The following is a 57,671-nucleotide window of genomic DNA, read 5'->3' as shown; positions in this document are numbered from 1 at the left end:
AAGCAGGACAGCAATTGATTGATGCTGCTGCTCCGAAAGGTGCTATTGCTAAATTAGCCGCTGATAAAGCTGCAGCCAAATTGAATTCGGAGGCGAAGAAAAATGCCCAAAAATTATTGGATGAATCAGAAGAGAAAGTGAAATTACTTGAAAATTGAAATTTCGGAACTCTAAAAAAAAAGAACAGACGTTTAATGTCTGTTCTTTTTTTTATGCTAAGCCTTTTGCCAGTTGTAACATTTCGGTTACAGAGGCATTTGGTCTTACTCCGTTTATAATAAATTGGACGTAGAATCCTCTTAATGCACCTTTTGGTAGTTCGGTATATCCTGATGGTGCGGTGTCTTTTAATCCTGCTTTCTGAATATCGGTCTGTGTCTGATTTATGTAGAGTTTATAACCCAACTCCTCGTCAGTTAATTGTCTGCACCATCGGACAGTCATTAAATGCCAGCTTTTATTATTATCGAATTTGATGTAATCGTCTATCGTAACACGCCCGTTCCATGTTACTATTATTGCGGCTTCGACAAACCCATAGAAATCTCCCGGTGCTACATCAAAAACATCTATGTCATTATCGTTATGGTCATGCTTTAAAGTCCATTTATCGTTGGCATGAAATCTGGCTCCTCCCGGCATCAAGTTAAATCTATATTTATTGGTGTTTTTGTTACTAAACCAATAAGTGTAATCGGCAACTGCTGCCGAATTACTGCCAGATTTACAAGTGAGCATTGTTCTTACATCACTTTCTGTACCGTTGCCGCACATTGCAAATAATTGAGCCACATCAGCATTTGAGGGGGCTCCCCATGCTCCTGTCGGAGCATCTTTGCCGTTTTCCTTTATCTGATATTTATATCGGTTCAATTCAAGATATTCAAAGTCGGCCCGGTTGTAGTATAAACCATAATATTTATTGATATCACTCAATGAGGTTTTGTATTTTTTCGGATCTAGGCGGTATCTCGAAAGAACAAGGTCAACTTGACTTCTTGTGGTTTCTACACTGGCCGGATAGTGGTTTATATTACTATTAAACCATAAATATTCTCCGATTTTTACAGCCTCATATTTTGCCAAAGTATTACGATTTGGGTCATAGAAACTAATAGCTATTGTACCCGGATTACTTGGATTTGGATTAGGGTTAGGCTGCGGTGCTTCATAATCTTCCGAACCTCCACATGCCAAGAAGACAGATGCCGAAAAAAGCATCGTTAAAAATAATTTGATTTTCACGAGTGTTGTTTTTTGTTGTTATTGTTCCGGTAAAGGTACAGTAAAATGTTTGACTTTGGTGATTCATGTTAAAAATTTTAAGTGTAAAGTTTGATTGAAAATTAATAAATGTTAAATATGTGCGTTTTTTATGTGAATAAAAAAATATACAGCCCTTTTTATTTTATTTGGAATTTTATAAAAAAAAAGACTTCCGAAGAATTATCTACGGACAGTCTTTTTAGTATTTTATTCTGTGATGATACTCAAAAGTATCTCTTTAGTTTTTTATTTTTCTCTGATAATTATATTTATTTGTGTTCCAGAAAGATTCCAATGGTCACGTATGCGGTTTTCGAGGAATCTCTTATACGGATCCTTTATCCATTGAGGAAGATTACAGAAAAATACAAAAGTCGGAACTTGTGTATTAGGTAGCTGAGTGATATATTTAATCTTAATATACTTTCCTTTATTAGATGGAGGAGGAGTACGCTCTATAATAGGAAGCAGAACTTCATTTAATTTATGAGTTGGAATTCTTACTTTTTTGTGGTTATAAACCTCTTTTGCTGTCTCCAATACTTTTAGTATACGCTGTTTAGTTAGAGCCGATGCAAAAATAATAGGAAAGTCTGTAAAGGGAGCCAATCGGTTACGGATAGCTTCTTCAAAAGTCTTGATAACTACCTGTTCTTTATTTTCAACTAAGTCCCATTTATTTACACATACAACTAATCCTTTTCGGTTTTTTTGTATGATCGAAAATATATTTAAATCCTGACTTTCTATACCTTGTGTTGCATCCAGCATTAGAATACAAACATCAGAATTTTCGATTGCTTTGATAGATCGTATTACTGAATAGTATTCTAAGTCTTCGCTCACTTTCCCTTTTTTCCGTATTCCGGCCGTATCTACTAAATAAAAGTCCATATTGAACTTATCGAATTTAGTATAAATGGAATCACGGGTAGTACCTGCAATATTAGTAACTATATTGCGATCTTCTCCGATAAGAGCATTCACAAATGATGATTTACCTGCATTAGGACGACCCACTATGGCAATACGGGGAATATTCTCTTCGTAATCCTCAAAATCGATCTCCTCATTAGTTGGCAGTTTTGTAATAACTTCATCCAGTAAATCTCCGGTTCCTGCTCCATTAATTGCCGAAATATTTATTGGATCACCCAAACCGAATGTGTAAAATTCGGCAGAAAGGGCATGTACATTAAAGTTATCAGCTTTGTTTGAGACTAATATAATTGGCTTTTTTGCCCGTCGTAAGATACCGGCTACACTTTGATCGAGATCAGTCACTCCGTTCATCACATCTACAACAAACAAAATAATGTCTGCTTCTTGAATAGCTATGGCCACTTGTTTATTGATTTCTTCTTCGAATATATCTTCCGAATTTACAACCCAGCCACCAGTATCCACAAGCGAAAACTCTTTTCCGCCCCATTCAACTTTTCCGTATTGTCTATCGCGAGTTGTTCCTGAAGTTTCATCAACAATAGCCTGACGCGATTGTGTCAAGCGGTTGAATAATGTTGATTTTCCTACATTCGGGCGTCCAACTATCGCTACTAAATTTCCCATAAATTCTTAAACTCTAATAAATAAGTAAGTATATACTGTTGATACCTTCTCTTGAAAAAACAAGAAGTTCTGCTTCTCTGTATTTTTTTTGCAAAGGTACACATTTTTATTGGTTTATGGTTGCAGGCCTATTTATTAATTAGCTGTGCAATGCAAAAACAGATTGATAAAGCAATAAAGACCAGTCCGTTTGCCGGACTGGTCTTTATTCTGTCTTATATAGCTTCCGTTTATGCGGAAATGTTTACTTTTTCTACAATTTCCATACCTTGCAGAATGGCTTTTTCATTCATAGGTAAAAGACCGTGATGTCTTGCCGGTAAAGTCTTTTTCAATCCCATCATTACATGTTCGAGATCTACTACGGGATTTATTTTGAGCAAGCCGCCCAATACAATCATATTGAACGCTTTTTGGTTTTGCATTTCTGATGCTTTTCCCATAGCGTCAACTTTATATACGGATATATCAGTTCTTGTAGGTGGACGATGAATTCCGTCCGGATCATATAAGATAATTCCTCCCGGTTTTACCTGCGATTCGAACTTTTCGAGTGAGGGTTGATTCAGAATAATTGCAATGTCATATTCGCTGACAATGGGCGAACTGATAACGTCATCACTGAGTATTACTGTTACGTTAGATGTACCACCCCGTTGCTCAGGACCGTATGAAGGAAACCAAGAGACCTCTTTTCCTTCCATCAATCCTGAATATGCCAGAATTTTACCCATCGATAAAACTCCTTGTCCACCGAATCCGGCTATAATAATTTCGTTAACCATAATTTTTCTTTAAAATAAGACCTTAGATATCTTTTAAATCTCCGATTGGATATACCGGAAACATATTATCTACCATCCAGTTATTTGCTCCTGCCGGAGTCATTTTCCATCCAGCATTGCAGGTAGAGACTATTTCAACAATAGATGTTCCTTTTCCGTCCAAAGAATTCTGAAAAGCTTTAGCAATCATTCGCTTCGCTTTTTTTACAGCAGGTGCTGTATGTACACTTTGACGGGTTGCAAAACAAACACCTTCGAGTTGGGCAAGCAGGTCTGTTATTTTCAGAGGATAACCATTCTCATAAGTATCACGTCCGTTTGGAGTGGTTGATGTTTTCATATTTTGCAGAGTGGTTGGAGCCATCTGTCCTCCGGTCATACCATATATACCATTATTAATAAAGATGATGGCAATATTCTCTCCTCTATTGGCGGCATGTATTGTTTCGGCTGTCCCGATAGCGGCTAAGTCCCCATCTCCCTGATAAGTAAATACAAGCTTATCGGGACAAAGTCGTTTTATAGCTGTAGCCAGTGCCGGAGCACGTCCATGTGCAGCTTCCTGCCAATCAATATCAACATAATCGTATGCGAATACAGCACAACCTACGGGTGCTATAGCTATAGTTTTATCACGTAAACCCATTTCGTCGATAATCTCGGCGATGAGTTTATGTACGACACCATGCGAACAACCCGGGCAATAGTGCATCTGATTGTCATTCATCAGTTCGGGTTTGGCATATACCAAATTTTGAGGATCTACTATACTGGTGTTCATAAATTGTAATTCTTAATTGTTATAACTTTCTATGTCTTGCACCGGAAAAAGATGTTGTGAACAGCTATTAACCTTGTAGCAAGTCGAAAAAAGGTCTGAAAGCCTTATTTAATAAGTTTATTTTTCAAGGCAGCAACAACTTCCGCCGGGGTGGGGATGATACCTCCCAGACGTCCAAAATGTTCTACCGGAACTTTTCCGTTAACAGCAAGACGAACATCTTCAACCATTTGTCCTGCATTAAATTCTACAGTCAGTATACCTTTTACCTTTGAAGCATACTCATTGATGATCTGAGAAGGATATGGCCATAAGGTTATTGGTCGGATTATGCCGACTTTTAAGCCTTCTTCACGTGCCAGTTCTGCGGCTTTTTGGCTGATACGAGCTGCTGAGCCAAAAGCTACTATTAAATAATCCATGTCATCGCAATTGATTTCTTGATAACGGATTTCTGTTTCTTCTATCTTCTTATATTTTTCCTGAAGATTAAGGTTGATACGTTCCATCGCATGGGCGTCAAGCTCAAGGGTGGTTATAATATTAGGCTTACGGTCTGGTGTTTTGCCTAAAGTAGCCCATGGGCACTGTTTACGTATTTCGTCTTCGGTACGTCTTCTTCGGTACTCGGGTAGTTTTACCTTTTCCATCATTTGCCCGATAACACCGTCCGTAAGGATCATGACGGGGGTCAGGTGTTTAAATGCCAGTTGGAATCCCAGATCTACAAAGTCTGCCATTTCCTGAACTGATGCAGGAGCTAGCGTTACCATTTTGTAGTCGCCGTGTCCTCCTCCTTTCACTGTTTGGAAATAATCTGATTGCGAGGGTTGGATTGTTCCAAGTCCGGGACCGCCACGCATAACGTTTACAACGAGACAAGGAAGGCTACCGGCTGCAATGTATGATAGTCCTTCTTGCATAAGGCTCAATCCTGGGCTTGATGATGATGTCATCACTGCTTTTCCACAACCTGCACCTCCATATACCATATTGATGGAAGCTGTTTCGCTTTCGGCCTGTAACACTACCATTCCGGTGGTTTTCCAAGGGGCTTCGGCCATTAAAGTTTCCAATATTTCCGATTGGGGAGTAATAGGATATCCAAAATATCCGTCGACGCCAAGCCGGATGGCTGCATGTGAAATGGCTTCGTTGCCCTTCATTAAATATATTTCTTCTGACATAATGTTATGTTGAAAGTTCTTAAATATGTACAGACTATAGATTGGCTGAGAAAACCAAAATCTGAGAAAATTGTTGATCAAGCAACTATAATCCGTTTGAAAATAAAAAGATACAGCAAATATATCTGCTGTATCTTTTTTATATCTTCTTTTTATATATGGTTAAGCATGCATCCGGACAAACATATCCGCAGTTGGCACAGCCAATACATGCATCTTCATTTTTCATATATACGTAATGGTATCCTTTCTGATTTACTTCTCGCGGTTGCAATTCCAGTACATCACACGGGCAGGATACTACACAGAGGTCACAGCCTTTACAACGTTCGACATTGACCACTACTGTTCCTTTAACTTTAGCCATTCCTTTTAAATGATAGTTGTCTATATATTTTAAGGTCGTAGACCTGTTTACTAACTTACCAAGTATGATAACGGCTGAAGATTTCTCTTCGAAATGTGCCGTTAAAGACTTGCTATATTTAATAGCTTTTAGATTTTCCTGTATCTACGGACGCAAAGTTATATTATAATATTGCATTTTGGCTTTCTTCAATCATAAAGTTGTCAACAGAATGTTAATGAATCTTTCATGATGATACCTAAAATCCAATCAAATAAGCATTTTCGAGATAAGGATGCTCTGGAAATTATAGAACTTTTTTTCTTAAAATAGTGGCGGGTTAAAGGATTTTATAGGATAGGTGAGTATATTAAATGGCAGTTTAGTCATAAAATAGAGATGATTATATTCAAAATATAAATTAACTTTGTAAACCTAAGGTTTGATCCTTTTGTATTACACGTTATATATAACATTGTTTGGATTTTATAGTTCAATTGTATAATGTTAAAGGTTGTATGTTGTTGATATTAGCGGATATAATAAATGATAATAGATAAAAGACTTTACTCGTTATTTTTTTTCTTCATAGTAACTTTCTCTCTGGCAGCTCAGCAGGCGAAAATCAGCGGAACAGTCACAAACTTTGATAATCAACCGGTCGATTTTGTTCGTGTATCTGTGAGAGGATCTGTATCCGGCGGTTTTACGAATGGTCAGGGTAAATATCAAGTGTCTGTACCTGTGGGTGATTCGGTGACGATTGAGTTTTCGGTATTGGGATATCAGAAAACAGAACGGAAGATAGCGAAAGTTGTAGGCAATATGACTTTAAATGTTATGCTTAGAGAAAAAACGTTGGAAGAAGTAACCGTTACCGGATCAAAAGCTCAGACTAATACTATCCAGAATATCGAATTAGGAAACTCTAATTTATTGACCGATCCTTCTATCGAAACCCGTATCTCTATGGAGAGTGGAGTCAGTAAAACCAATGAACTGAGTAATCAATATTCGGTGAGAGGTGGTAATTATGACGAGAATCTTGTTTATGTCAACGGTATAGAGATATATCGCCCGTTACTAATAAGATCTGCACAACAAGAAGGGCTCAGCTTTCTTAATCCGAATATGACTAAAGATGTAAAATTCTCAACAGGAGGTTTTGATGCTTCTTACGGGGATAAAATGTCTTCGGTACTCGATATTACTTATAAAAAACCGACCGGATTCGAAGGGGTGGTTTCTGGTAGTCTCTTAGGTGCAAATGCTTATATAGGGAGTTCTTCGGGTCGTTTTTCTCAAATTACCGGATTCAGATATAAAACAACGAAAAGCCTGCTTGGTACAACTGATACCGAAGCAGAATATGATCCGGAATTTGTAGATGCTCAGACTTACATGACTTTGCAGCTTACATCGAAATGGGAAGTTAGCTTCCTTGGAAATTTGTCTAGTAATGTTTTTAAATTCGCACCTCAGAGCAGAGAAACTAAATTCGGAACGATAGATAATGCCAAAAACTTTAAAGTGTATTTTGATGGCTGGGAGCATGATAAATTCCTTACTTACTTTGGAGCTCTCAGTGTAAATGGTAAATTATCGGAGAATCTTGAAATTGGATTTTCCGGTTCAGCCTTTTCATCTCGAGAATATGAACGTTATGATATTTCAGGAGAGTACATGCTGACTGACTCCGGCTTGGATACAGGAGGAGCCGAGGGGAGTAACGGTAGTTTGCTGGCGATAGGCTCGTATCTTGAACATGCACGGAATAAATTGAATGCAGATGTGTCGACTCTATCTCATCAGGGTGCTTTCAGATTTAATAATCACTATATAAAATGGGGGATTACACTTCAAAAAGAAAAGATTGAAGATAAGATAAAAGAGTGGAATATGAGAGATTCGGCGGGTTATTCCAAACCTAATATCCCCGATATTGTGAGTGTTTATTCCAATTTGAAAGGAGATAACTCAACAAATACAACCCGTTATTCTGCCTATTTACAGGATACATATCAATTTACATCTGGTGACAATGTATTCTATCTGAATGCCGGTGTGAGGTTTAGTCATTGGTCATTTAATGATGAATCGTTGGTTAGCCCCCGGGCATCCCTGGCCTATGTTCCGAATAATAAATTTACCTTACGCCTTGCTGCTGGATTGTATTATCAGACTCCATTTTATAAGGAGTACCAGCGTATCGAAACAGTCGGTCATAATTCTGTTATAGTGTTGAATGAGGATATAAAATCACAAAAATCGTTACAGTTTGTTCTGGGTGGTGATTATAAGTTCATGGCTGATGACCGTCCTTTCAAATTCACAAGTGAGGTCTATTATAAACATCTGACCGATTTGGTTCCCTATACTGTTGATAATGTAAAGATTCGCTATTCCGGAGAAAATCAGGGTAAGGGATATGCCATGGGATTAGATATGAAATTGTTCGGTGAGTTTATCAAAGGTACAGATAGTTGGGTGAGTCTTTCTTTTATGAAAACCCAGCAGGATGTAAATGGTATAAAAGCACCGTTGCCTACTGATCAGGGATACAACCTTTCTTTTTTCTTCAGAGACTATTTTCCGGGAATAGAGCGTTTGACGATGAGTTTGAGTGCCAGTTTATCTCAAGGATTGCCCCAATCGGCACCTAATAGCGGATTTATAAGTTCTAAAACTTTCAGGACACCTGCTTATAAACGGGTTGATTTGGGCTTTGCATGGCAGGTTTTAGGAGAAAACTTTTCGATAAGAAATAGAAGCTCGTTTTGCAGTTCATTTAAAAATATCTGGTTGGGAGCGGATGTTTTTAATTTATTCGATATAAATAACACAAATTCGTTTTACTGGATCAATGATGTTTTTGATCAGCAGTATGCTGTGCCCAATTATCTGACAGGGCGTCAACTAAATTTAAAAATCGTAGCCGAATTTTAATTCTATATTAATAGGTCTACTAGTTTAAATGTGATATTTTTTAGTATTTTTTGCTTAATAAAAACAACGGCTACTTATCTGTTGTTATATATAATGTAGTATCTTTACGTATTATACTCTTGGAAAGTTTCGTTAATCATAAAGGATTAAAGGCTTTGAATAAAGAGTTTAGAGGCTGATAGAAGCTTCTCCCCCGTGCAGAAAAGAAAAAACAAATATATAATGATTTACAAATGGAATTACGAACCACTTACACCAAAAGATACAGAAAAAAAAGATGAACTAGCTAAACAGATGAATTTACACCCGGCTCTGTGCCAGCTGTTGATACAGCGTGGTATAACCACTGTAGATGAGGCTGATAAATTCTTTCATCCAAGCTTTGATAATTTACATGATCCGTTTTTACTTCCCGATATGGATAAAGCGGTTGACAGAATAGAAAAAGCTTTAGGACAGAAAGAACGTATCTTGGTATATGGTGACTATGATGTAGACGGGACAACAGCAGTTGCCTTAGTCTATAAGTTTTTAAGAAAGTTTACAACAAATCTCGATTATTATATTCCCGATAGGTATGACGAAGGGTATGGTATATCGGAACAGGGAATTGATTATGCTTCGGAAACCGGAGTGACTTTGATTGTAGCTCTTGATTGTGGAATTAAAGCTATAGAGAAAGTTAACTACGCAAATAGTAAAGGGATTGATTTCATAATTTGTGATCATCACATGCCCGATGAAACATTACCCAATGCTGTTGCTGTTGTAGATGCCAAGCGTTTGGATTCGATATACCCTTATGAACATCTTTCGGGGTGTGGTGTCGGTTTTAAACTGGCTCAGGCATTAGCGCAAAACAACAAGATTGATTTTAGCGAACTGCTTGATCTCCTCGATCTGGTGGCTTTGAGTATTGCGTCTGATATTGTTCCTTTAACAGGTGAGAATAGGGTATTGACCCATTATGGGTTGAAACAGCTCAATAATAGTCCCAGTATGGGATTGAAAGGTATTATTGATATCTGCGGATTGAGTCATAAACCCATCACGGTAAGTGATATTGTTTTTAAAATAGGTCCTCGTATCAATGCCTCGGGGCGTATGATGAACGGAAAAGAGGCTGTGGATCTCTTGCTTGCAAACTCTACACAGGATGCCCGTGCTAAAAGTGAAAATATAGACCATTACAATGATAACCGACGGGAGCTTGATAAGCGTATAACCGATGAAGCGACCAATTATATAGAATCGACTCTGGAGATAGGTAAAGTCAATAGTATAGTCATTTATAACGACAGTTGGCATAAGGGTGTGATTGGTATTGTCGCATCCCGTCTTACCGAAAAGTATTATCGTCCGGCAGTTGTTCTTACTAAGTCGAACGATCTTATAACAGGATCGGCTCGTTCGGTTATGGGATTTGATGTATACAAAGCAATTGAGGCTTGTAAAGATATTCTGGAGAATTTTGGAGGGCATACTTATGCAGCCGGACTTTCTCTGAAAGAGGAAAATCTACCGGAGTTTAAACGCAGGTTCGAAGAAATGTCTGTCGAATTAATTGCTCCGGAAATGATGTGTCCTCAGATTGATATTGATTCAGAACTTACATTTAAAGATATAGATGCTAAATTTATATCCGATTTGGGGAGGTTCGCTCCTTTTGGACCCGAGAATCTGAATCCTGTTTTTGTGACGCGTAATGTAAGTGATTACGGGACAAGCAAGCTTGTGGGGAAAGATCATCTACATATCAAACTTGATATGTTTGATGCAACAAGCAGTGCTTTGATACATGGTATTGCATTCAGGCAAAGTAACAACTATCAATTGGTGAAAACCGATTTGTTTGATATTTGTTATACCCTGGAACAAAATGTCCATAACGGGAAGACGAATACGCAACTCTATGTGAAAGATATAGATAAAGGTCAATTTACCTAATATTTAACTCAACATTGAATGAGAAGAACGACGACAACAACAACTATTATCTCAGCATTATTATTGATGTTTACAGCATTAGCCGCATGCTCCAGTGATAATAAAAAGGCAAATGAATCATCTTATCTGCAAAGTATGGAAAAAGAAGAACCTCATGGTATAAGCCAGGATGCCTATATTACAAATAACGGCGAATTGGGAGTGTCTCTGTTGGGACATGCTTCGATTGTATTTAAATATAAAGGTAAGGTTATTCATGTTGATCCTTATTCCAAAGTGGCAGATTATTCAACACAACCTAAGGCGGATTTGATTCTTTTGACTCACGAACATAGTGATCATTTGGATACAACTGCTATTAATCAGATAAAAAAGTCCGATACTCACTTTATAACCTCTAAGGTTGTGAATGGACTACTTGGAGTAGGAGAGGTTCTGAATAATGGAGACATAACTTCTTTCGATAGTATTTCGATAGAAGCTGTACCTGCTTATAATATTGAACATAAGACTCCCGAAGGTGTATTTTATCATCCCAAAGGTCGTGGAAATGGATATGTACTGACTTTTGGCGATAAAAAAGTTTATGTGGCAGGAGATACTGAAAATATTCCGGAGATGACTAAATTATCTGACATTTACATTGCATTCTTACCTAAGAATCTGCCTTATACAATGACTGATGATATGTTTGTGGATGCTGCAAAGAAAGTGAAGCCAGTTTATTTATATCCATATCATTTTGCTGATTTTAATGATAATGATATGGAAAAGGCACTGGAAGGAACTAATATAAAAATTTTAGTTCGTCCGATGTCCAGTAAATAAGAAATCCTTCGATCTAAGAAGTGGATATTTTTCATAAAATACTACAGCAGTATTGGGGATACAATAGTTTTCGCCCATTACAGGAAAATATTATAAAATCGGTTTATGCCGGTAAAGATACATTAGGGCTAATGCCTACCGGAGGGGGGAAATCCATCACCTTTCAGGTTCCGGCATTAGCTCTTGATGGTTTATGTCTTGTGGTCACTCCCTTGATTGCGTTGATGAAAGATCAGGTTGACAATTTGAGGGCTAAAGGGATAAAAGCATTGGCTATTTATTCGGGAATGAGCCATTCTGAGATTGTTACAACACTCGAGAATGCAATACTGGGAGATTATAAATTTTTGTATATTTCTCCCGAACGTCTTTCTACCCGTTTGTTTCAGCTAAAGCTCAGAGATATGAATCTCTGTATGCTGGCTGTTGACGAGTCTCATTGTATTTCGCAATGGGGGTACGACTTCCGTCCTTCTTATATGAATATTGCCTCTATCAGAGAGCAGTTTCCGGATGTTCCTGTTTTAGCATTGACAGCAACAGCTACACCGGAGGTAACTGACGATATTCAGGAGATTCTGAATTTTAAGGTGAAAAATGTTTTTCGGAAAAGCTTTTCGAGAGAAAATCTGTCTTATATAGTACGATATACGGATGATAAACTTTCGTCACTTATTCAGATATTGACAAAGACACAGGGTACAGCTATTGTTTATGTTCGGAGCAGGATTAAAACTAAAGAAATAGCTGAGAGCCTAATGAAAAATGGAATTCAGGCAGATTATTATCATGCGGGATTGCCTTCTTATGAAAAATCACGAAAACAAAATGCGTGGAAAGACAATGAATGCCGTGTTATTGTTTCTACAAATGCTTTCGGGATGGGAATCGATAAGCCCGATGTTAGGGTTGTTGTTCATATGGACTTGCCCAATTCAATAGAGGAGTATTATCAGGAGGCAGGCAGGGCAGGCAGGGACGAGAAAAAAGCTTATGCGACAATCTTATATAATAAAACGGATAGTACAAAATTAAAGAAACGCATATCGGACGAATATCCTGAGAGGGATTTTATACTTCTTATATATGAATCGTTAGCATATTTTTTTCAGGTAGCGGAGGGATTCGGTACTGAAATGGCTTATGATTTTAATCTTCATCAGTTTTGTTCGGCTTATAAATTTCCTGTTTTACCGACACATAATGCTTTGAAGATTTTGAGTCTGGCCGGTTATATAGAGTATACGGATGAGGCGGACAATCAATCACGTCTTATTTTCAAGATATACAGGGATGAGTTGTATAAGTATGAGTTTGATCCAGAATACGAACGTCTTATCAATGTTATTCTGAGATTGTATACCGGATTGTTTGCTGATTATATAAATATAAACGAAGGTGAAATTGGTGTCCATATCCAGAAAACACGAAAGGAAGTATACGAGATGCTCAAGCTGTTGTCGAAAAGGCATATTATTGATTACATTCCGTATAAAAAAACACCATTTGTGGTGTACACACAACCTCGTTTAGCTAAAAAATATGTAGTGATCTCCAAAAGTGTTTATGAGATTCGAAAAGAAAGATTTACAAAACGTATTGAAGGTATAACCGAATATGTTGAGAGAAATGACGTATGCCGAAGCCGCATGCTACTCGCTTATTTTGGCGAAAAAAATGCAAAAGACTGTGGATGCTGTGATGTCTGTTTAACGAAAAATGATTCGGGGATAACAGCTTTTAAATTTCGCTCAATAAGTAATCTGATCAGTCGAATGCTTGATGATGCCGATCAGGGTATTGCTCTTGAGGATATTTTAGACTCTCTGACTGAATATAGTAAAGAGAACATACTGGCTGTTATACGATATCAAGTCGATGAAGGTATTTTTCTCTTAGAAGAGGGTTGTCTGATGAGAACAAAATAAGGTTTCAGACCTATTGTGTATGACAGCAAGAGCTGGTTATTGCTTAAAAATACATCAATCAATGTTTTACTACTTAATACAGACAAAAACGAGGATACTTCACAGCATCCCCGTTTTTATATTTATATAATTAAGTGAAATTAAGTAGTATATTACTTTGTTAATAAGTTGCTTTCGTTTTGATCGTAAGATACATGTTGAGCTTTGCCCCAATCTTTAGATTTTTCATTCCATGAATAACGGCTTACTTTAGTAACGGTTGCTCCGTCATAGGTATAGTCCATTTTGTCGAGAGGTAACCAATTTTTATTGGTTGCGTTCCATATATATGTAACTTTCGATACACATATACCTTGTTCGTTCATCGTATTTACTTTCTTTTTGAAAGGAATGAGGTTTTCGCTTTTTCCGTCACCTTTAAAGTAAGTAGTTGAAACGACATTGTCTTGTTTTTCTACGTTATGATAGAGTAAAGCGTCAGAATCTGCTTTCACTACCAATGAATTGGTTACAAAAATAAATAATGCAACAATGGCTGAAGTAAAAACATTTGCTTTCATAATGTCAAGTATTTAAATTGTTGAACTTTTGTTTTATTAATTTTATGATGTAAAAGTAGGTGTTATTTTGTTGTCCTCCTAGCAAAATGATATTAAAATAATCAAAAGTGTTATTAAACATATTTCTATTGGATTGGATATGTTCTATGATGTTGGGTTTATCGATTTGTTATCTGATGTTTTAGTGTTATGTGTCTTATTTATAGTATTTTATATGTGTGTTGTTTTTCTATGTATGGATGTGTTGTGTTTTGTCTTTTTGTTTTAATATGGAGGATTTTTATCTGATTAAATAAGATGTGGTGTTAAAATGATATTTATGAAGAAGCTTTGTTATTTGTTGATATCTGTTAATATGATATTGGTTAAAATTGTATGATTATATGATATTGTATAAGTGCTGATTTTGTTTCTAAGGTCTCAGACCTATTTATGCTATTTCATAAGGCATTTCTCGCGATTTGGCATAATCAAAATAAATTTTGTATTTGCTCTCACTGCTTGAATTGTTGACTTTGAAGGCATAACAGCAAAAGTTTGTTGTAACTAAAAAAACACGTTATTAAATACTTTCTGTTACCTAAAAGCAAAAACAAATCTATTTATTGTCTTGTTATATAAGGTGACTTAAGCATCTTATGATATACTTAAACTCACAGGAAACAATTAAAAGTCTTCAGGACTATATTTACAAAACAAAAAAACATATGGCAAAAAGTTTTAAAGAGGTGATGAAGCATCGCCGTACCTATTATTCATTGACCAACACTGCTTTGGTTTCTGATACAGAGATTCAGGATATTATTGAATTCGTTGTAACTAATGCACCGTCTTCATTCAATTCTCAATCGACAAGAGTTGTGCTCTTATTGGGTGAAAATCATAAAAAATTATGGGATATTGTAAAAAGTATATTAAAGGCTAAAATACCGGCAGATGCTTTTGAGAAAACCGAAATCAAAATAGATACTTCTTTTGCCTCAGGATATGGAACAGTATTGTTTTTTGAAGATCAGGCTGTGGTCGAAGGATTGCAAAAAGCATTTCCGTCATACAGTGAAAATTTCCCAGGCTGGTCTTTGCAGACATCAGCAATTCATCAGTTTGCTATCTGGTCTCTGTTGGAAGAAGTTGGATTCGGTGCCTCATTGCAACATTACAATCCCATTATAGATGAAGAAGTAACTAAGACGTGGAATATTGATAAAAAATGGAAACTAATTGCTCAAATGCCATTTGGTGTTCCTGCTCAGGAACCTGGAGAAAAAGATGTGTCTCCGTTATCGGAACGAATTTTAGTATTTAAATAAGGAAATAGAAACCCATATAAAAAGGAGAACAGATTTAAGTAATATAAAGGATTTAATGATGTGTTTTAATTTGTAACATGTTTTGAATGTTTTACTTACCAAAGTAATAAAAAGGTCTCAGACCTTAAGTTCTCCTTTTTTTGTTTGAATATTTCTTTTTGCGATACATTGAAAATGCACCACAGACTAACAGTATAAAGAATATCGGACACGAAATATTTATAAATACATATAAATTACGATTTTCGGATATTTTCTGTTTATCGAGCAGATTCGTTTGCCTTGATTTTGTTCGGAGATGCATCCAGTTGCTGTCATCTGAGAGCCAATTGACAGAATTTACAATAAAATCTTTATTGCCGAATGTTTTTCCCGATGATCTGTCATAACCCATTGGTAATATTTGTGGAGAGCCGTTTTGTGTTTCTATATCATTTCGTATAATATCGGACGATGAAACAACAATCATTTTTGTAGGCTTGCTTTTTGTGAGAATTTGATCTTTTTGTATGGAAATACTATCAGGCATCATTCTATTTTCGAATGCTGATGTAAAAATGCCTTCTAATGATATCGCTACCGGAATAAATGAAGTATCGAAATAATCTTTGTTGTCTTGGATTTTTTCAATATCGAGGCTTATCATTTCAGGAATGCGTACTATGTGGCTTTTGTCAGAAGTAGTAAGCAGTACTTTAGGTGTCACGGTTAATTTTTTGTTAACCGGATTCAGGCTGCTGGCAAATGATGCTTTAACCCCGGCAATATCTTTGGTAACGGCATTGTCTGCCGAGGGTAATAATATAGGTGAATAGTACCATGGTAGATTAATATACGATGAACCGTCTGTTGAATTTACCGGTATAGTTGTACACGTAGCGTCTTGTATGAAGTCGGAATTTATACGAACACCGTAATTGAATAGCATATCATCCAGATTTACCTCATTTTTTATACTCGGCGACTCTCCTTTTTCAGTCAGTTCTTTATAAGATACGTATGCTCCATCAATAATCCAAAGTATGCGTCCTCCTCTCATTAAATACTGATCGAGTATGAATTTCTCTTTTTCGGTGTATTTTTCTGTAGGCCCTGCTATAATCACAACCTTAAAGTTGTCAAGAACTGATACATCATTCGTGATTTGTCCTCTGTTGATGTTGTAATATTTAGCAAGTGATTCTTCCGCATCGTATATATATGTGCGGGGAAGCTCTCCATGCCCTTCGATAAACGCAATGTTTTGATTCTCTTTGTTTGTCAATAGTCTGATGGCATCTGAAAATTGGAATTCGAGGTCTTCTATCGAAGCATTCAGATTTTCTTCAGCTGTATTGCCTCGTATACTTTTTAATAATGGTATGGATAAGGTATCTCCATTACTTGTTACCTGCGCATAAGGATAAATTAATTGACGGCTGATCTTTCCGTTTCGGTCTATTTCATTTAGCTGGATAGCAGGCATTGATTTTTCCGCCATATATTGTGGCAGAGTTTCTCTGTCCATTCCCAGAGAATAGGGATTTATTATTGAAATGGATAGACGATTTCCTGCTTTTTCATTTAATTCATTCAGTAAGTCTAGTGCAGAAGTTTGCAGGCGTTTTAGTCCATAGTTTAAGTCTCCTGTGAAATAAATGTTGATGCTTATCGAAGTATTATTTTTATTTACCGCTTCCATTAAAACGGTCGATTCTGGACTGATTGTGTATCTTTTATCTTTAGTCAGGTCTAAGCGTGCCGACACAGGTATTAGTGTCATGGCAATAGACAGAGAGGTTATACCTATTAAAATAGTAAGTGATCTAAGTTTTATTTTTCCTAAAATCAGAATTGATATTGTAAATAAAAGGATGATGTATCCCAGAAATAGTGTTATGTCATTCAGATACAATAATCCTTTTCTGATTCTGTCGGTATGAAATGACAACGATAGATTTAATATATGGGACTTGACCTGAGGATTATGTATGACACTACTCATCATGTCCATTCCATAAAGTAATATAAAATTTAAGCTTAAAGCTGCCAAAAATGCTATTATCTGATTATTGGTTAACGAGGAAGCCAGTATTCCTGATATTAGAAATACGGATGTAATAATAATCAGAGACAAGTATGTCAATGTGACGATGCGAATATCGATATTTCCAACGGGAGTGCCCAATTTATATATGGTATATATATAAACTAATGTTGAGATAAATATAAGAATGACAAATATCAAGGCAGAAAGCCATTTGCTAAATAAGATAGTAATGGTTTTAACCGGTCTAGACCGGAGTACATCAAGCGTGTGGCTGCGTTTTTCTTCTGATATCAATCTCATGGTCAGAGCCGGAGTTAATATCAGTAACAGGATGGATGCCGTTTTGTAAAATGAGTCTGTAACGGCATATCCATTGTCCAATATATTTGAACTTCCGGGGAATAGCCATAGAATAAGCCCGCAGGCCAAAAGAAATATAATAGCGAAACCAAGTCCGGTAACCGAACATATTATAGTTGTTAGCTCTTTTCTTATCAAAGCCGTCATAACGGATATTTATCTGATTTATAAGAATAACTGACGGTCAACTTCCTTGTAATGGTGGATCCTTTGATATTGTTCCCAGCCTGAGTAATCATCGTTGTATGAGTCCACCACAATTATTTTTCCGGATTTGGCATTTCTTGCCGCCTCCAGTCCGGCTATGGCATCTTCAAAAACAATAGTGTCTTCTGCTTTCCGTTTTATAACAGACATGGCCGTCTGATATATTTCGGGATCGGGTTTGCTTTTTATCTTGCCATTATTATAAACCACTTTCTTTCGGTCAAACCAATCGGATAAAGCAAGGTGTTTGAAGTAGAAATCTACATTCTCTATACCCGACGCTGTTGCTATTGTGTATGGAATATCTTTTTCTTTCAGAAAGGAGAGAAATTCTTCAACACCCGGTGCTAGTTTCATATCTGTTTTCAGGCAAAGTTCCTGATACATCAATTCTTTTTCGAGGGCAAGGTCTTCTATTTCTTTATCGCTAAGATGTTCGTTAAATAATGAGTTCAGGATGTCCCTATTGTTCTTACCATGCATTTTCTGAAACTTTTCAGCATCAGTCATTTTAATCTGGTTTTTGTCGAAAAATTTATCCCATGCTCTGTTGTGCAGGTCTGTATCCCAGAACAGCGTTCCGTTGAAATCGAAAATTACCCCTTTATAACTCATATTATTTTATCTATAGAATGAATAATATTCAAAAGTAATAATTAATTATAAGTAATGCGAATCGGCAGATTAAACATCAATAAAAGGTCACAGCAGTAAGTCGACATTTTAGCTGTAACTTTTGTAACCTTTTCGGGAAATGAAGAATTAATAATGAAGGGTGAAAGATTGAAATAGACAACTAATAATTATTTATTGATAATTGTACATTGATCCTGTAACTTTTGTTACCTTTTAGATATTATACAAGTATTGATTCACATTAATTAATTTATCTTTGTAATGAACAGTATGTGTATTTATGGTAGTAAAAAAATATTTAAAGGTAGGGATTATTGGATTTTTTATTCTTCTGATATTGATTTCAGGGATAGTGATGTTGCGAAAACTGACTCACGATAAGCAGGTATTCGAGGAGGATCTGTATGCGTATATTCCAGCGGAAACGTCAAGTCTTTTTCAGATCAATAAGCAAAAAGATATAAAACTGTTCAGTTCGTATTTTCAGGAGATAAAACCTGTATTATTATCGATAAGCCCTTATATAACATATCCTTTGTTAATAAGCTCTTGTAACAACTATCCTTGTATTGTAGCTAAAGTAACGATTGAGCAGGAACAAGCTATCGGCAAAATATTATCTAATGTATTATATCCGGCATTTCCTCCGAAAGAAAGAGTATATAAAGGAACACGGATTTTATTTTATCCGGGAACAGATAATAAGTTTTTTGCCTGTATGTTTTACAATGGAATATTTGTAGGTGGATATAATTATGAGTTTCTTGAACGTATTGTTGATATCTCGGACAGTAGTGATTTGTTTTTAGATTCTTCTTTTGAATCTTTATCCAAAGATTTGAAAATTAACTATCCGGTCAATTTAATATTTAAAGAGAATGGGGATTCTTTTATTTTTAACGGAGGGTTTGATAATCAGGGAAATCTAGAGTTTTCAGGATTGTCTAATACGAAATATGAACAGGAATCTTTGAACGCAGATAGTTTTACCGATAGTATTTTTGTTGATAAATCTATTTTGCCGGATAGTTTATTGTCCTATAGTATTGATTTTACAAAGTCCGGTTTATCTGATAAATTAAAATCTTATTTCGAAGATCCCCTCTATAAACTTGAAGTTGATACTTTACAGAAAGCTCCCGTATTTTTATTGAAAAATAGGGTGAATAGGTTTGAAATTTTTAAAGAACTGAATACTCTTGAACTTGGATATATCGGTAAGAGATTAAGTACTAAAGATATAATATTGAATAAGCAGCATGTATATACTACTTCGGAACAATTAGCGACATTTTTATTTAAAGAGAATAAACCTGTTACCTTAACTTTTTATGACGGTTATATGTTTTATTCCTGTGATCGGGACGTATTAGAAAGATATTTGAAGATGAGAGGGAAAGTATCCAGAATAACATCTTCGAATGATAGTATATTTAAAACTCGGTTACGAGTCAAAACGGTATTCAGATCTAATAATCTAGACGAATCAAGGGAGTTTCCTTTTCGGACTCATCTTTCAAAATTTTCAGTAAGTTTTTCTAAAATAGCTGTGAATACGTACTATTCAGAATCCGGTCAATTGAAAACTGAAATTATCTTAAACAATTAATAAGGCAGAGTGTTATACAAAAAATAATATCTAAATAATCTATAAAAAAAGTATATTATGTCGATGATTCAAGAACTAAAAGCCTTCATGATGAGGGGAAATGTTGTCGATATGGCTGTCGGGGTTATAATCGGCGGTGCATTCGGGCAAATTGTAACTTCATTTGTGAATGATGTGATAATGCCTCCAATCGGAGTATTATTAAATGGCGTAAATTTTACAGACCTTAAATTTGTTATCAAAGAAGCATCGGTTGATGCTGCGGGTAATGCTTTGCCTGCTGTAAGTTTGAACTATGGAAATTTTATTCAGATGGTGATTAACTTTTTAATAATATCCACAGTGATATTCTTTGCTATAAAAGGAATGAATACTCTGCAGAAAAAGAAGATCGAAGAGCCTGCCGCACCTCCAGCTCCAACAAAAGAAGAAGTTCTGCTTGCAGAGATTAGAGACTTGCTAAAGCAACAGAATAAATAAGAAGCATATAGAAAGTGGAGATGCTCAAATTGAGACCCTCCACTTTTTCTTATTTAGTTCTCTATTTTGAAATATTTATAGATAATCTTTTGTGTGAAATATGAAAACATCATACAAAGGATAATAGAAATAATTCCGGTTAATGTTTTGGACATTTTAGTTCCGATACATTGATCTAATATTAAGAACATAGGAATGTGTGAAAGATATATCGGTAGACTATATTTCCCGAAAAAACTTAATACAGGGTATTTGTAAGAAGAACTCAAATTTATAATACTACTGATAAATAAACAAAGCGGGAGAGCTGTTATTATCATTACGTATCTGATAAGAGGTCCTATCTCTATGTTGTTAAAATAAGGATTCGCAAAGAATATACAAATCAGACTTATTCCTGTTATAAGTAATACATACATGCATATCTTACCTGTTGATGATAACTGAACCTTATTTTTGATTAAATATCCGACATAGATACCAATGAAATAGTTTGGAATACGTGTTCCTAATTCGGAAAAGAATCGGGGAAATAGACCGAACAGTACTAAACCCACTATACAACCGATAACTGTATTTTGCAGTATATTTTTCGAAGAGGTAACTTTTAAATAAATAGGGCTGATTAGGTACATCAGGCAGATAGCCGGAATAAACCAAGGCGTTGGTCCTTGCTCTGCTAGCCAAAAATCATAGAAGGTTAGTGCTTGTATGATTGATGATATAGGAAAGTGAAGATAGTAAACAAGTATAATTTGTATCAGTAATTGTATTGGAATATATAGTGCAAATATACGGATAATTCTCTTTTTATAAAATTGACTGGTTGATGGTGTTTTACTCCAAGAGAAGTAAACACCCAGCCCGGACAATAGGAAGAAGATATCCACGGCAGCATATCCGCACCATCTTATTTCACTGATTACAGGAATATAAAAGACCAAAGGTAAATGATAGATTACAACCCACAACATAGCAAGACCCATTAATTGAGTTCTGTATTTTGAAAGTAGGGTAAGATCGATATTTGGTAATTTCATTAATTCTTATTTCTGTGAATATTGTATGCTTCTAAAGCTTTTTCAAGTACAGTTAGGGCATTCCCCAAATCTTCCTTATTCAGTATATATGCAATTCGGACTTCATCTTTTCCTAGTCCGGGGCTAGTGTAGAATCCCGATGCCGGGGCAAGGAATACAGTTTGTCCTTCATATTCAAAATCAGAAAGGCACCATTCGCAGAATTTGTCAGCATCATCAACCGGTAACCGGGCGATTGTATAGAATGCTCCCATCGGAATAGGAGAATATACTCCCGGTATCTGATTTAATCGATCAATAAGGAATTTACGGCGTTCTACGTATTCTTCATATACATCCATTAGATAATCAGGATCTGCATCCAATGATGCTTCAGCAATGATTTGTCCGATAAGAGGAGGGCTTAAGCGTGCTTGACAGAATTTCATCACTGTTTTACGTAGTTCTTTATTCTTTGTTATCAAAGCACCTATGCGTATGCCACATTCGCTGTATCTTTTCGAGACAGAATCAATTAACACAACATTATCTTCAATACCTACTAAATGGCATGCCGAGATATAGGGAGAGCCTGTGTATATAAATTCTCTATATACTTCGTCTGAGAATAGATATAAATCGTGCTTTTGCACAAGGTGTTTGATTTGATTCATTTCAGCCCGAGAGTATAAGTATCCTGTGGGATTATTCGGGTTACAAATCATTATACCTTTAGTCTTTTCATTGATTAAGGCTTCAAATTTTTCAATAGGAGGAAGTGCAAATCCTTCTTCTATACTTGATGTAACTCCTCGTATTTTCGCACCCGCGGAAATGGCAAAAGCCATGTAATTTGCATATGCCGGTTCGGGAACAATAATTTCATCACCAGGATTCAAGCAAGCAAGAAATGCAAACAAAACAGCCTCTGAACCACCTGTAGTTATTATGATATCGTCAGCCGAAACATTGATATTGTATTTGGCATAGTATCTTACCAGTTTTTCTCTATATGATCTGTATCCATCACTAGGACTATATTCGAGAATATCCCGGTCTATATTGTGTATGGCATCTAATCCGGCTTTTGGAGTCGGAAGATCAGGTTGTCCGATGTTCAAGTGGTATACTTTCAGACCTCTTGCTTTCGCAGAGTCTGATAATGGAGCCAGTTTCCTTATAGGAGAGCTTGGCATTTCTATTCCGCGTTCAGATATTAGTGGCATATGTTTATGAATAATTGGTGCAAATATAATGAAAAGATACAAGGCATAAATAAAAAACGGCCTTTGCTCAGAGCAAAAGCCGTTTTAAGTTATATTTAGTTATAAATTACTTGCTTTCGCCTGATAATTTATCTCTAAGTGCCGCTAATTCTTCGATATCTCCAAGAGTTGTTTTCTCTGCAGAAGTCGATGTTACTTGAGCAGGTTCATCTTTCTTGGTAGCTTTTCTTGAAGATCTTTTTTCAGAAGCATCGCTTCCTCCTTTTTCTTCTTCATATACTTTGCTGTGAGATACGATGATTCTTTTTGAATCTTTGTTAAATTCGATAACTCTGAATTCTAGTTTTTCGTCAGCCTGAGCTTGAGTTCCGTCTTCTTTTACTAGGTGTTTTGGAGTTGCAAAACCTTCAACACCATAAGGAAGAGAGATTACAGCACCTTTGTCAACTAGCTCAACAACTGTACCTTCGTGTATAGATCCTACAGTAAAGATAGTTTCGAATACATCCCAAGGATTTTCTTCCAATTGTTTGTGACCTAGGCTTAGGCGACGGTTTTCTTTGTCGATTTCCAATACTTGTACTTGAATATCTGCACCTATTTGAGTGATTTCGCTTGGGTGTTTGATTTTCTTAGTCCAAGAAAGGTCTGAGATGTGGATTAATCCGTCTACACCTTCTTCTATTTCAGCAAATACACCGAAGTTGGTGAAGTTACGTACTTTAGCAGTATGCTGGCTTCCTACCGGATATTTAGTTTCGATATTTTCCCATGGATCTGGTTTCAATTGTTTGATACCTAGAGACATTTTTCGTTCTTCACGATCCAAAGTCAAAACTACAGCTTCTACTTCGTCTCCAACTTTCATAAAGTCTTGAGCACTACGTAAATGTTGAGTCCAGCTCATTTCTGATACGTGGATAAGTCCTTCTACACCGGGAGCGATTTCGATAAATGCACCGTAATCAGCCATAACTACAACTCTACCTTTCACTTTGTCACCAACTTTCAGGTTAGCATCAAGTGCATCCCATGGATGAGGAGTAAGTTGTTTTAGACCAAGGGCGATACGTTTTTTGTCATCGTCGAAGTCAAGGATAACCACATTGATTTTTTCATCCAATTTAACCACTTCTTCAGGATGTTGAACACGCCCCCAAGAAAGGTCTGTAATGTGGATAAGACCATCTACACCGCCAAGGTCGATAAATACACCGTATGAAGTGATGTTCTTAACCGTTCCTTCAAGAACCTGACCTTTTTCAAGTTTAGAGATGATGTCTTTTTTCTGTTGTTCAAGTTCAGCTTCGATAAGAGCTTTGTGAGAAACAACAACGTTTTTAAATTCGTGGTTGATTTTAACAACTTTGAATTCCATTGTTTTGTCAACGAATACATCGTAGTCGCGGATTGGTTTAACATCGATCTGAGATCCTGGAAGGAACGCTTCGATACCAAACACGTCAACAATCATACCGCCTTTAGTACGGCATTTGATGTAACCTTTGATGATTTCGTCTTTTTCAAGAGCTTCGTTAACACGTTCCCAAGAACGAGATGCACGAGCTTTCTTGTGAGAAAGGATCAATTGTCCTTTTTTATCTTCTTGGCTTTCGATGTATACTTCTACTTCGTCGCCGATTTTCAGATCAGGATTGTAGCGGAATTCGTTCATCGAAACAACACCGTCTGATTTGTAACCGATGTTAACAACAACTTCGCGTTTGTTCATCGATGTTACTTTACCCATAACCACCTCTTTGTCATTGATTTTATTCAATGATTGGTCATAAGTTTCTACTAATTCTTCTTTGCTTTTGCTAGAAAAGGTTTCGCCTTGTTCGTAGGCATCCCAGTCGAAATTATCAACTGGTTGTACATTTTTTAATTTATCAGATTCGATCATCTATTCACGATCTGAGTCCAGCTCTGATCAGTAACTTTAAAGGGTTAAACTTAAAATTTGCTTTTAAAAGCGGTGCAAAGATATTGATTTTTTTTGAGACTTAAATATTTATCCTCCTCTTTTTATCAGATATCATATATTACGGTCTCATTATGAATTGTTTCCTAAAATAGAAAAGGTAACAAAATCGGTGGTCAATGATCAGGTAACAGTTATCAATTAGACATTATTAATTTCCTCAAAAGGTAACAAAGGTTACTCCTTTTGTATACATTCATCTGTAACTTTTTAATTCTCATTCCATGTTGAGTAATCAGTATATTTATAGACTTTCTGTATAGATAAAAATCAATGCGAGAGATGTCCTTTTTTTATAAACCTGTCGAACCTTATTTTGGGTGAGTATTTGTTTCAAAAATTAGAAAAGTCAGATATTCCCCCTTGGCCGGATTCAAAAATACATATGTTTGTACTTAAACACATATATATATCTATACCAATAGATAGTTTTGCATTAAATAAAAATCATATAATTAGCAGCATTTAATCTTAAATAAGTTAACCGAAGGTCTGTTTGAGACCTTAATAAAAAGGAACAACATGAAATTATTTTTTTTGTTATTAGCAGTTGCTTTAGGGCTGAATCTTTCGGCACAGGATATGTTTCCGGATGGAACACCCATTCCTGAATGGTTTAGGCAAAATAGAGCTACTGATATAAAATCTCTTGGTAAAGCATATGATATTACTGAGTATGGAGTATTGAATGACAGCACGACTTTACAGACCGAAAAGATACAAGCGATTATCGACAAAGCTTCAAAAGAAGGGGGAGGGGTTATCGTTATTCCTGCCGGAACTTATTTGAGCGGGTCTCTTTTCTTTAAGCCGAATACGCATCTATACTTAGAGAAAGATGGAGTATTGAAAGGGAGTGATGACATTGCGGATTTCGAGATATTGAAAACCCGTATGGAAGGGCAAACCCTTGACTATTTTGCAGCACTTATAAATGCCGATGGTGTGGACGGATTTACTATTTCGGGAGAAGGAACTATAAATGGAAATGGTTTGCGTTACTGGACGGCTTTCTGGTTGAGACGGAAGATAAATCCTAAATGTACTAATATGGACGAAATGCGTCCTCGTCTGGTATATATATCCAACAGTAAAAATGTACAGTTGTCGGGTATAAGACTCGAAAATTCGCCTTTCTGGACAACTCACTTTTATAAATGTGAAAATGTAAAGTTACTGGATCTATATATTTATTCTCCGGCGAAACCGGTGAAGGCTCCAAGTACTGATGCTATTGATTTGGATGTATGTACGAACGTATTGGTGAAGAATTGTTACTTATCCGTTAATGATGATGCTGTGGCTTTAAAAGGAGGGAAAGGACCATTAGCAGATAAGGATGAGAATAATGGGGGTAATAAAAATATCATTATTGAAGATTGTACGTTTGGCTTCTGTCATAGTGCTTTGACCTGTGGCAGCGAATCGATTTATAATCACAATATCGTTTTCAGACGTAATACCATAAATATGGCTCAGCGTCTGTTGTGGCTCAAAATGCGTCCTGATACTCCTCAGAATTATGAGTATATATTGGTGGAGGATGTGAAAGGGAATGCACGCAGTTTTTTGTATATCAAACCATGGACACAGTTTTTCGATATGAAAGGACACTCTGAAATGCCGTTGTCTTATTCACATAATGTGACAATGCGTAATATTCAGTTTGAATGTGAAACTTTTTTTGAAGTTGTAAACTCTGATCAGTATAAATTGTCAGATTTTACGTTTGAGAATCTTGATATTACTGCGAAAAAAAGTTCGGAAATACAAGCCGGTTATATCAAGAACTTTAATTTGAAAAATATAACAGTAAATGGTAAAAAGGAGTTTTAAGGTTTCACTCTTTTAAATAAAGTATTTGATGATATATTTTCAAATTATAATAATAGGCTATTATACTGTAACTGTATGATTTTATAGGTTTATGTTAAATGTAGTAAGGGTTTTGACTTTCAAGTCAAAACCCTTACTGATATCTTAATAGCAGAATTTTCTTAATGCTTCATATCACAGGCATGTTCGCAGATAGCAAAGTCGAGTCCTTCCAATTGTACTGTAATGTGGGTTATGCCGGTTTTTTGTTTGATGATTTCTGTTATTTGGTTTAAGAGCAGGTCTCTGTCCGAATTGTTTTTAACGGAAACATGAGTTGTGAGAGACAAAAATTCCTGAGTAATCATCCATATATGCAGGTCGTGGATATCTATAACTCCATCAATAGATTTTATAGCTCGTTTGACTTCTGCTGTGTCTATATTTGCAGGTTTGCTTTCCATCAGTATATTCACAGAATCTTTCAGTATATGCCATCCGCTGTATAGTACAAGTACCGAAACAATCATGCTGGCTATAGGGTCAGCGATATTCCATCCTAGAAAGATAATCAGCAGAGCTGCTATTATTGCTCCAACTGACCCGAGAAGATCTCCCAGAACATGCATAAAAGCACTTTTTATATTAAGGTTTTCTTTTGTTTCACCTCTTGATAATATCCATGCTACTACAATATTGATAACAAGACCAATCGCCGATATGATTATCATGCCTTTACCTATAACCGAAGGCGGGGACGATAATCTAACGATAGCTTCATACAATATATATATTGATAGGGCTACAAGTGCGATACCATTAAGCAGAGCCGCCAATATTTCGAAACGTTTATAGCCGTATGTTTTGTCGAGAGTGGCAGCCCTTTCTCCGAATATCAGAGCGGCAAGGCTTAACCCGAGAGCCACAGCATCGGATAGCATATGTCCGGCATCCGAGAGCAGAGCTAGACTGTTTGTTAGTATTCCTCCGACAAATTCTACCAGCATAAATCCTGCAATTAGGCAAAAACTGATGGTCAGAGCTTTTTTATTAGCATTGTGTCCATGCGAATGCACTCCGTGATTGTGTGTATGTATATGATTGTCTGACATTATATTTAATAATTTATGGTCTTATGTAAGTAACAACCTGATGTTATACTTGTTAAAAGTAATACAAAAGGACTGAACTATACAAAGAAAAGAAGGATCGTTGATAAATCAAACAATCCTTCTTTTTATTTTTTTCAGCTTTCGAATTTTAGTCGTTCATCGAAATCAAAAACTCTTCATTATTGATAGTCTTTTTCAGTCTGTTTTCAAGAAACTGCATAGCTTCTACCGAATTCATATCTGATAAGAAATTGCGTAAAACCCACATGCGGCTTAGTGTATCTTTATCTAATAGCAGGTCGTCGCGGCGTGTGCTTGAAGAAATAATATCAACAGCAGGGAATACACGCTTGTTCGACAATTTACGGTCGAGTTGAAGTTCCATATTACCAGTACCCTTGAATTCTTCGAAGATAACATCATCCATTTTAGATCCTGTTTCCGTAAGAGCTGTTGCTATAATGGTTAACGAACCTCCGTTTTCGATATTACGGGCAGCACCGAAGAAACGTTTGGGCTTATGCAGGGCATTAGCGTCCACACCACCGGTCAGTACTTTACCTGATGCAGGTTGTACGGTATTGTAAGCACGAGCCAGACGTGTAATAGAGTCCAGAAGAATCACTACATCGTGTCCGCATTCTACCATACGTTTTGCTTTATTCAATACGATTTCGGCAATTTTCACGTGGCGGTCGGCTGGTTCATCAAATGTTGAAGCTATCACTTCTGCGTTTACACTGCGTTCCATATCTGTAACTTCTTCAGGACGTTCATCAATCAGAAGTACGATCATGTACACTTCGGGGTGATTATTAGCTATTGCGTTTGCTATATCTTTCAGTAAAGTTGTTTTACCGGTTTTGGGTTGCGCTACTATCAGTCCGCGTTGTCCTTTTCCTATCGGAGAGAATAAATCTACAACACGGCACGAAAAATTATCATTACGACCATTTGTCAGACTGAATTTTTCGTTAGGAAACAATGGCTTTAAGTGATCGAACGGAACACGGTCTCTGACTTCGTCGGGTGTGCGTCCGTTTATTTTATCAACCTTTACAAGAGGGAAAAATTTTTCTCCTTCTTTTGGAGGGCGGATTGGGCCTTCTACAATATCTCCCGTTTTTAATCCGAACAGACGAATCTGTGATTGTGATATATATATGTCGTCAGGAGAAGACATGTAGTTATAATCAGATGAGCGAAGGAATCCGTATCCTTCCTGCATGATTTCCAAAACTCCGGTGGCAGATAATATACCATCAAATTCGAAACTCTTATCTTGAGATTGAGCTTGATTCTGTTGGTTTTGATTATTATTCTGTTTTGCAGATTGATTTTGATTATTATTTTGATTCTGATTATTTTGATTATTATTTTGAACAGGGGCTTTTGCTACAGGTTCAACAATAGTTTCGGGTTCGGCTTCAACTTCCAGTGCTGTAAGAGGAGCCAATGCCGGAACTTCGGGTTTTGGTTCGTTTACTCTCGGTCTGTTGGATTTGAACACAAGCTGGGTTGGTTTCTGAGGCTGTGGTTTAGGTGCTTCTGCTGCTACTTCTTTTTCTTTTGCAGCTGGCACTTCTTTTTCTTCAGTCTCTTTTTTTACGATAACTTTCCCTTTGTTTTGCTGTTTGGTTTCTTTTTCTGCCTCATTTTGAGGTTCAACTATCTCAGGTTTTATAGCTTCCGCTACAATTACAGTTTCTTTTTTCTCTTCTGCTTTGATTGTAGGAGCGTTGTCTTTCTTTTGCTTAGGCTGGTTTTGTTTCGGTTGAGGAGCCGGTTTATTGCTCTTTACCTTTTCAGCTTTCTCTTGATTTTTTTTACCTGAGGCCTGATCTTCTGCTTTATAGCTATCCGAGTTTTTGTTTTTAGCTTCAAGAATAGCTTGTTCATCCAGAATCTTATAGATCAGTTCGTCCTTTTTATAAGCATCAGGACGCTTTATTCCCAGCTCCTTAGCCAGGGTTCTAAGTTCTGTAGTGAGCTTTTCATTAAGCTCAAGAATGTTATATATACGCATGTATATCTATGATGTTTATTAATTTAATATGTTCTCAGTATAGTACAGAGACTGGAAAGTACTCTATTATAATTTTTTGTTTGATGCAAATAAGCTGGATATAATATTGAAAATGTTCTTGATACAAGAAATAAGAAGTCTTTTCTTGTTCTACAAAAGTAGCAAAGTTTTTTCTAAAAACAATTTTTTAGAAGAATAATTAATATTCAATAGACTTTATTTGTATGTTTAAAATAAATTCGTAGTTTTACTAAAAAATAGTAAATTGATTATGAGGGTGATATTTGTAGTGCTGATTTTTATTAAGGGATTTATTGGTTTTATTGTTTGTGCGCAATCTCAGATTGAGAGTGAGATTGATTCTTACATAAACCGATATTTATTCGACAAAGCTTTAGGGCTGATTGATAGTCTGGAAGAGTCTAATAGCCTGATGCAGAAGAAGGCTTTGTGTTTGAAAAATCTGAATAAGTATGCCGATGCCATAACGGTGGGAGAGGAAATTGTTAAGAAATATCCCGAAGATAAACAATCTGTAGCAGAACTGGCAATCTGCTATCAGGCATTATCTAAATGGGATAAGAGTCTGGAATGTTATAATCAGTTAATAAATAAAGATTCTACAAATATCTATTTCAGGATACAGAGGGCGGATATGTACATGAGGCAGGATAAATATGCCGAAGCATTGTCTGAATACAGCTCTTTGACTGAAAAATACGGGATGGATAATATGTTAAGGAAAATCGCTCAATGCTACGATAATCTCAATATGCCCGATAGTGCCCGCGTGTATTATAATAAGTCATGGTCGAAAGATTTTTTTGATACATTTTCGGTTGCAGGTCTTATAAATTTGGATATCAAGAAAGGTAAGACCGGATATGATGAAGCAATCCGTATATCGGATCATTATGTAGAAAGGGACTCAACTAGCCAGCAAATTAACTTACTGAATGCGCTCAGCTATTATGCCGCCGACTTGTACGAAGCAGCAGCTACACGTTTCGAAAAATGTTATAATAGGGGAGATAGTTCACTTGTTGTGCAGCGGAGCCTGGGATTTTGTTATTATTCTTTGGGACAGAATGATAAAGCATACACATTTTTGCTGAAGGCCAGTAAAATAGACTCTGTAAATATCAATATCTTATATGCATTAGGTGTAGTTGCCAATGAAAGATCCGACTATGATACGGGAAAAAGATGTTTCGGGCTATTGATAGACCGTGCTGTGCCTACCGACTTTACATTGTATCAGTATTATCGAAATTTTGCCATTTCATATGAAGGTAAAGAGGAATTTTCGGAAGCTGTGGAGTTCTTTAAAAAGGCGGTTGAGTATGCAAATGATAATCAGAAGATGAATCTCTATTATACTATATTATCATTGTATGAGATTGATCTCAAGCAGCCGAGAGAAGCATTGACATATTATGAATTATATAAACAGTCGCTACAGACATATTATGGACAACTGTTGAAGATAGAGAATCCCGACAGAACAGATCAAGGGGAAATAAATGTAACCCGCAATAAATTAGATGCACTTGACAAGCACATCAATGGATTGAGGAAATCTTTAGGTTTGATAGGATTTGCCGGCAGCAATGTAAAAGTATTATCCTCGATCAATATTAATCTTTAATACTTCTATTGTTTTATTGGTAATTTTAAACCGATCATCGGCACGTTCGCCAATGATCCATACAATGTCATCGACAGAACAGAGCAGCCAAATATTTTCTTTTTCGATAAGACTGAATTTCCGGTCGGTAAAATAATCGCTGATTTTTTTGTGTCCTTTCATTCCGAAAGGTCGAAACTTATCTCCTTTTTTCCATTTACGGATGATCAGCGGAAATGAGAGTTTACCTTTATCGATATATATTGTATTGGGATTACGTTCTATCTCAAAATCTTTAGGCTTGCGAAACGATTCGATAGTCAGCTTCAAGGGTTCTGCTATTTCTGTTTCGTGTTCAAAAAGCGTATATATTTTGTCCGATTGGCTTTCAATCTGCTGGATAATAAAAGTGTTTCTATCTTTAACCAGCTGATATTCTGTTGAGAAAAAAACTTTCCCCGATTGGCTGTTAACCGATTCGTATATATTATCGACAGTAGGTGTATTAAACCCCAGAGGAAACAATATTTCAAAAAGTATAGTTTTGGGTTCGACCTGCTGCAACAGAGCATCTATATCAATGATATTATCAGAAAAAACAGCCCTCTTAGCTTTGTCTATATACGATTGGTATATTTTTTCTGTCTGAGTCAGGTTTTCGGCAGTACGGCTTATAGACTGTATTACCGATGGATTTATCGTTTGAAGTAAGGGCAGAACGTTAAGCCTTATTTTGTTACGGGTATATATATCCTCTTTGTTTGTGCTATCTTCTACAAATGATAATTCTTTCTTTTGCAAATACGCTAAGATGTCATCCCTGTATATGCAAAGTAAGGGACGGATTACATATCCATTGAGGGGTGCAATGCCTGTAAGACCGCGTATACCTGTACCTCGAATCAAATTTATGAGAACGGTTTCAACCGAATCATTTTGATGATGTGCAATAGCTATTTTTTCGGCTTTGTATTTCTTCCTGATTTTCTCGAACCACGCATATCGTAATTCTCTAGCGGCCATTTCGAGTGAAATAGACTCTTCTTTGATATATTTTTTTGTGTTAAAGCTGGCAGATACATATTCTACATTATATTTTTCGCAAGCTTTTTCAACGAAATACTCGTCCCTGTATGATTCCTGATCCCGAAGATGAAAGTTACAATGTGCTACAATACATTCATATCCCAAATTGTAAAGTATATCTAACAGTGCGATAGAATCTGCACCTCCACTTACGCCGATTATTACACGGGCGTGATCGTTCAACAGATTATTATCCTTAATATACTTTTTTACTTTGGAGAGGATTTCCATGTTTTGAATCTAAGGTCTCAGACCTTTTTATAATGTCAATAAACGGGCTGATAAGCAGATCTGTTAATCTGTTAATCAACTATAATATAGTTCGGCGGTTTTATTCGACCTTCTCACACAAAATTAGCACTTTTTTTTCATTGACAAGTGTTGTCGCAAATATATAGTCATTTCCACCGTCTTTGAGTTTAGTTTGCTTTCTTATTTCAGCTACCGATAGTGGATAATTGCGTGTACTTATATTCGCCTGTTTCATTGTCAGATATTGTTTTATATCTTTCTTATTCGCTCCAAATACATTCTTGACCGTAAAATGGCGTCCCGGAAAATCGGGTATATATAAGTCTGATGTGTACAGATGGCTGCTTATATGTAGTTTTTTCAGATTAAAATAATCTGCAGGATATTTGTAGGCTCCGGCTTTTAATATAGAGCTATTGGGTTCGTACAGATATTTTTCCGGGTGATCAGAATATGTGACTGCTGCATTGTTTTCATTGTCTTTAGTAAAAGAAAAACATTGAACACCGTTGTTTATTATGTTTATACAATGGAACTTTACCTCTTTTTGCGTAGAACTTTTTACTAAGAGCAGTTCTTTACATTCATTATTAACACTGATTATGTGGATATCTGTAATATTACTGATTGAATTTAACGCATGGGTAATATCCAGCATAGGTGATAATTTTATTATAACCTGTTTGGATTTTTGGTTTAATAGACTGTCAATCTCTATCAGGTTGGGTGTACAGTCTTCGATCAGAACTGTTTTGCGTCCGGAGGTATTTCTGCGTGCTGGATCGATGTATATAGTATCCCAGAGTTTATCTTCGGACCTCAGAAAATTGATACCGTTGTTATTTATAGCTGTTATATGATCTAAACCTAATACCTTGAAGTTATGCTGAGCTAATTCGACCAGATGTGGTTGTGTTTCTATATAATATGCTTCAGTTTTATTTTGAGCCATAAACGAGAGATCTACACCAAAGCCCCCGGTAAGATCAATAATTGTATTGCCTGTGGATAATGATGCCTTATAGGAAGCCGTTTGCTCAGAAGAGCATTGTTCCATTGATATATGGGGTGGATATATGATGTTGTTCTGTGCGTACCATGAGGGTATTTTACTCTTGGCAATACGTCGTCCGGCTATTTGCTGGATAGCATCCTGCATATTTATCTGAGGGTATCGAGAGGCTTTTAGAGCTAATTCTCTGATGTCCTCATTTTCGTGTTCTGCTATGAATTTTTTTATATCTGATGTTAGCTCAATCATTTTTTCATCTTCACAACATCGTGTAAACTTGGAACAGAGTCATTTTTTAATGAATCTTTTTGTACTTTCTTTGGTCTTGCGAATAGCTCACGTAAGCTGTCGAAGTCTTTTTTATACAAGATACCTATACCCTGAGTCTGCACTCCATTACCTCCATTGCTACCCACGTAATAGTACTTTTCGTTATAGTGGTTGTATGCTTTCAAACGCCATGTGCCTACACGGTTCAGTAATACTTCTATATCAATATCTCCGATAAAGGCATCCTGGGTCATCGGATTATCACGATATCCGAAGTTTCCGTTAAATAGTACGCGATCGTCAAGCAGACGGCTTGAAAGTAGTAGCTCAACCTCGGTACTCGAGAAATTCGAGTCGCTTGTACGTATATTGGTTCCAACCTGCCAGCGATCATCTATCTGGCTGAGTATTTTACTGAGTTGCGAAGATAGGGTAGCAGATGCTACTGCCGCAAAGTCAGATGTTCTTTGTTCCGTTACAGCATAGTTAGGGGTATAGAATTTCGAAAGCAGCAATAAATAAACTATCTGCCTGTTTATCATATCCTCAGTACTCATCAGGCTCTTGACCTGACGCTGAACTTCGGGGTCGGCCGATGGCAGTGCAATATCGAGATTAATATTTGGCCTTCGCAGCGCACCTGTTATATTCAGAAGGCAATTAACCGGTACACTAGCCTGACCTGTGGTACGTGCAAGATTCTGATCCAGATCGTTAAGGTTTGCTACAATGCGGTAAACGGCTGTGATGTCTATATTCGCTTGAAAAGGATCCCCTCGGAATTGTACGCTGCTACCTTCTTGTATTGCAAACTTCCTTTCCAATATTTTTTGGAAAGTAAAGTTGTATGATCCTTTATTTATCTGATATGTACCGTAAAGCATGGGATCTTTATTCGTTCCCCATATAAATTGAAGAGCTCCGCTTCCCGATCCTCTCAGACGGTCTCCTCCTACGGGATCCATCAATAGCTCTACAGTTGCATCGGGTGTTGCATCTATATAGAAATCCATATTGATTTCCATTCCGGAATCGGTTTTCAGGCGTCCTATTTTGAATTTATCGTCTTTGTTTACCAATGAATCTTCCGGCGTTTCTTTTGTTTTATATCTGACAAATGAATATTCTTCGGCCGTCTCCTCCATGAAATTCATATAGATATTGGTATTACTGTTGGTACGCATATTGACATTGATGTCAACCGCTTTTTCATCGCCTTTGATAACCCCTGTTCCCGATCCGAATACAGTACCGTAAAGCATTGGATTCAGATTTTCAGTGGCGTTATATAACATGAAATTATCACCTTTCAGATCTACATAATACATGAAATTAGTGAAGTAATCGTGTACGACTTTTCCGCTGACTAAAGCTGTATTCCCTTTCTGGTCATAGAATGCAATATCGCTGAAGTAGATCAGGTCTTTCTTCATGTATATTGTATCGGTGAAAGTATAATAAGTATTCAGGAAATTAATACCAAGCCCGCCGTTTTCGATAAATGCTTTACCTTCTACTGTTACATTCGAGAAATCACCGGATAAGCGTACATTTCCATGTCCCACTCCCTGTACATTATTAAATAGGGTTGATACATACTTATTCAAGAATGCAATATTCACTTCTTCTGAGTCAAAATCTATGGACAGTTCCTGAGTTATGGGGTTGATATGCCCTTTTATTTTTGTTGTTTTGTCATGCTCGTTGGTGATAGTTCCCACCATGTTTACTTTTTTCGTTTCCGAATCCAGATCACTGTCTAAGATCAGGTGCCCTAATGTTGTATTGTTAAAAGCAAAGTCGTTTACATTCAGGTTGACTTTAGCATAGGGTTGACCTTCTATTGTCGATACTGCCAGTTGTCCGCTAGCAGCTCCTCCGAATTGTAATGCATCTATAGCTAATGTTTTAAATACATAATCGAGGTCTATATTCTGCAGGTTCACAAAAAGCTTTTCATTAGAATCTTTTGAAGAGAACGTACCGTCTATTTTTAATTTCTGATCTTTTGTTGTGCTTGCTATTTCGAAATTATCGACATCAATTTTATTGGGAATCAAACGGATATGAGAATCACCAATGTTCCATATTGTGTTATTGAGAACCAATTCTCCTTTATTGAATTTAATATCGGTTTGCAGGTTCTTATCTTGAGATCTCGAAAAAGTAATTGAGTTGGAAAACTCTCCTTTCAGGCGGGTCTGGTCTTTGTTTAAAAATAAAGTATGGATATCAATGATGTCGTTACTTATTTTTAAATCAGATGACAACGTATTTAGTGTTTGCTTTTTAGTTACAAACGTGCCAGCAAGATTAGACGTTATCTGATCGGCATTATTTTCGATAACGAAATATCCCGACTGTATCTGTCCGCCTCCTGCTTTCATCGAAGGCATAAAGGCTTCAACTTTAAATCGCTCTATCTGATTATTATAAAATCCTATAATCTTGGTAGGGCTGAGTATAGTTACAGGTAACTGAAATATATCGCTGGCTGTCTCTGTATTATTGATAACAAACTCGAAATTGAGGTTGTTGTTTTTAATTTTTCGTCCTCTTTTTGCCGTATAATTTATCAGAGACGGCAGATAGCTGTTCAGTGATCTTTGCATGCTCTCAGCTATAGTTGAATATGAATATTCGCCTTTTACCTGTCCGTTTATAATATCCGAGGTAATACTTAGCTCTCTTTGGTCTCCTGTCCCTGATGCAGCAATGATAAAATTGTCCATCTCGAATTTTTTATCTGGTTTCAGAAAACGGATCGAATCGGCTTTGATATATCCTTGTATATCATCAATGTTTTTGCCTGTAAAGTTAGCGTCGATCAGTAAACTCAGATAAGAGTCTTTGTATTTGTCACTCAGGTTTAGTTTATCGAAGCGTACATTTTTCAGACGGGCATCAAAATTCAATTCGGGCTCTTTTTGCGACAAGTCGAATAAACCATGTATATTAAATACCGCATTTTCATCATCCAAAGCCAAGCCTCCGTTTATACGCAGACCATCGTATTTACCATCTAATTTTATATCTTGGTATGTGTATTTTTTATACACCAATTTTTTTACGATACCGTTTACATCTCCGTTCAGATATCCTTTTTTTGGTTTATTAACGTTTACTGAAAGGTCGAAAGATAAATCTTCCAGATCCTTGTTGGTTAATAAATCTCCTAAATGGAAATTATCCGTACTTACTTTTCCTCTGAAATAAGAAGATGTACGTTCATCCGGGTTGAATCCAAAATCAAGTGTAGCGATAACAGATCCCGGTTGCGCTGAAAAATTACCGATCGCTTTCAATTCTTTCAGAAAACCTGAAACTTTACCCTTGAATGAGATCGTACCTAATTGTTTTAAAATAGGGGACGGCTCTTGTTTTGTTCCCGACAGATTATTTATGAGTGTAGGTATTCCTGTTTCGCTGACAGTAAGGTTACTGACATTTCCGGATAGCCAGAGCTTATCTTTATCACGAAAATTATTTAACGTTCCTTCTGCTGATAAGTGCATCAGATCTCCGTAATCGAGTTTTAAGTCGGATACCTGTATATTATCTAATGTTCCTTGTATCGAGGTTTTGAATAAGATACGGTCTTCGAAATGTTTAAATGCAGGAACCAATGGCGATATATCTTTCAGGGCGATGTATGATGACCCGATTTTGATGTCGAAGATGGCTCTGTCTATAATATTCTTATGGGATAAGGTATCGGCATAGTCAATTTCGCATTTGTCGAATTGTAATTGCGATTTAGGAAGATTGAGTTTAAAACCTTTGACAAACAAATGATTATCCTGAGTGATTACCCTTACGATAAGATTATCAATCTTGAGTCCGCTCTTTTCTTCCAACTTTAGCTTTTTTATCTGAATATTAAGCGAATCAGGTTCAAGAGACTTGAGTGCCAGCTTTGCATTCAGATTGCTGATATCAATATGGTTTGCGTCGAATTTATCATTTACAACCCCTCTGTCTTTGATATCATACCGGAAATTTCCGTTTTCAATATCAAGGGAATTTATATGAATTTGTATTTTTGCCTTATTGGTTTGCTCTTTTGGTTTGAACGCATCAATAATAAATTGGATATTAAGTGGTGCATTAGCACTGTCTTTTGCCAGATTTACATCAAAGTCAGATAATTTTGCCGCATTGAATATCAGTTGCCTGTTAAGTAATGGCAGCAGATCAAAATCGGCGTATATGGTATTTGCTTTTAATATAGTGCTGTCTTTTCTGTCATTGAGGTATACCCCGTTTAGTTGAATGACATTGAATGGTTTTATGTAGAGGGATTCTATTCCTAAATCTGTTTGTAGCTTGTTTTTCAGCTCGGTAACTATTCGTTCTTTTACATAATTTTGAACGGACGACATGTTCAGTAGTCCGTACAAGAGCAATATTAGTCCGGCTATAATGCCTAATATGCTGAGGAATATATATTTAAATTTTTTTATATGTAATCTATCTTAAGCTAAGCAAAATTATAAAAAGCAACTTGATATATCGAATATTTCCGGCTTTTTATTCTAAATTTCATTTAAGATAATAGAGAATTAACTTTTCGATTGCGTTTTGACATACAGGACAAAATTCTTTGTAAGTATTGGTTCTCATTCTACAGTCAAAAGACGATCTGTATATTCCTTTCGAAGAGTAGCCTGCACCTTCGTATACACCTGTTGGGTATTTATCCTTTAAATCGGTTGGTGTGGGTATCGGAGTGTTTACAGGTAATTGGTTTTGCCATTTTACGGCAAAGTCTTTTAATGTAGTAATATTCGGTTCCCAAGGTTCTACCGAATGTGAGTAAGTCTGATCCAAAACATCACTGTCGTAGAAGTATTCATCGGCAAGTCCGGCGAAGCTATGCCCGAATTCGTGTACAACAACAGGTTTGAAGTCGGGATGTCCTGTAGTTGTCAGTGTATAAGCGTTGAAAATGCCACCACCGCCATAAACATTAGTATTGGCTAATATGATGATATGTTCGTAAGGTATTCCGGCCAATGCATCGTGTATATCTTTTACATGCCCTGTAGTGAGGTACCTATCCGAATAAAAGGTGTCGAAATGTGAGCCGAAAGCGGTTTGTTTCCATTCTTTTAGTCTGGGTACACTTACACCCGAATCTTTCGATTCGCTTTGTACTGCATATACATTGAAGCTGTCTTTGTACTTACTGAACGGATAATAGGAGAATATCTGGTTAACCGATTCTTCAGCATATTTTAGAAAATCGGGCATTTCTTCTTTTGTATAACCTTCTGCCAAAATTGCGATGTTGATACATTTATCAGGATTTGTTCCTTTATGTATTATGGCATACGGGGTGGTTGATGTATAACCTTTGGGGTGTATTAAGATGTCTTTAGGATCTATAATATGACTTATACTTGCTTGCGTGTTATGTTCTTTTCCTGTGAGGGTAACTTCTATTTTTACTTTATTTTTAGGAAATGGAACTAGCAGTACATTTTCGAAACTGCGAGTCACTTGTTCCGCTTCTGGTGTAGTCAGCCATTCCTGAAACAGGCTGCTGAATGTATTTACATAAATACATTTGTTGGTTTCGACATCATATACTTTGATATTACCGTTTCCTGCCCAACAACTTCCGGATAAATTATGTTTGCGTCCTGCCCATTGGGGTAACTGATTTAATTGATCAACGGATATATTTTGAGTCGAAGAATTTCCCGAAAATATATAATCTATTCTGAGTGTTTTATCAATGAAAAACTGATCGAATTCTTGCGATTGAGAGATTAGCGGAACAAATAAGAGAAGAAGTGATAATAGATAATGCATAATGTAATTTTTTTTCAAGATATGAATAGGGTCTCAGACCTATTTATTATTTTCTTAAGTGTAATAACCAGAGTCTGTTGCTGACTAAATATATATCATTTAATACATGTTCGTATTTAAATAGGATTAAAAACCTAGTGATAAAGCAAAGATAACTATTTATTAATCTAAATTGATTTGTCTTTTTGTTTTTATTTTGATTATTTTTGTGTCTTGTTGATTTGTTTTGGTTGTTTTTTCTGGTTTATTTGTTTTTTTTATTTCTGTGGTTGTATTGTTTTGTCTTTTGGTCGTCGTGGAGGTGTGTATTGTTTTGTGAAAAAAAAATTGTAAAATTATAGGACTCTAAGACTCGGATAATGAGGGTGAAACATAGCTTAAGGGGCTAATGCTATTGAAAATATACAGAAAACACAATAAGGAAAGAGGCTGCAAGCCTCTTCCAATATCAACGAAGTGTTGTTTATGGTGATTAAATCAAAGTAAATTAAGATGTAAAATATAAATCTCCTAAACTAAATGGAAAATATTAAGACTTCAGAAGTGTTAGAGTGGGCGAAAGGATTTTTGTCAAAAGCTGAATCGGAATTAACCCCCGACGAAATTAAAGAGCAGCAAAAGTTTGCGTCATTGGTACAAACACCTGCTTATAAGACATTATTGTCGAAAATGTTAGATGAATCATCGCAGGTGCGAAATAACAGGAAACTTGCAAAACGGATGAAATTACTTATCGAAGAATACGGAGTCCCTGATTTTTTTGGAGCATTTGATCGTATTGGACTAAGACTTTTCACGGAAATAGGCTACTTGTTTGATGGAATCTCTATTCCAATTTTTAAAAAACGTTTAAGAGATGAGACCAATAAAATCATTATTGGAGAGGAGCGTCCCGAATTGACTAAGCATCTCGAGGGGCGGAAGCAAAAAAAGATAGGGCAAAATGTAAACTTATTAGGAGAGGTTGTTTTGGGTGATGGTGAGGCTTTGCATCGTTACGAACATTATTTGGAAGCTCTTAAAGAACCGGATGTAAATTATATCTCAATTAAATTGTCAGGTATTTATGCACAGATAAAACCTCTTAGTTATGAACAGAATAAGAGGGAGCTTTGCGAACGGGTAGCCCGTATATATCAGCAAGCTATAGATTATCCTTATATTACTCCCGAAGGTGTTCAAAAATCTAAATTTGTAAATCTCGATATGGAGGAGTACAAAGATGCTGAGTTGACATTAGATGTCTTCGAGACGGTATTGAGTATGCCTAAATTCAAAAATTATACTGCGGGGATAGTTGTTCAGGCATATTTACCCGATGCAGGGTTACTACAGCAAAGATTACTGACTCTAGCCAGAAAGAGAGTAGAGGAGGGTGGTGCACCTCTTAAAATGAGGTTGGTAAAAGGTGCTAATCTGCAAATGGAGACTATTGTTTCTTCTCTGAAAGGCTGGACAAATCCCGTTCTACCCTCAAAAGTGGATGTGGATGCAAACTATCTTCATATTTTGGATATTGCCTTGCAGCCGGAGAATGCTAAGGTGTTGAATATAGGTGTTGCATCCCATAATTTTTTTACAATAGGGTATGCTTACTTATTGAGTGAGCGAAACGATGTGAAGGATTATATTACTTTCGAAATGCTCGAAGGTATGGCAAATCATTTACCCCGTGTGATGAGAAAATTAGATAAGCAGATTATTCTCTATACGCCTGTGGTGAAGAAAGAGCATTTCCTGAATGCAGTATCTTATCTGGTGCGCCGACTGGATGAAAATACAGGAAAAGACAATTTCCTGAGCTATTCTTTTAGCTTGAGACTGGATAGCCCTCAATGGGATTTTTTAGCTGGTCAGTTTCTTGAGGCTTATGCGAAAAAAGACTCGATGATACCTCAGTCTTTTAGAAAACAAGATAGAACTGCTGCCCCTTTGCCGGTAGAAGATATTAATCTGTTCAAGAATGAACCGGATACCGATCTGGATTTACCGATCAACAGAGAATGGGCACTACAAAAATTAAAGAAGTGGGAGACAGAAGTAAGATCTGATAATTATAAGATACCTGTTCAGATCGGGGATCAAGAAATTGAAACAACAGATAAAAAGAGGTATTACGACCGGAGTAATAATGATGCGGTGTGCTTCTGCGAGGCTAGCTTGTCTTCGTTGGATCAGATGAAAGAAATTGTATCTGTTGCGGATTCTGATAAATCAGGGTGGAGAATAAAAACTCTCGAAGAACGTAATCGTATCCTGCATAATGTTGCTGATAAGTTGTCGGCAAAAAGAGGTGATCTTATTGGCTGTATGGCTGCTATTACTGGAAAGATTTTTATGGAAGGGGATGTAGAAGTTTCGGAAGCAATTGATTTCTGCCGTTTTTACCCTATCAGCATGAAGTCATTCGAAGAGCTTGAAACCGTTTCTTATAAGCCTAAAGGAACCGTTTTGGTTATATCACCATGGAATTTTCCATTGGCTATTCCTGTAGGAGGAGTTGCTTCCGCTTTGTCCGGAGGTAATACAGTTATATTAAAACCTGCTACAGTTGCTTTTCCTGTAGCGTGGGAATTTGCGCAGTGTTTCTGGGATGCAGGTGTTCCGAGAGATGCCTTACAGGTTGTTTGTCCGAATGGGCGTGAACCGTTGAACTTTCTCACCGGACATCCGTCTGTTAAGCATTTTATCTTAACCGGAGGAACAGATACTGCATTCAATTTATTGGAAAAGAATCCCAGAACACCTTTATCTGCAGAAACAGGAGGTAAAAATGCTATTATACTTACCGGAAACGGAGATCAGGATCATGCTATTCTGAATGTTGTTTCTTCTGCGTTCGGTAATGCAGGTCAAAAATGTTCGGCTTGCTCTTTGCTGTTGGTTGATAAAGATATTTACAAGGATGAGAATTTTAAATCTAAATTAAGAGATGCAGTTCTAAGCCTGCACACAGGCAGTGTCTGGAACCCCGATAATATCATCGGACCAATGATAACAAACGATAATGATAAGTTATTACATGCTGTTGAAAATCTCGAACAGGGTGAATCGTGGTTAGTACCTCCTGTTTTTGTGGATGAGAAAAAATATATACTGAAACCTACTGTAAAATGGGGAGTAAAACCTTCAAGTTACACTTTTAAGACCGAATTGTTTGCTCCTTTGCTGGCTGTTGTTTGTATCGAAGATTTGAAGCAGGGAATTGACTTTGTTAATTCATCCGAATATGGGTTGACATCGGGGCTTCAAAGTTTGGACGAAGATGAACAGGAGTTGTGGAAGGATACTCTTGAGGCTGGTAATCTGTATATAAACAGAGGTATTACCGGAGCCATTGTCAATCGTCAGCCTTTTGGAGGAATGAAACGGTCTGCTTTTGGCGGAGGTATTAAAGCGGGAGGTGTGAATTATGTCTCTTGTTTTGTTGAATTTGAGGAAAATAATAATTTACAATCAGTAGCATCGGTATGTCCATTAAGTGATTTGGTTCAGGATGAGGTATCTAAGAACCGCTTGAATTTTGCTGCTGCAAATTATACTGAGGTTTATAAGGCTGAATTTTCTGAAGGACGTGATGTTAATCATATCTATGGAGAATCTAATGTATTCCGTTATTTACCATTGAATAAGGTTGCTCTTAGGGTTCGGGTGCAAGATGACCTGTGCGATGTTTTGCTTTCGATGCTTGCTGCATCTATTGCATCTGTTGATTTAACAGTAAGTGTTAGTGCTGATGATCCTAAATCTCAGAAATTAGAATGGGCTTTGCCTATGGTTAAGAATGCGAACATACAAGTTCAGTCCGAATCAGAATTTTTAAATGGTATGGATCGCTATGACCGTATCAGAACTTGTTCTTCTGATTTGTCGGATGAATTTTATGCTAAAGCTGCTAAATTAGGAAAGCACATTGCTTCAAATAAGCCTTTAGTAGAAGGTCGATTGGAATTGCTGCATTACCTGAAAGAGCAAAGTATTGCTTTTGAATATCACCGTTATGGAAGCATTTTCGATGAAAAGTAGTTAAGGTCTCAGAAGGGTTGAGCTTTCAAAATAAAAATAGGATTCATATTTTATGAATCCTATTTTTTATATAGTAGAACTAAATTTGTCTTAGTTGTTGATCAAAGAGAACAACTCTTCAGCTGCTTCACGAGGACCATCTTTGCTGCGTCCGTCAATAGCCAGAGAAGTATGTATTTCTCCGATTTGAACTCCGTTATTCTTCATATCTTTGAAGAACTGGCGAACCAAGACTTCTGTTTCTGCACGTTCCTGAACAGGTCCGAAAGGATTGGCAAAGTAAGATTTCACAAGGCCTTTTTCGGTAGTTGTTCCTTTGGCTTTACGTGCTCCGTCTTCAAATACCTGAATTGCTTTATCCAGATCGTCATAGAATGAAATCTTCTTATCGGATTCCTGATAGTTATTTGCATAAAGCATAATATCTACTTTGTATCCTTTAGAGATTACTTCGTATGTTGAAATAGGAATTGTTACACGGGCATTGATTTTATCAGGATTGCTGTAGATACCTCTGTCCAACTGTTCGTATGCGTAAGCAGGATCAAGGTCATCTATGCGGACAAATGCTCCGATTTCGGTACCATATCCTTTGATAGAGCCATCTGCTTCTTTTTTAAGGAATCCCATATCGTCAAAGATTACGCGCATATGACGGATATAGCTTTCATTCAGCGTACGGAATGCTTCCAAGCTTTCTGATTTTCCGGCTCCGCTATCACCCATGATAATGATATTAGACTCTTTGCCATTTTTAAGAACGATGTTAACCATTGCCCCGTGAATAGGTAAGCGATTGTTTTCTATTTGTTTAACATTATGAAGTGTTAATAACATCTTCTTCATGTATCCGAAATAATCGATATCGTCGCAATAGTTTGCATATCCGATCAGGATATCATTCTTTTTATCTTTATAGTAGAATGTACGTTTTTCTTCTTCTCCGTCCGGATATCCGAATACGTAGATGATATCAGGTTTCTTTCCGATGTATTCACTTTCTTTGGCAAGCTCGAACAGGTTAGATAAACCTATTCCCTGAGCCATAAAGTCTTTGTGGAAATAAACAAATGTAAGCATTGCACCTACTTTAGCAGGGAATACATACCAATCGTCCTCATTCAGAATAATATTATTCAATGGATTTTGGTGATGTTCCTGAAAGATTCCGTCTCGGGTATTGCGTTTTGTGTATGTAATGAAAGGAGGACGTATTACAACTGTACTGATAAATGGTATCGGTGTAAGTCCTTTGTATTCGATTGGGCAATTCCAGTTTACATCATTCAATGTAAGAGAGGCTGTTGCTCCGACTGTAGTCTGACGGTATACTCTTTGATCGAATCCGTTTACAGTCTCCTGAATACGGCGTACTGTAGTCAGTACAAGATCATTGAACAAGTCATTGGCCTGAATGAATCTTACATTCTGAAGTCCGTCACCTAAGCGGGTATTACGTACAATAGAATATCTTTCGAGTTTTTTCCAATATTGAAGCAGTAGTTCGATTAGTTCGATGAATAAATCTTTATCAGCAAAAAGTGCGGTGTATTTATTATCAACTTCGATAACTTCTTCTATTTTGAATACAGTCAGTAATTTGAATGATTCTATAAGTGATTCGACAAGGTTTTCGTCTGTTTTGAAACTTTTGATATAATGATCGTATATAATAGGATCGTCCTTCTTTATTTTTTTGACAAATGCTTCAACTACTCTTCTAAATCCATAACTACTTAGTAATTTTTGTTTAGTATCGCAGTATTTCAGTGTGAAATTAATCATCGCTCTTCCCCGCGATAGTGTAAATTCATGTAGCATATTCTTTTTACTCTTTGATTATTATTACTAGTTATTCAATGTCTTTTTGTTTTGAGAGGCAAGCAAAGATAACAAAAAAAATAAATAATCAGCTTTGGGGCATATCTTTATCAATCAGAGATATTGTTAAATAATCTTAGATTTTAACAAATTATTAATATTTAAAAGAAACTATCTCCAAACGAAATACGTTTTAATAATATACCATAAGTATGAATAGTTGATAATGTGGAATAGTAAGCGATAAGGCTTTTATTCACATATCTTATTTAGAATCAAAATAATTAAGGTCTCAGACCTCTAAAAAAACAAATGATTATGAAGATTGAACAGATTTTAGGAGATTCCGCTTCTTATTTATTGGATCACACATGTAAGACTATTGATAAATCATTGATTCATGCGCCAAGTCCTTCGATTATTGAAGATGTGTGGGTAGATTCGGATCGTAATTTACAAACTCTCAATAGTTATAGTTCCTTATTAAATCACGGAAGGCTGTCCGGAACTGGATATATATCAATACTTCCTGTCGATCAGGGTATTGAACATACAGCAGGTGCTTCTTTTGCTCCTAATCCTATTTATTTTGATTCCGAAAATATCGTTAAGCTCGCTGTGGAAGGTGGATGTAATGCTGTGGCATCTACATTTGGGGTTTTAAGTTCTGTTGCCCGTAAGTATGCACATAAGATACCTTTTGTTGTTAAAATCAATCACAACGAATTATTATCGTATCCAAATACTTATGATCAGATTTTGTTCGGAACCGTTAAGGATGCTTGGAATATGGGGGCTGTAGCTGTTGGTGCGACTATTTATTTTGGTTCGGAAGAAAGCCGCCGTCAATTAGTCGAAATAGCGAAAGCTTTTGATTATGCTCATGAGTTGGGCATGGTTACAATTCTTTGGTGTTATTTGCGTAATTCTGCTTTTACTAAAGATGGAGTCGACTATTCGTCAGCAGCAGACCTTACAGGACAGGCTAATCATTTAGGAGTAACTATTAAGGCTGATATTGTAAAACAGAAACTCCCGACCAATAACGGAGGGTTTACAACTATTAAGTTTGGTAAAACTAATCCTAAGATGTATTCCGAACTGACTACTGATCACCCGATTGATCTTTGCCGTTATCAAGTAGCCAATGGATACATGGGACGTGTAGGTTTGATTAATTCAGGTGGAGAATCTCATGGAGCATCCGACCTGAAAGATGCTGTCTCTACTGCTGTTATCAATAAACGTGCCGGAGGCATGGGATTGATTTGCGGACGTAAAGCATTCCAGAAATCAATGAAAGAAGGTGTTGAGTTATTGAATACCATACAGGATGTATATCTGGATAAGGATATTACATTAGCATAATCTCTAAATAACTAAGGCTGCAGTTCATTGACTTACCAGTTCTGTAGCTTTACATCGAAAGTATCGGACTATCTTTCCGGTACTTTTCGTTGTTTGCATATATAAATAACAGGCTTCCGTCCTTGATTGTATTAATAATAGGACGTGATAGATTTTGGGGCAGGGCAGGGCAGCCGAAACTACGACCGAGTCGTCCGCTTTTTATAACCGAGGGATTCGAATATGCCGCACCATGTACAACAATGGCTCTTTGTTTGGCATGGTCATTTATGCCTTTTTCTAATCCGTTTAAAATAAGGGAATACCCATTCTTTCCCTGATACGTATTTTCTGTTATATAAAACCCAAGAGAACTTTGCAGAGAGTTATTTTCATTCGAAAAGGATGTTGCATATTTTTCTCCGCTGTTTTTGCCATGAGAAACCAGCGTGGAATACAATACTTTTCGGGATTTCATGTCAAGTACAAATAACCTGTTTTCTGTAGATGGCTTTGTGAAGTCAATCAAAGTGACAATATTCTTTTTGATCTCTTTTACCTTCTGATATCCGGTATACGCCTCTTCAAAGGCTTTATAGTTAACTTCGTTCTGGAGATGCATATCAGTATATAGCTGGTAACATTCCGAGACAGAATTGTTTTCTTCTGGTTTATCAACGGTTTTGCTTTCAGTATTTGATTTGCTTACCGGTATGATAAATAATAAAAGGTATATAAATATTCTTTGCATTTTTAATACTATCCTGAAAAATAAAAATTTGATGCAAAGTTAATTATTTAATTGTTAAACAGAATGTTAATTGTCTTAATCAATCACAAAAACTAAAGTAGATAAGGTCGGAGCCCAATCATAGACAAACTTGGCGTGCGAGGTCGCGTTCCTTACGCACATGTGTGACCGGGGAGTTGTACCTAATGATGCACTAAATTCGATTGTCTGTGTTGACGGAGCATTTACCGGAATGCCGTGTATATATGCACCGTTGGTAAAACGGCTGGCGTATGGAGCAAATCCTCCGATTTCGGAACTGCCATCGACTAAGTAGTGCATTTTGAATTTCTTCTCCTGAATTACAAATATACCTGTGGGTGTTTCTTGCATATGAGGCGGTTGATGACGTCCTGTTGTTGCAGGATTCATACTTCTGACCAGCCATCCGGAGTCCGATTTTTCCAAAGTTGCAATATTCTGATTCGAAGTATCTATAAAAATAACTTTGTTGAAGATGGTGGTATCGCTCAGTTGCTTGATGTATCTTTGAGGAACAATCCATTCTCCATGTATATCAACAGTGGCTATTTTATCGAAAGTTCCTTCTTTTTCGATGTATTTCACCAGCCATCCATCTCTGCCATAACACTCGGGTTTAATCGAGTCATTGACATAATATAACGGAACTGATTGATAACGTTCTACTCCCAGCGAATCGGCAATGCGGGTATAGGCATTCCGTTTGTAATTTCTCACCAATGGAGCTTCTCCGTTCAGGTTTTTATAATTTTGTAATACAGCCCACGAAGATGGCTCGTTGCGGATGGAGTCAACAAAGGCGAGCCCTTTTTTTATCTTATCCCATTGGTATTGACGGGTTGTATCTTTGTACGGATATGTATCTTCAAGGGTATATTTATCATATAACAGTTCTTTTTCTATTTTGATGCTTGCCGGATCGATTGACTTTGGTTGTTGCTCTTCTTCTATTTTTGTGGTGTCTGCTACTGTTTCAACAATCGGAGTGGATACTGGTTCATTGCATGAAATTCCGAAGAATACCCATAGTGTAATGAATAAAGATAATGAGTGTTTTTTTATAGTCATATTTATATAGAATAATTAAGTGGTGACCTTAATTGCTTAAATAATTTCTACTTATAACAAATGTTAATTCGTAATTGTTTTTGCTTCTCACTTATAAAAAAGGAAAACCGGCTGTTGTTACCGGTTTTATCTATACTGAAAGTATTCTTTGAGTCCCAGATCCTCTTGTGAAAAAAGTGTTCTTTGAATGGCTGAAATTTAATGATGAAATGTGATAATGACCAATAAAGTAACAACCGAAAAGTGTACAGTTTCGCTGTAACCTTTGTAACCTTTTTTTATTTAATGATTTAAAATCACTATTTTATATTATTCTTCTGTGATGTGGTTATAGATTTGTTTATCATCATCCCATTCAAATTCCGATCCCCGCCGAGATCCCAGAATTTCTTTTAGTTGAGGTTTCCATTCGGCAACTTCTGCGAGATCTTTAGTTATTGTATTATCAGGGTTATCAAGATATGTTTCGTCTTCGTCGCCGTAAATAAAACGCCATCCGCTGTCTATCTTAAATTCTGTATTTTCGCGATAACAATATCCTACAAAATCTTTTTCGATGGCACGTTTTGTTACAAATGCATATTTCTGCATATCAGTATATTCCTTGATTGAAGGATCGTCCCAGTTTTCGTCTTCTTGCATGTGAGTTTATTTATATTCTATTATTCAAAATTAAATGTAAGCGTAATCATCCGTGATTTTCCCGATTTCAGAGCATTGGTAAACACCTGCATATCCGGGTCGGTAATGTCGGGACGGTCTTTTACGATAAGGTCTCTTAAGCCAAATGAAAACCGAAGTTCGGGGCTTAACTTAAACAGAGGAAAGTATAAATTGCAACCTAATCCGATATCAATCCCATAATCCAGATTTTCAAGTTTTATGACCGGAGCTTTAGGGTTGCCTATCTGTGTGTTGACAAAACCTCCTGCAAGAACATAAGGCCGTATGTTATTGAATCGTTCGGAGCTGAAACGCATGTGAACAGGAAGCGAAAGGTAATTCGTCTTAATAGACGCTTCGAAATTGTCTTTCAGTCCGTTTTCCTCTCTGAACGTAAATCGTTTTTCTCCAAAATGAAGAGTTGGCACAACCCGTAGGTTCATATATTGATTGATATACCGATCGGCAATAAAACCCACACTGAAACCGACTGAATAGGAAGGGATCTCCGAATACCATACAGACTTATCTTTATTAGCAAAACCTGTATGTGATAAAATAAGATCTTGAGCATTGATCCCTACTGTAAAGCCTAAATGGAATAGTTTTTGGTCTGCAAATGGGAGGTTTTTAGGCTTACGATTTTGAGAATATGAATGATTGCTGCAAAAAAATAGCAAAGTGAATATTAAGACTATATATAAATTATAACGTTTCAATTTGTTCTTTTTGTACGTGGTTATTACATAAACTCAAGGTTGAGTTACTTTAGAATGTGTAAAAATAAAGATAATATAAGAATAAACGAATATAATTATACAGTTTATTTATAATATTGTAATTAAGTTTTTTATCCCTTATAATGTAATCTCTGACTGACAAAATTAATTAAATATTGGCATTATCTAACGCAAATCAGTTTGTATAGTACAAAAAACAGTTTATCTTTGTTCTGTCATATATTAAGTTAGTATTAACATAAAATTTTAAGAGTCATGGCTTACGTTATTAGTGAAGATTGTATCGCATGCGGAACTTGTATTGATGAGTGTCCTGTAAGTGCGATTGCTGAAGGTGAAATCTATACAATTGATCCAGATACTTGTACTGATTGTGGTACTTGTGCGGATGTATGTCCTACAAGCGCAATTAGTCCGGCATAATTCTGGGATTAATTAAAAGCATAGAGGACTACCGAAAATGTAGTCCTTTTTTTATCTATATATTTTATCGGTGTTGCCCTTTTTTCTAATTTGAATAAGCATTTATGACTCAAAAAAGGATTCTGATATTTAATGATTGCTTTTTTATGGGAGGGACAGAAATTCTTCTTGTAAACTTGTTGAATCATCTGGTTGAAAGGGATAATTGCAGAGTGACTTTATTATTACCGAATCCTTCGGAAAAGAATGTATTGCTGAGTCGGGTTTCCGATAAAGTGGAAATTAAATATCTGTTCAAAGAAGAACAAGTAGGACTTAAACGCGTTTTCTATAAGAATTTGCTTATTTTTTTACCTGCTTTATATAGCAGGCTGGTTAAGTTTCGAGAAAATGATTATGATCAGATTGTCTGTTTTAAAGACTGCTTTCATTCGATCATGTTCAGTCGGATGAAATTATTCAAGGTGCTTTGGATTCAAAATCAACCTTTTGTTCGTAATTATACAAGTCATTCAGTAAGAGAATGGCTAGGCTATACTTTAAACAGACTTCAAATAGTGAAAATGGCTCGGTCTTTTGATAAATATAACAAAGTTGTGTGTGTGTCGGATTCTTCGAAAGAGGGGTATATCAATATTTATCATAGAGGCAAGTCGCAAAAAGAGCTGATTGTTTTATACAATGCTTTGGATTTATCCAATATTGTAAAGAAAGCCGAAGAGCAGTTAGTGAGAAAAGAAGTAGAGGGTCTGAAGTTTATTGTAGTTATACGTTTGTCATATGAGAAAACAGTTGATAGAGTGATTCAGGCTGTAGAACGATTACTATCGGAAGGATATAAACTTAATGTTACTATTTTGGGTGATGGTATGGAGTTCGATAATTTACAGAATCAGGTTAAGAATAGAGGCTTAGAACAAGAGGTGTTTATGTTGGGACGGGTTGATAATCCTTTTCCTTTTATGAAAAATGCTGATTGGTTTTTATGTCCATCTTCGCGAGAGAGTTTTGCTCTGACCTTACTGGAATCTATAACTTTGGGTACGCCTGTAATCACTACTCAATGCGGAGGTCCCGAGGATGTGGTTGGACATGGGAAATATGGTATCCTGACAGAAAATAGCCAAGAGGGCGTATATCAGGCAATGAAGAAGGTGTTGGATGATCCTTCCTTGAGAGCTCATTATGTAAGAACACATGAGGAATGCCTGAGCCGCTTTGATTACAGCAGATGGCTCAAAGAGGTTGAGTCTATACTTGAGCTGTACTAGTCTTGTTTTACAGATTTCACTCCGTTAATCTTAAAGTAATATTGACACCATTGTTTGATTCCGCACTCTTCACATTTGGGACTTCTTGCAGTACATATATATCTTCCGTGGAGAATAAGCCAATGGTGAGCTATTGATAACAGTCTAGATGGTATATACTTTACCAATTCTCGTTCTGTTTCCAATGGGGTTTTAGAATTCGTAGTTAAGCCTATCCTGTTTGAAACTCTAAAGACATGAGTATCCACAGCCATTGCCGGTTTATCGAATGCCACTGATAGAATAACATTGGCTGTTTTACGTCCCACGCCTGGAATCGATTCTAATTTATCCATTGAGTCAGGAACTTTTCCTCCGAAATCAGAAACCAGTTTCTTAGCCATTCCTACTAGATTTTTAGCTTTGTTGTTAGGATAAGATACACTTTTTATGTATTCATATATTTCATCAACTGACGCTTCGGCCATAACTTCAGGAGTAGGGTATGACTCGAAAAGGGGAGGGGTTATCATATTTATTCTTTTATCAGTACATTGAGCTGATAGTATAACCGCAATGAGCAGATGAAAGTGATTGTCGTAATGTAATTCAGTTACTGCAACCGGAACGTTGGTCTCGAACCAGTTGATAACGTGTTCGAATCTCTCTTTTTTCTTCATTTTTCAGTATCGATAGTCTATTGCAAAAATAGCGAATTCTTATGAAAAGAAAAAAGAGAATACTTGTTTAAGGTATTCTCTTTTACTATATAAGATAAACGATCTCTATTAGAAGAACGCAATTCTATTGTCTTTTACATCCAGCTTCTCTTTCAGCACTTGTGTCGCTTGAGACATGATGCGATACATATTTTGGTTATTAGCTGTTTGTTTGAATGATTGTACATTGAAGTCTTTACTTTGATCTGTTTTATTTAGAACAGTAAGTACCAATACTCCGTTGTCTCCTTTTACAGGACCAGCCAGTTTATTTACCTGACCTACTTCTGCATATACATTTAATGCTGATTCACGACCGATACCCATAATGTTTGGAGTATTGAAAGTCACAAACTTAACTGTATCTACTTTTGAACCTAGCGATTGTGCATAAGCATCAAGAGATGTTAAGTTTTTAGCTTTCATGTCAGCTATCATCTTTTCAGCTTTCTTGTCTTTAAGAAGTTCAGCTTTTAATACATCTTTAACTTCCGAAACAGGAAGATATCCGGCGTCTATTTTAGAATTGATCAGAGCGATAATTTTATAGTCCGAAAGGTCGAACTTTTTAACTGAACCTACTTTTTCGTGGAAAGCCCATGATATAACTTGTCTTGATCCGTTGATCTGGGCTATATTAGGATATGCGCCGGTAATTACAGTGTTAGGAGTAACATTGTATCCTTTTTCCTGAGCAACTTTAACAAAGTCTTTTGCATTTCCGCTTTCTGCTACAAATTGGTTTAATTCATTATCCAATGCAGCAAGTGTCTGATCGCTTACAGTTACAGGTATTTGTACCAAAGCCAATTTATATTTGGTTGTCGGCTGAGTTTTAGCTTCAACTTTTACTATTTGGATTTGACCTTGTAGGTTTAGCTTAGTAACTTCTCCTATTGGAGCTTTGAACGCTGCATCAACAAAATCTTTTCCAGCCGATGCTAATTGAGGTTCTGTAACCCAACCCACTTCACCTCCGTTAGACTGAGGATATAGTTCATTTGCAACAACAGCAAATTCTTTTCCTTGTTTGATCACGTTTATGATACTATCGGCTTTTGCATTTGCTGCTAGTTTATCAGTCCCTTCCGGAACAATAATCATTCTCATTTTTACCGAGTCGGCTGCCGATGTACGATCTATCAGTTTATAGATTCTGTAAGTATCATTCTCGCGGATAGGTCCGTAGACATCACCTACAGAGGCTTCTTTAGCAAATTTACCTTCTTCTGCTGACAAGTTCTTTTCTGAGAAAAATACGTCTTGATATGGAACTTCAGAATAATCAGCTACAACTAACGCAGGATTGTCTGCGGTTACCAATTTTTCGCGGGCAGTGTTAGCTTCTTTTTCAACAGCAGCATAATCACTTTCGCTTGGTACTATTTGTTTTGTGAAGTAAGATATTTTTCTCAACTCATCTTGAGTCTTAAAGTTATTCTTACGTTCGTTATATAGTTTTTCGATTTCTTTATCTGATACAGATACAGTAGAATCTGCAATCGAAGAATATCTGTTAAGAACGTATGCAATATCAGATGTTGCTTTTGTAGCTTCACTGTTCGCTTTAGCTTCGATATCGTTTACCAAAACAGAGTTAGCCAGCAATGCATTGTATTTTTCTTCCAAACGTTGGTATTTGATCATACCACGAATGGTTGCCCATACTGATTTCAGATTTTCTAATTGAGCCTGTTGTTCTAAAGGAACTGATTTAGTATCAGTGTTTACAATCGATAAAAACTGGTTCAATGCCTGTACACTGAATTGTCCTGTTTTAGGATCTGTAAATAAAGGAATCTGACGAAGAAGCGGAGATGGGTTAGCTCCTGTTAGCATATCGTTTAATTCGGTATCACTAACGCTTAATCCTATTTTTTGAGATTCTTTGTCAAGCATCATTTCCTTAACCATTTGTTCGTAAACAAATTCTCTGATCTGAGAAGTGGTATTTTCATCTAATGAAGTTTGTCCACTGATCATCTTCTGGAATGTTTCGAAATCGGTTATTCTCTGATGATATGCTCCTGTTGAAACAATATCCCCATCCACAACAAAAGCTTTGTCCTTTTGCTTATGGATAAATGACGTTACTTCATTCCAAGGGAAAATAAAAGCCAGCAATGCAAGAGCAATGACTCCAACAAGAAGTCCGGCTTTATTTCTAATTTTTTGTAATGCAGCCATTTAAAACGTACTATTAATTTTATTGTTATTATTATTTATTTATTTACAATATTTTAGCGAGCGAAGATAATAATTTTAGCTTTAATATCCGGTCAAATCATGAAAAAACTGATCTAAAGCCAATTTTCGAATTTTATTAGTGAGGATAATGATAATTAATTCATATCAGAAAGGTTACAAAAGTTACACGATGTTTGAATATTCTCAGCTGTATTCTTTTTTGCTGATCACTACAATGCTTTATTTCCATATTAATTGCTTTTCTCTATAGATAAAACCTTTATTATGATTTCGGAAAATAGTTGAGTTAATTAAAGATTTATAGCTTATTATGGAGTTTCTTGCTCCTCTTTCTCTTCATCGAAATAGAGGTTCGTATTATCAGGTCTGAAGATGCGGTATTGTGTCATATTCATATTAGATTCGAAACCGGTTCCTTTTAGTCTGATTTTTTCGGGTCTGTTTATTTCAATGTATTTATCTGAATACACTTTTTGTTGTCTCTCATCCCAGAATAATTCTTCTGTGCTGAATGTTTCTCCTTTTGTATTTTTCATAAAGACATGACCTTTAAGCTGCCATAGTCTTCGTTGTGTGAAATTCCATGCGGTATCAGCTTTTAAAGTTGCTTCTGCATGAAAAGTAGAATCAAATCTTTCAACATATAATCCTTTAGGAAAATACCAGTGCGGATCTTTTGACGAATCGAATATCTGCCAGTCCTGAGTGATTACTTTATATCTTATTACTCCCGAATCAGAAATAAGCATAGTCACGCTATCATCACGAACCGAAGGTGTCTTTTCGCGGTCAAGAGGTTCGTCTATAATTTCTTGTTTATTATTCTCGCAGGATGTAACGAAATACAGCATTAGGATACTTATCGAAAGTATCCTAATTCCTGTTTTATATTGTTGATCTGACTTTGACTTAAAAAAACACATTGAGAAAATTCTCTTAAAAAATTTTACGCTCTTGTTATCTGAACTTATTCTTCATAAACCAAAGGTCATTCAGACAAAGACCTAATGAAACTCCAAAATATTGTTCCTTAATAAGATTCGATTTATCTGGAGAGACATTACTATATTCAAAATTTATATTTATGTACGAAGTTCTTCTTGTATATGGATCTGTCAATGGTAGCCCGAATCCGACTGTTGCACCATATTCTTTATAACCTGATACAGAATTATCGGAAGTAAGCACATTCATATATGAATTGGCATAGTTGATACCGCCTCTGAATTTCATTCTTTTGATGAAACTTCTGTCTCTTGGATCAATTGAGTATTCTATACCGCCATTAAAACGCCACCTGTTATTAAATCTGTCTTTACTATCCAAATTATCTTTCATATATTCTGAATAGCGAACTTTTTCCCAGTTCTGGTAGGTTACATCTCCACCAATAACCAAACGGCCTTTGTGATTCCATGTAAAACCGGCTCCGACAGTCATCGGTAAGTCTGTAGGCGCATCCTTACCTGTATAATTTATAGTGTCATTTTTAATGGCCGAGCCTCCGGATGTTCCTTGATAATGGATATTATTAATTTTTCCGGAAGATTTAATCTTTGGTGAAAATACTGCTCCCAATACAACTTTGTCTCCGGAGCTAAGAGGTAGAGCATATTGAACACCCAAATCGAACTTAACCATATTGACAGTCAATTTATGATAATCTGATTCGATATTCGCTTCGGAAACGTTTAATACATTGAATACCCTGTTATAGGTCGTATTACCGAATAAATAAGATATATTAGCTCCTATAGATAAATTCTTTATAGGTGAATAAGCTAGCCCTCCATATATCTGGCTGATATTACCTGAACCCGAAAAAGTTTTTTGCGTGGATATCGAATTTGACGTTTCAACAGTTCCGAATTCATATCCTACAGACGAATAGGGTAATATACCAAAACTCATCCCCAGTTTTTTAGCTAAAGGAAATTGCATGGCGATATAATCCAATCCTCCATTATCGTCATTTTGCTTGCTGCTGCCTTCACTTAATTTTGATTTTCGGTAAGAAATACCGATATCGAAAATAAAGGTAAGAGAATCAACCCCCGCATAGGATGCCGGGTTACCAGGATTGGTGTTCAGTCCTTGGACACCATAACTGATTCCTCCCATTCCTTTGGATGCACCAACAGCTTGTCCTTCTAAAATGCCATATCCGTAGCGACTATATGGCGAGTTGGTATTTTGTCCGTGTAGCGGAACAATAAAAATAATCCCGATACCTGTCGCTAGTAGTAATTTTTTATATTTCTGCATTAGTGTGAAAACTCGATAATGAATTTTTAAGATTGTCTTTCGTTTGCAAATGTATTATTTTTTACTTGAGATTCTACTGCCTTTTATTCATGAACCTGTATTTTATTATAAAATTTGCATATCTTAACTATACATCATATATGTAATTTAATGGGCGCCTTCTGTTATTTGAGCTTTGATTATTGAATACTTTATAAATTGTAATAACTTTAGATTCAGTGTAAATTGATATCTTTGGGATTGCTTTATCTTAAATATAGAAGGTTTTAATAAAGTATTCATGATAATAGCTGTTCGTTGCTATTTATAATTGAAGAGGAAATAAATAGGTCTAGGACCTTTAATTCAC

General features: G+C 36.3%; 41 protein-coding genes (1 of these 41 only partly in view). 14 read left to right on the top strand and 27 right to left on the bottom strand.

What is annotated here, in order from left to right; all coding sequences use genetic code 11:
- Window positions 1-158: the final stretch of an AsmA-like C-terminal region-containing protein gene (locus K322_RS0113910; RefSeq protein ID WP_035332360.1), read on the top strand. 2,560 nt of this gene lie to the left of the window's left edge; the window shows 158 of its 2,718 coding nt (coding positions 2,561-2,718); its start codon lies off the left edge, out of view; the stop codon is at window positions 156-158.
- Between the two features lie 52 nt (window positions 159-210).
- Here the strand turns inward: K322_RS0113910 and K322_RS0113905 are convergent, their stop codons facing one another.
- The 6 genes from K322_RS0113905 to K322_RS0113880 form a co-directional block, all read right to left on the bottom strand.
- Window positions 211-1,245: a hypothetical protein gene (locus K322_RS0113905; RefSeq protein ID WP_157279467.1), complete on the bottom strand. Its 1,035-nt coding sequence runs from the start codon at window positions 1,243-1,245 to the stop codon at window positions 211-213.
- Window positions 1,246-1,512: 267 nt separating this feature from the next.
- A complete protein-coding gene (gene der / locus K322_RS0113900; protein WP_026627418.1) occupies window positions 1,513-2,835 on the bottom strand; it encodes a ribosome biogenesis GTPase Der in 1,323 nt (440 codons plus the stop codon).
- Window positions 2,836-3,065: 230 nt separating this feature from the next.
- The gene (locus K322_RS0113895; RefSeq protein WP_026627417.1) at window positions 3,066-3,620 is read right to left on the bottom strand and encodes a 2-oxoacid:acceptor oxidoreductase family protein; all 555 of its coding nucleotides are present in this window, start codon (window positions 3,618-3,620) and stop codon (window positions 3,066-3,068) included.
- A 22-nt stretch (window positions 3,621-3,642) separates the two neighbouring features.
- Complete coding sequence (locus tag K322_RS0113890; protein WP_026627416.1) at window positions 3,643-4,401, bottom strand: thiamine pyrophosphate-dependent enzyme; 759 nt, start codon at window positions 4,399-4,401, stop codon at window positions 3,643-3,645.
- Window positions 4,402-4,505: 104 nt separating this feature from the next.
- Complete coding sequence (locus K322_RS0113885) at window positions 4,506-5,588, bottom strand: 3-methyl-2-oxobutanoate dehydrogenase subunit VorB (RefSeq protein ID WP_026627415.1); 1,083 nt, start codon at window positions 5,586-5,588, stop codon at window positions 4,506-4,508.
- Window positions 5,589-5,727: 139 nt separating this feature from the next.
- On the bottom strand, window positions 5,728-5,955 hold the full coding sequence (locus K322_RS0113880) for a 4Fe-4S dicluster domain-containing protein (RefSeq protein ID WP_026627414.1): 228 nt from the start codon (window positions 5,953-5,955) through the stop codon (window positions 5,728-5,730).
- 525 nt (window positions 5,956-6,480) lie between these two features.
- Here K322_RS0113880 and K322_RS0113875 point away from each other — a divergent pair.
- The 4 genes from K322_RS0113875 (at window position 6,481) to K322_RS0113860 (ending at window position 13,583) form a co-directional block, all read left to right on the top strand.
- Window positions 6,481-8,880, top strand: coding sequence for a TonB-dependent receptor (locus tag K322_RS0113875; protein WP_051290815.1), 2,400 nt, complete (start codon window positions 6,481-6,483; stop codon window positions 8,878-8,880).
- Between the two features lie 222 nt (window positions 8,881-9,102).
- Window positions 9,103-10,827, top strand: coding sequence for a single-stranded-DNA-specific exonuclease RecJ (gene recJ / locus K322_RS0113870; protein ID WP_026627412.1), 1,725 nt, complete (start codon window positions 9,103-9,105; stop codon window positions 10,825-10,827).
- Between the two features lie 18 nt (window positions 10,828-10,845).
- Window positions 10,846-11,655: an MBL fold metallo-hydrolase gene (locus K322_RS0113865; RefSeq protein WP_026627411.1), complete on the top strand. Its 810-nt coding sequence runs from the start codon at window positions 10,846-10,848 to the stop codon at window positions 11,653-11,655.
- 20 nt (window positions 11,656-11,675) lie between these two features.
- Window positions 11,676-13,583 (top strand): RecQ family ATP-dependent DNA helicase, encoded by a 1,908-nt coding sequence (locus K322_RS0113860; RefSeq protein ID WP_026627410.1) that lies wholly within the window; start codon window positions 11,676-11,678, stop codon window positions 13,581-13,583.
- 152 nt (window positions 13,584-13,735) lie between these two features.
- Here K322_RS0113860 and K322_RS0113855 read toward each other — a convergent pair whose 3' ends face one another.
- Window positions 13,736-14,143, bottom strand: coding sequence for a DUF3836 domain-containing protein (locus K322_RS0113855; protein ID WP_026627409.1), 408 nt, complete (start codon window positions 14,141-14,143; stop codon window positions 13,736-13,738).
- A gap of 707 nt (window positions 14,144-14,850) precedes the next feature.
- On the opposite strand from K322_RS0113855, the gene K322_RS0113850 reads away from it, so the two are divergent.
- Entirely contained in the window at window positions 14,851-15,453 is a 603-nt protein-coding gene (locus K322_RS0113850; RefSeq protein ID WP_026627408.1) for a nitroreductase family protein, read from the top strand.
- A 124-nt stretch (window positions 15,454-15,577) separates the two neighbouring features.
- Here K322_RS0113850 and gldG read toward each other — a convergent pair whose 3' ends face one another.
- Together gldG and K322_RS0113840 are read right to left on the bottom strand one after the other, a co-directional pair.
- On the bottom strand, window positions 15,578-17,989 hold the full coding sequence (gene gldG, locus K322_RS0113845; protein ID WP_026627407.1) for a gliding motility-associated ABC transporter substrate-binding protein GldG: 2,412 nt from the start codon (window positions 17,987-17,989) through the stop codon (window positions 15,578-15,580).
- Window positions 17,990-18,007: 18 nt separating this feature from the next.
- The gene (locus tag K322_RS0113840) at window positions 18,008-18,664 is read right to left on the bottom strand and encodes an HAD family hydrolase (RefSeq protein WP_026627406.1); all 657 of its coding nucleotides are present in this window, start codon (window positions 18,662-18,664) and stop codon (window positions 18,008-18,010) included.
- A 301-nt stretch (window positions 18,665-18,965) separates the two neighbouring features.
- On the opposite strand from K322_RS0113840, the gene K322_RS0113835 reads away from it, so the two are divergent.
- Together K322_RS0113835 and mscL are read left to right on the top strand one after the other, a co-directional pair.
- Window positions 18,966-20,294 (top strand): hypothetical protein, encoded by a 1,329-nt coding sequence (locus K322_RS0113835; RefSeq protein WP_026627405.1) that lies wholly within the window; start codon window positions 18,966-18,968, stop codon window positions 20,292-20,294.
- Between the two features lie 57 nt (window positions 20,295-20,351).
- Entirely contained in the window at window positions 20,352-20,774 is a 423-nt protein-coding gene (mscL, locus tag K322_RS0113830) for a large-conductance mechanosensitive channel protein MscL (protein ID WP_026627404.1), read from the top strand.
- 53 nt (window positions 20,775-20,827) lie between these two features.
- Here the strand turns inward: mscL and K322_RS0113825 are convergent, their stop codons facing one another.
- The 3 genes from K322_RS0113825 to rpsA all read right to left on the bottom strand — a co-directional run bounded on the left by K322_RS0113825 (window position 20,828) and on the right by rpsA (window position 24,925).
- Window positions 20,828-21,814, bottom strand: coding sequence for an acyltransferase family protein (locus K322_RS0113825; protein WP_026627403.1), 987 nt, complete (start codon window positions 21,812-21,814; stop codon window positions 20,828-20,830).
- The gene (locus tag K322_RS0113820) at window positions 21,814-23,019 is read right to left on the bottom strand and encodes a pyridoxal phosphate-dependent aminotransferase (protein ID WP_026627402.1); all 1,206 of its coding nucleotides are present in this window, start codon (window positions 23,017-23,019) and stop codon (window positions 21,814-21,816) included. The genes K322_RS0113825 and K322_RS0113820 overlap by 1 nt, the downstream gene beginning before the upstream one ends.
- A 106-nt stretch (window positions 23,020-23,125) precedes the next feature.
- Window positions 23,126-24,925 (bottom strand): 30S ribosomal protein S1, encoded by a 1,800-nt coding sequence (rpsA, locus tag K322_RS0113815; protein ID WP_026627401.1) that lies wholly within the window; start codon window positions 24,923-24,925, stop codon window positions 23,126-23,128.
- A 600-nt stretch (window positions 24,926-25,525) separates the two neighbouring features.
- On the opposite strand from rpsA, the gene K322_RS0113810 reads away from it, so the two are divergent.
- Window positions 25,526-26,839, top strand: a complete 1,314-nt coding sequence (locus K322_RS0113810) for a rhamnogalacturonidase (RefSeq protein ID WP_026627400.1) — start codon at window positions 25,526-25,528, stop codon at window positions 26,837-26,839.
- Between the two features lie 161 nt (window positions 26,840-27,000).
- On the opposite strand, the gene K322_RS0113805 is transcribed toward K322_RS0113810, so the two are convergent.
- Together K322_RS0113805 and rho are read right to left on the bottom strand one after the other, a co-directional pair.
- Window positions 27,001-27,930, bottom strand: a complete 930-nt coding sequence (locus K322_RS0113805; RefSeq protein ID WP_026627399.1) for a cation diffusion facilitator family transporter — start codon at window positions 27,928-27,930, stop codon at window positions 27,001-27,003.
- Between the two features lie 148 nt (window positions 27,931-28,078).
- Window positions 28,079-29,956 (bottom strand): transcription termination factor Rho, encoded by a 1,878-nt coding sequence (gene rho, locus K322_RS0113800; protein ID WP_026627398.1) that lies wholly within the window; start codon window positions 29,954-29,956, stop codon window positions 28,079-28,081.
- A gap of 271 nt (window positions 29,957-30,227) precedes the next feature.
- Between rho and K322_RS0113795 the strand changes: the two genes are divergently transcribed.
- Entirely contained in the window at window positions 30,228-31,604 is a 1,377-nt protein-coding gene (locus K322_RS0113795) for a tetratricopeptide repeat protein (protein ID WP_026627397.1), read from the top strand.
- Here the strand turns inward: K322_RS0113795 and tilS are convergent.
- From tilS to K322_RS0113775, 4 genes are all read right to left on the bottom strand, one after another.
- Window positions 31,578-32,900 carry a tRNA lysidine(34) synthetase TilS gene (gene tilS / locus K322_RS0113790; RefSeq protein WP_035332166.1) on the bottom strand — a complete coding sequence of 441 codons (1,323 nt, stop codon included), beginning with the start codon at window positions 32,898-32,900 and terminating at the stop codon, window positions 31,578-31,580. The two genes, K322_RS0113795 and tilS, sit on opposite strands and share 27 nt — an antisense overlap.
- A gap of 100 nt (window positions 32,901-33,000) precedes the next feature.
- Window positions 33,001-34,182, bottom strand: coding sequence for a THUMP-like domain-containing protein (locus tag K322_RS0113785; protein WP_026627395.1), 1,182 nt, complete (start codon window positions 34,180-34,182; stop codon window positions 33,001-33,003).
- A complete protein-coding gene (locus K322_RS19520) occupies window positions 34,179-38,624 on the bottom strand; it encodes a translocation/assembly module TamB domain-containing protein (protein WP_455423175.1) in 4,446 nt (1,481 codons plus the stop codon). The genes K322_RS0113785 and K322_RS19520 overlap by 4 nt, the downstream gene beginning before the upstream one ends.
- A 121-nt stretch (window positions 38,625-38,745) precedes the next feature.
- Window positions 38,746-40,020 carry a M64 family metallopeptidase gene (locus K322_RS0113775; RefSeq protein ID WP_026627394.1) on the bottom strand — a complete coding sequence of 425 codons (1,275 nt, stop codon included), beginning with the start codon at window positions 40,018-40,020 and terminating at the stop codon, window positions 38,746-38,748.
- A gap of 519 nt (window positions 40,021-40,539) precedes the next feature.
- On the opposite strand from K322_RS0113775, the gene K322_RS0113770 reads away from it, so the two are divergent.
- Complete coding sequence (locus tag K322_RS0113770; protein WP_026627393.1) at window positions 40,540-44,046, top strand: bifunctional proline dehydrogenase/L-glutamate gamma-semialdehyde dehydrogenase; 3,507 nt, start codon at window positions 40,540-40,542, stop codon at window positions 44,044-44,046.
- Between the two features lie 90 nt (window positions 44,047-44,136).
- On the opposite strand, the gene K322_RS0113765 is transcribed toward K322_RS0113770, so the two are convergent.
- Complete coding sequence (locus K322_RS0113765; RefSeq protein ID WP_026627392.1) at window positions 44,137-45,867, bottom strand: phosphoenolpyruvate carboxykinase (ATP); 1,731 nt, start codon at window positions 45,865-45,867, stop codon at window positions 44,137-44,139.
- Window positions 45,868-46,185: 318 nt separating this feature from the next.
- On the opposite strand from K322_RS0113765, the gene K322_RS0113760 reads away from it, so the two are divergent.
- Window positions 46,186-47,235, top strand: a complete 1,050-nt coding sequence (locus K322_RS0113760; RefSeq protein WP_026627391.1) for a class I fructose-bisphosphate aldolase — start codon at window positions 46,186-46,188, stop codon at window positions 47,233-47,235.
- A gap of 49 nt (window positions 47,236-47,284) precedes the next feature.
- On the opposite strand, the gene K322_RS19515 is transcribed toward K322_RS0113760, so the two are convergent.
- From K322_RS19515 to porT, 4 genes are all read right to left on the bottom strand, one after another.
- The gene (locus K322_RS19515; protein WP_051290812.1) at window positions 47,285-47,965 is read right to left on the bottom strand and encodes a murein L,D-transpeptidase catalytic domain family protein; all 681 of its coding nucleotides are present in this window, start codon (window positions 47,963-47,965) and stop codon (window positions 47,285-47,287) included.
- 75 nt (window positions 47,966-48,040) lie between these two features.
- Entirely contained in the window at window positions 48,041-49,054 is a 1,014-nt protein-coding gene (locus K322_RS19510) for a L,D-transpeptidase (RefSeq protein ID WP_084158583.1), read from the bottom strand.
- Window positions 49,055-49,363: 309 nt separating this feature from the next.
- A complete protein-coding gene (locus K322_RS0113745) occupies window positions 49,364-49,696 on the bottom strand; it encodes an immunity protein Imm33 domain-containing protein (RefSeq protein ID WP_051290811.1) in 333 nt (110 codons plus the stop codon).
- Between the two features lie 20 nt (window positions 49,697-49,716).
- Entirely contained in the window at window positions 49,717-50,436 is a 720-nt protein-coding gene (gene porT, locus K322_RS0113740; RefSeq protein WP_026627389.1) for a type IX secretion/gliding motility protein PorT/SprT, read from the bottom strand.
- A 276-nt stretch (window positions 50,437-50,712) separates the two neighbouring features.
- On the opposite strand from porT, the gene K322_RS20690 reads away from it, so the two are divergent.
- A complete protein-coding gene (locus tag K322_RS20690) occupies window positions 50,713-50,880 on the top strand; it encodes a DUF362 domain-containing protein (protein ID WP_084158582.1) in 168 nt (55 codons plus the stop codon).
- Between the two features lie 146 nt (window positions 50,881-51,026).
- A complete protein-coding gene (locus K322_RS0113735; RefSeq protein WP_157279464.1) occupies window positions 51,027-52,151 on the top strand; it encodes a glycosyltransferase in 1,125 nt (374 codons plus the stop codon).
- Here K322_RS0113735 and nth read toward each other — a convergent pair.
- The 4 genes from nth to K322_RS0113715 form a co-directional block, all read right to left on the bottom strand.
- Window positions 52,148-52,810 (bottom strand): endonuclease III, encoded by a 663-nt coding sequence (gene nth, locus K322_RS0113730; RefSeq protein ID WP_026627387.1) that lies wholly within the window; start codon window positions 52,808-52,810, stop codon window positions 52,148-52,150. The two genes, K322_RS0113735 and nth, sit on opposite strands and share 4 nt — an antisense overlap.
- Window positions 52,811-52,918: 108 nt before the next feature.
- A complete protein-coding gene (locus K322_RS0113725; RefSeq protein ID WP_026627386.1) occupies window positions 52,919-55,036 on the bottom strand; it encodes a peptidylprolyl isomerase in 2,118 nt (705 codons plus the stop codon).
- A gap of 329 nt (window positions 55,037-55,365) precedes the next feature.
- A complete protein-coding gene (gene lptC / locus K322_RS0113720) occupies window positions 55,366-55,980 on the bottom strand; it encodes an LPS export ABC transporter periplasmic protein LptC (protein ID WP_026627385.1) in 615 nt (204 codons plus the stop codon).
- A 34-nt stretch (window positions 55,981-56,014) separates the two neighbouring features.
- Window positions 56,015-57,322 (bottom strand): hypothetical protein, encoded by a 1,308-nt coding sequence (locus tag K322_RS0113715; RefSeq protein ID WP_026627384.1) that lies wholly within the window; start codon window positions 57,320-57,322, stop codon window positions 56,015-56,017.
- Window positions 57,323-57,671: the final 349 nt, after the last annotated feature.

Source organism: Indolivaga capnocytophagoides DSM 22835, assembly GCF_000426485.1.
Taxonomy (GTDB): domain Bacteria; phylum Bacteroidota; class Bacteroidia; order Bacteroidales; family Dysgonomonadaceae; genus Dysgonomonas_A; species Dysgonomonas_A capnocytophagoides.
Note: the sequence above shows the minus strand (reverse complement) of the source record. Positions and strands in the feature narration are given on the sequence as shown.

Bases quoted from the DNA above. Each gene is read 5' to 3' on its own strand.
- K322_RS0113855 (WP_026627409.1), bottom strand. From the start codon at position 14,143: ATGAAAGCAAATGTTTTTACTTCAGCCATTGTTGCATTATTTATTTTT.
- lptC (WP_026627385.1), bottom strand. From the start codon at position 55,980: ATGTGTTTTTTTAAGTCAAAGTCAGATCAACAATATAAAACAGGAATT.
- K322_RS0113785 (WP_026627395.1), bottom strand. From the start codon at position 34,182: ATGATTGAGCTAACATCAGATATAAAAAAATTCATAGCAGAACACGAA.
- K322_RS0113770 (WP_026627393.1), top strand. From the start codon at position 40,540: ATGGAAAATATTAAGACTTCAGAAGTGTTAGAGTGGGCGAAAGGATTT.
- K322_RS0113880 (WP_026627414.1), bottom strand. From the start codon at position 5,955: ATGGCTAAAGTTAAAGGAACAGTAGTGGTCAATGTCGAACGTTGTAAA.
- K322_RS19515 (WP_051290812.1), bottom strand. From the start codon at position 47,965: ATGCAAAGAATATTTATATACCTTTTATTATTTATCATACCGGTAAGC.
- K322_RS0113895 (WP_026627417.1), bottom strand. From the start codon at position 3,620: ATGGTTAACGAAATTATTATAGCCGGATTCGGTGGACAAGGAGTTTTA.
- mscL (WP_026627404.1), top strand. From the start codon at position 20,352: ATGTCGATGATTCAAGAACTAAAAGCCTTCATGATGAGGGGAAATGTT.
- tilS (WP_035332166.1), bottom strand. From the start codon at position 32,900: ATGGAAATCCTCTCCAAAGTAAAAAAGTATATTAAGGATAATAATCTG.
- K322_RS20690 (WP_084158582.1), top strand. From the start codon at position 50,713: ATGGCTTACGTTATTAGTGAAGATTGTATCGCATGCGGAACTTGTATT.
- K322_RS0113875 (WP_051290815.1), top strand. From the start codon at position 6,481: ATGATAATAGATAAAAGACTTTACTCGTTATTTTTTTTCTTCATAGTA.
- K322_RS0113765 (WP_026627392.1), bottom strand. From the start codon at position 45,867: ATGCTACATGAATTTACACTATCGCGGGGAAGAGCGATGATTAATTTC.
- rho (WP_026627398.1), bottom strand. From the start codon at position 29,956: ATGCGTATATATAACATTCTTGAGCTTAATGAAAAGCTCACTACAGAA.
- K322_RS0113825 (WP_026627403.1), bottom strand. From the start codon at position 21,814: ATGAAATTACCAAATATCGATCTTACCCTACTTTCAAAATACAGAACT.
- recJ (WP_026627412.1), top strand. From the start codon at position 9,103: ATGATTTACAAATGGAATTACGAACCACTTACACCAAAAGATACAGAA.
- K322_RS0113805 (WP_026627399.1), bottom strand. From the start codon at position 27,930: ATGTCAGACAATCATATACATACACACAATCACGGAGTGCATTCGCAT.
- der (WP_026627418.1), bottom strand. From the start codon at position 2,835: ATGGGAAATTTAGTAGCGATAGTTGGACGCCCGAATGTAGGAAAATCA.
- K322_RS19510 (WP_084158583.1), bottom strand. From the start codon at position 49,054: ATGACTATAAAAAAACACTCATTATCTTTATTCATTACACTATGGGTA.
- K322_RS0113745 (WP_051290811.1), bottom strand. From the start codon at position 49,696: ATGCAAGAAGACGAAAACTGGGACGATCCTTCAATCAAGGAATATACT.
- K322_RS0113725 (WP_026627386.1), bottom strand. From the start codon at position 55,036: ATGGCTGCATTACAAAAAATTAGAAATAAAGCCGGACTTCTTGTTGGA.
- K322_RS0113735 (WP_157279464.1), top strand. From the start codon at position 51,027: ATGGGAGGGACAGAAATTCTTCTTGTAAACTTGTTGAATCATCTGGTT.
- rpsA (WP_026627401.1), bottom strand. From the start codon at position 24,925: ATGATCGAATCTGATAAATTAAAAAATGTACAACCAGTTGATAATTTC.
- K322_RS0113820 (WP_026627402.1), bottom strand. From the start codon at position 23,019: ATGCCACTAATATCTGAACGCGGAATAGAAATGCCAAGCTCTCCTATA.
- K322_RS0113760 (WP_026627391.1), top strand. From the start codon at position 46,186: ATGAAGATTGAACAGATTTTAGGAGATTCCGCTTCTTATTTATTGGAT.
- K322_RS0113795 (WP_026627397.1), top strand. From the start codon at position 30,228: ATGAGGGTGATATTTGTAGTGCTGATTTTTATTAAGGGATTTATTGGT.
- K322_RS0113890 (WP_026627416.1), bottom strand. From the start codon at position 4,401: ATGAACACCAGTATAGTAGATCCTCAAAATTTGGTATATGCCAAACCC.
- K322_RS0113835 (WP_026627405.1), top strand. From the start codon at position 18,966: ATGGTAGTAAAAAAATATTTAAAGGTAGGGATTATTGGATTTTTTATT.
- gldG (WP_026627407.1), bottom strand. From the start codon at position 17,989: ATGACGGCTTTGATAAGAAAAGAGCTAACAACTATAATATGTTCGGTT.
- nth (WP_026627387.1), bottom strand. From the start codon at position 52,810: ATGAAGAAAAAAGAGAGATTCGAACACGTTATCAACTGGTTCGAGACC.
- K322_RS0113850 (WP_026627408.1), top strand. From the start codon at position 14,851: ATGGCAAAAAGTTTTAAAGAGGTGATGAAGCATCGCCGTACCTATTAT.
- K322_RS0113715 (WP_026627384.1), bottom strand. From the start codon at position 57,322: ATGCAGAAATATAAAAAATTACTACTAGCGACAGGTATCGGGATTATT.
- K322_RS0113775 (WP_026627394.1), bottom strand. From the start codon at position 40,020: ATGCATTATCTATTATCACTTCTTCTCTTATTTGTTCCGCTAATCTCT.
- K322_RS0113810 (WP_026627400.1), top strand. From the start codon at position 25,526: ATGAAATTATTTTTTTTGTTATTAGCAGTTGCTTTAGGGCTGAATCTT.
- K322_RS0113840 (WP_026627406.1), bottom strand. From the start codon at position 18,664: ATGAGTTATAAAGGGGTAATTTTCGATTTCAACGGAACGCTGTTCTGG.
- K322_RS0113885 (WP_026627415.1), bottom strand. From the start codon at position 5,588: ATGTCAGAAGAAATATATTTAATGAAGGGCAACGAAGCCATTTCACAT.
- K322_RS0113865 (WP_026627411.1), top strand. From the start codon at position 10,846: ATGAGAAGAACGACGACAACAACAACTATTATCTCAGCATTATTATTG.